Source organism: Bartonella sp. CL436QHHD, assembly GCF_042195105.1.
In the GTDB taxonomy this organism is placed as follows: Bacteria; Pseudomonadota; Alphaproteobacteria; order Rhizobiales; family Rhizobiaceae; genus Bartonella.
In genome coordinates this window covers 1-57,671 of the sequence record NZ_JBHINR010000065.1, presented here as the reverse complement: position 1 = coordinate 57,671, position 57,671 = coordinate 1, and the positions used below count along the sequence as shown (strand labels likewise).

General features: G+C 36.0%; 45 protein-coding genes, 2 tRNA genes, 1 other RNA gene and 1 pseudogene (1 of these 49 running past the window's edge). 19 read left to right on the top strand and 30 right to left on the bottom strand.

Features of this window, described 5'->3' with window-relative positions; translation table 11 throughout:
• The 9 genes from murD to ACFIKN_RS07815 form a co-directional block, all read right to left on the bottom strand.
• Positions 1–1,222, bottom strand: partial view of a UDP-N-acetylmuramoyl-L-alanine--D-glutamate ligase gene (murD, locus tag ACFIKN_RS07855; RefSeq protein ID WP_375658190.1) — the 5' portion only. It extends 173 nt beyond the left edge of the window; 1,222 of the gene's 1,395 nt are visible here — the first part of the coding sequence; it begins with the start codon at positions 1,220–1,222; its stop codon lies off the left edge, out of view.
• Between the two features lie 4 nt (positions 1,223–1,226).
• Positions 1,227–2,297 carry a phospho-N-acetylmuramoyl-pentapeptide-transferase gene (gene mraY, locus ACFIKN_RS07850; RefSeq protein ID WP_273790783.1) on the bottom strand — a complete coding sequence of 357 codons (1,071 nt, stop codon included), beginning with the start codon at positions 2,295–2,297 and terminating at the stop codon, positions 1,227–1,229.
• Between the two features lie 21 nt (positions 2,298–2,318).
• On the bottom strand, positions 2,319–3,740 hold the full coding sequence (gene murF / locus ACFIKN_RS07845; protein ID WP_375631180.1) for a UDP-N-acetylmuramoyl-tripeptide--D-alanyl-D-alanine ligase: 1,422 nt from the start codon (positions 3,738–3,740) through the stop codon (positions 2,319–2,321).
• A complete protein-coding gene (locus ACFIKN_RS07840) occupies positions 3,737–5,188 on the bottom strand; it encodes a UDP-N-acetylmuramoyl-L-alanyl-D-glutamate--2,6-diaminopimelate ligase (RefSeq protein WP_375631181.1) in 1,452 nt (483 codons plus the stop codon). The genes murF and ACFIKN_RS07840 overlap by 4 nt, the downstream gene beginning before the upstream one ends.
• A 23-nt stretch (positions 5,189–5,211) precedes the next feature.
• On the bottom strand, positions 5,212–6,954 hold the full coding sequence (locus tag ACFIKN_RS07835) for a peptidoglycan D,D-transpeptidase FtsI family protein (RefSeq protein ID WP_375658189.1): 1,743 nt from the start codon (positions 6,952–6,954) through the stop codon (positions 5,212–5,214).
• A complete protein-coding gene (locus ACFIKN_RS07830; RefSeq protein ID WP_273790787.1) occupies positions 6,954–7,358 on the bottom strand; it encodes a hypothetical protein in 405 nt (134 codons plus the stop codon). The genes ACFIKN_RS07835 and ACFIKN_RS07830 overlap by 1 nt, the downstream gene beginning before the upstream one ends.
• Entirely contained in the window at positions 7,355–8,353 is a 999-nt protein-coding gene (gene rsmH / locus ACFIKN_RS07825) for a 16S rRNA (cytosine(1402)-N(4))-methyltransferase RsmH (protein WP_273790788.1), read from the bottom strand. The genes ACFIKN_RS07830 and rsmH overlap by 4 nt, the downstream gene beginning before the upstream one ends.
• A gap of 264 nt (positions 8,354–8,617) precedes the next feature.
• An RNA gene (gene rnpB / locus ACFIKN_RS07820) (RNase P RNA component class A) lies at positions 8,618–9,008 on the bottom strand.
• Between the two features lie 83 nt (positions 9,009–9,091).
• Positions 9,092–9,601 carry a lytic transglycosylase domain-containing protein gene (locus tag ACFIKN_RS07815; protein WP_273790789.1) on the bottom strand — a complete coding sequence of 170 codons (510 nt, stop codon included), beginning with the start codon at positions 9,599–9,601 and terminating at the stop codon, positions 9,092–9,094.
• A 1,097-nt stretch (positions 9,602–10,698) separates the two neighbouring features.
• Here ACFIKN_RS07815 and ACFIKN_RS07810 point away from each other — a divergent pair.
• Positions 10,699–10,854: a hypothetical protein gene (locus tag ACFIKN_RS07810; protein ID WP_273790790.1), complete on the top strand. Its 156-nt coding sequence runs from the start codon at positions 10,699–10,701 to the stop codon at positions 10,852–10,854.
• Between the two features lie 106 nt (positions 10,855–10,960).
• Here ACFIKN_RS07810 and ACFIKN_RS07805 read toward each other — a convergent pair whose 3' ends face one another.
• From ACFIKN_RS07805 to ettA, 3 genes are all read right to left on the bottom strand, one after another.
• A complete protein-coding gene (locus tag ACFIKN_RS07805; protein WP_375637660.1) occupies positions 10,961–11,335 on the bottom strand; it encodes a hypothetical protein in 375 nt (124 codons plus the stop codon).
• Between the two features lie 2,607 nt (positions 11,336–13,942).
• Positions 13,943–14,881, bottom strand: a complete 939-nt coding sequence (locus ACFIKN_RS07800; protein WP_375658188.1) for an ArsR/SmtB family transcription factor — start codon at positions 14,879–14,881, stop codon at positions 13,943–13,945.
• Between the two features lie 674 nt (positions 14,882–15,555).
• The gene (gene ettA, locus ACFIKN_RS07795; protein ID WP_273790793.1) at positions 15,556–17,205 is read right to left on the bottom strand and encodes an energy-dependent translational throttle protein EttA; all 1,650 of its coding nucleotides are present in this window, start codon (positions 17,203–17,205) and stop codon (positions 15,556–15,558) included.
• A gap of 161 nt (positions 17,206–17,366) precedes the next feature.
• Between ettA and ACFIKN_RS07790 the strand changes: the two genes are divergently transcribed.
• Both ACFIKN_RS07790 and pncA read left to right on the top strand, forming a co-directional pair.
• Positions 17,367–17,903: a hypothetical protein gene (locus ACFIKN_RS07790; RefSeq protein ID WP_273790794.1), complete on the top strand. Its 537-nt coding sequence runs from the start codon at positions 17,367–17,369 to the stop codon at positions 17,901–17,903.
• A 46-nt stretch (positions 17,904–17,949) separates the two neighbouring features.
• Positions 17,950–18,558: a bifunctional nicotinamidase/pyrazinamidase gene (pncA, locus tag ACFIKN_RS07785; protein WP_375658187.1), complete on the top strand. Its 609-nt coding sequence runs from the start codon at positions 17,950–17,952 to the stop codon at positions 18,556–18,558.
• 441 nt (positions 18,559–18,999) lie between these two features.
• On the opposite strand, the gene ACFIKN_RS07780 is transcribed toward pncA, so the two are convergent.
• A complete protein-coding gene (locus ACFIKN_RS07780) occupies positions 19,000–20,052 on the bottom strand; it encodes a DUF475 domain-containing protein (RefSeq protein ID WP_375658186.1) in 1,053 nt (350 codons plus the stop codon).
• A 360-nt stretch (positions 20,053–20,412) separates the two neighbouring features.
• Between ACFIKN_RS07780 and ACFIKN_RS07775 the strand changes: the two genes are divergently transcribed.
• A complete protein-coding gene (locus ACFIKN_RS07775) occupies positions 20,413–20,952 on the top strand; it encodes a helix-turn-helix transcriptional regulator (protein WP_273790797.1) in 540 nt (179 codons plus the stop codon).
• A 389-nt stretch (positions 20,953–21,341) separates the two neighbouring features.
• Positions 21,342–21,521: a DUF1508 domain-containing protein gene (locus tag ACFIKN_RS07770; protein WP_273790798.1), complete on the top strand. Its 180-nt coding sequence runs from the start codon at positions 21,342–21,344 to the stop codon at positions 21,519–21,521.
• Between the two features lie 754 nt (positions 21,522–22,275).
• Here ACFIKN_RS07770 and ACFIKN_RS07765 read toward each other — a convergent pair.
• Both ACFIKN_RS07765 and ACFIKN_RS07760 read right to left on the bottom strand, forming a co-directional pair.
• The gene (locus ACFIKN_RS07765; RefSeq protein ID WP_273790799.1) at positions 22,276–22,587 is read right to left on the bottom strand and encodes a hypothetical protein; all 312 of its coding nucleotides are present in this window, start codon (positions 22,585–22,587) and stop codon (positions 22,276–22,278) included.
• A gap of 266 nt (positions 22,588–22,853) precedes the next feature.
• Complete coding sequence (locus ACFIKN_RS07760) at positions 22,854–23,138, bottom strand: hypothetical protein (protein WP_375631187.1); 285 nt, start codon at positions 23,136–23,138, stop codon at positions 22,854–22,856.
• Between the two features lie 756 nt (positions 23,139–23,894).
• Here ACFIKN_RS07760 and ACFIKN_RS07755 point away from each other — a divergent pair.
• Entirely contained in the window at positions 23,895–24,209 is a 315-nt protein-coding gene (locus ACFIKN_RS07755; RefSeq protein ID WP_007347852.1) for a helix-turn-helix domain-containing protein, read from the top strand.
• On the opposite strand, the gene ACFIKN_RS07750 is transcribed toward ACFIKN_RS07755, so the two are convergent.
• Together ACFIKN_RS07750 and ACFIKN_RS07745 are read right to left on the bottom strand one after the other, a co-directional pair.
• Positions 24,133–24,324 (bottom strand): hypothetical protein, encoded by a 192-nt coding sequence (locus ACFIKN_RS07750; RefSeq protein ID WP_375633027.1) that lies wholly within the window; start codon positions 24,322–24,324, stop codon positions 24,133–24,135. The two genes, ACFIKN_RS07755 and ACFIKN_RS07750, sit on opposite strands and share 77 nt — an antisense overlap.
• Positions 24,325–26,043: 1,719 nt before the next feature.
• Positions 26,044–26,120 (bottom strand) — tRNA-Ile (locus ACFIKN_RS07745).
• A gap of 170 nt (positions 26,121–26,290) precedes the next feature.
• On the opposite strand from ACFIKN_RS07745, the gene ACFIKN_RS07740 reads away from it, so the two are divergent.
• Positions 26,291–27,034, top strand: a complete 744-nt coding sequence (locus ACFIKN_RS07740) for an SIMPL domain-containing protein (RefSeq protein WP_375658185.1) — start codon at positions 26,291–26,293, stop codon at positions 27,032–27,034.
• Positions 27,035–27,061: 27 nt separating this feature from the next.
• Here the strand turns inward: ACFIKN_RS07740 and ACFIKN_RS07735 are convergent, their stop codons facing one another.
• From ACFIKN_RS07735 to dnaG, 3 genes are all read right to left on the bottom strand, one after another.
• On the bottom strand, positions 27,062–27,523 hold the full coding sequence (locus ACFIKN_RS07735) for a YcgN family cysteine cluster protein (RefSeq protein ID WP_273790803.1): 462 nt from the start codon (positions 27,521–27,523) through the stop codon (positions 27,062–27,064).
• 613 nt (positions 27,524–28,136) lie between these two features.
• Positions 28,137–30,152 carry an RNA polymerase sigma factor RpoD gene (rpoD, locus tag ACFIKN_RS07730; RefSeq protein WP_273790804.1) on the bottom strand — a complete coding sequence of 672 codons (2,016 nt, stop codon included), beginning with the start codon at positions 30,150–30,152 and terminating at the stop codon, positions 28,137–28,139.
• A 390-nt stretch (positions 30,153–30,542) separates the two neighbouring features.
• On the bottom strand, positions 30,543–32,480 hold the full coding sequence (gene dnaG / locus ACFIKN_RS07725; RefSeq protein WP_375631189.1) for a DNA primase: 1,938 nt from the start codon (positions 32,478–32,480) through the stop codon (positions 30,543–30,545).
• A gap of 135 nt (positions 32,481–32,615) precedes the next feature.
• On the opposite strand from dnaG, the gene ACFIKN_RS07720 reads away from it, so the two are divergent.
• The 4 genes from ACFIKN_RS07720 (at position 32,616) to ubiC (ending at position 38,308) form a co-directional block, all read left to right on the top strand.
• Entirely contained in the window at positions 32,616–33,833 is a 1,218-nt protein-coding gene (locus ACFIKN_RS07720) for a mechanosensitive ion channel family protein (RefSeq protein ID WP_375631190.1), read from the top strand.
• Positions 33,834–33,903: 70 nt separating this feature from the next.
• A complete protein-coding gene (locus tag ACFIKN_RS07715) occupies positions 33,904–35,595 on the top strand; it encodes a Na/Pi cotransporter family protein (protein ID WP_375658184.1) in 1,692 nt (563 codons plus the stop codon).
• Positions 35,596–36,452: 857 nt separating this feature from the next.
• Positions 36,453–36,704: a GlsB/YeaQ/YmgE family stress response membrane protein gene (locus ACFIKN_RS07710; RefSeq protein WP_273790808.1), complete on the top strand. Its 252-nt coding sequence runs from the start codon at positions 36,453–36,455 to the stop codon at positions 36,702–36,704.
• Between the two features lie 1,097 nt (positions 36,705–37,801).
• A complete protein-coding gene (gene ubiC, locus ACFIKN_RS07705) occupies positions 37,802–38,308 on the top strand; it encodes a chorismate lyase (RefSeq protein ID WP_375621383.1) in 507 nt (168 codons plus the stop codon).
• 678 nt (positions 38,309–38,986) lie between these two features.
• Here ubiC and ACFIKN_RS07700 read toward each other — a convergent pair.
• Positions 38,987–39,439: a GatB/YqeY domain-containing protein gene (locus ACFIKN_RS07700; RefSeq protein WP_273790810.1), complete on the bottom strand. Its 453-nt coding sequence runs from the start codon at positions 39,437–39,439 to the stop codon at positions 38,987–38,989.
• 258 nt (positions 39,440–39,697) lie between these two features.
• Between ACFIKN_RS07700 and carA the strand changes: the two genes are divergently transcribed.
• On the top strand, positions 39,698–40,894 hold the full coding sequence (gene carA, locus ACFIKN_RS07695; RefSeq protein WP_375658183.1) for a glutamine-hydrolyzing carbamoyl-phosphate synthase small subunit: 1,197 nt from the start codon (positions 39,698–39,700) through the stop codon (positions 40,892–40,894).
• Positions 40,895–41,002: 108 nt separating this feature from the next.
• Here carA and ACFIKN_RS07690 read toward each other — a convergent pair whose 3' ends face one another.
• Complete coding sequence (locus ACFIKN_RS07690) at positions 41,003–41,191, bottom strand: hypothetical protein (protein ID WP_375658182.1); 189 nt, start codon at positions 41,189–41,191, stop codon at positions 41,003–41,005.
• A 557-nt stretch (positions 41,192–41,748) separates the two neighbouring features.
• Positions 41,749–42,969: an MFS transporter gene (locus ACFIKN_RS07685; protein WP_273790812.1), complete on the bottom strand. Its 1,221-nt coding sequence runs from the start codon at positions 42,967–42,969 to the stop codon at positions 41,749–41,751.
• Between the two features lie 768 nt (positions 42,970–43,737).
• Here ACFIKN_RS07685 and ACFIKN_RS07680 point away from each other — a divergent pair.
• Positions 43,738–44,577: a DUF1460 domain-containing protein gene (locus tag ACFIKN_RS07680; protein ID WP_375658181.1), complete on the top strand. Its 840-nt coding sequence runs from the start codon at positions 43,738–43,740 to the stop codon at positions 44,575–44,577.
• 1,296 nt (positions 44,578–45,873) lie between these two features.
• Here ACFIKN_RS07680 and ACFIKN_RS07675 read toward each other — a convergent pair.
• Positions 45,874–46,782 carry a cation diffusion facilitator family transporter gene (locus ACFIKN_RS07675; RefSeq protein WP_375631194.1) on the bottom strand — a complete coding sequence of 303 codons (909 nt, stop codon included), beginning with the start codon at positions 46,780–46,782 and terminating at the stop codon, positions 45,874–45,876.
• Between the two features lie 767 nt (positions 46,783–47,549).
• Between ACFIKN_RS07675 and ACFIKN_RS07670 the strand changes: the two genes are divergently transcribed.
• The gene (locus tag ACFIKN_RS07670; protein ID WP_375658180.1) at positions 47,550–48,359 is read left to right on the top strand and encodes a TrmH family RNA methyltransferase; all 810 of its coding nucleotides are present in this window, start codon (positions 47,550–47,552) and stop codon (positions 48,357–48,359) included.
• 280 nt (positions 48,360–48,639) lie between these two features.
• On the opposite strand, the gene mnmA is transcribed toward ACFIKN_RS07670, so the two are convergent.
• Positions 48,640–49,863, bottom strand: coding sequence for a tRNA 2-thiouridine(34) synthase MnmA (gene mnmA, locus ACFIKN_RS07665; protein WP_273790816.1), 1,224 nt, complete (start codon positions 49,861–49,863; stop codon positions 48,640–48,642).
• Positions 49,864–50,242: 379 nt separating this feature from the next.
• On the opposite strand from mnmA, the gene ACFIKN_RS07660 reads away from it, so the two are divergent.
• Positions 50,243–50,518, top strand: a complete 276-nt coding sequence (locus tag ACFIKN_RS07660; protein ID WP_273790817.1) for a DUF1153 domain-containing protein — start codon at positions 50,243–50,245, stop codon at positions 50,516–50,518.
• A gap of 146 nt (positions 50,519–50,664) precedes the next feature.
• Here the strand turns inward: ACFIKN_RS07660 and ACFIKN_RS07655 are convergent, their stop codons facing one another.
• Positions 50,665–51,051, bottom strand: coding sequence for a flagellar export protein FliJ (locus tag ACFIKN_RS07655; RefSeq protein WP_273790818.1), 387 nt, complete (start codon positions 51,049–51,051; stop codon positions 50,665–50,667).
• Between the two features lie 566 nt (positions 51,052–51,617).
• Between ACFIKN_RS07655 and ctrA the strand changes: the two genes are divergently transcribed.
• A complete protein-coding gene (gene ctrA, locus ACFIKN_RS07650; protein WP_273790819.1) occupies positions 51,618–52,319 on the top strand; it encodes a response regulator transcription factor CtrA in 702 nt (233 codons plus the stop codon).
• A gap of 223 nt (positions 52,320–52,542) precedes the next feature.
• Here ctrA and chpT read toward each other — a convergent pair whose 3' ends face one another.
• Positions 52,543–53,181: a histidine phosphotransferase ChpT gene (chpT, locus tag ACFIKN_RS07645; protein ID WP_273790820.1), complete on the bottom strand. Its 639-nt coding sequence runs from the start codon at positions 53,179–53,181 to the stop codon at positions 52,543–52,545.
• Between the two features lie 213 nt (positions 53,182–53,394).
• Between chpT and ACFIKN_RS07640 the strand changes: the two genes are divergently transcribed.
• Both ACFIKN_RS07640 and ACFIKN_RS07635 read left to right on the top strand, forming a co-directional pair.
• Positions 53,395–53,991, top strand: coding sequence for a DUF1134 domain-containing protein (locus ACFIKN_RS07640; RefSeq protein ID WP_375658179.1), 597 nt, complete (start codon positions 53,395–53,397; stop codon positions 53,989–53,991).
• Positions 53,992–54,018: 27 nt separating this feature from the next.
• A pseudogene (locus ACFIKN_RS07635) lies at positions 54,019–54,661 on the top strand (hypothetical protein).
• 325 nt (positions 54,662–54,986) lie between these two features.
• On the opposite strand, the gene ACFIKN_RS07630 reads toward ACFIKN_RS07635, so the two are convergent.
• On the bottom strand, positions 54,987–56,105 hold the full coding sequence (locus ACFIKN_RS07630) for a DegT/DnrJ/EryC1/StrS family aminotransferase (RefSeq protein WP_375658178.1): 1,119 nt from the start codon (positions 56,103–56,105) through the stop codon (positions 54,987–54,989).
• 49 nt (positions 56,106–56,154) lie between these two features.
• Positions 56,155–57,111: a Gfo/Idh/MocA family protein gene (locus tag ACFIKN_RS07625; protein WP_375643469.1), complete on the bottom strand. Its 957-nt coding sequence runs from the start codon at positions 57,109–57,111 to the stop codon at positions 56,155–56,157.
• A 163-nt stretch (positions 57,112–57,274) separates the two neighbouring features.
• Here ACFIKN_RS07625 and ACFIKN_RS07620 point away from each other — a divergent pair.
• Positions 57,275–57,351 (top strand) — tRNA-Met (locus ACFIKN_RS07620).
• A 187-nt stretch (positions 57,352–57,538) separates the two neighbouring features.
• Here the strand turns inward: ACFIKN_RS07620 and ACFIKN_RS07615 are convergent.
• Positions 57,539–57,671, bottom strand: a 133-nt coding sequence (locus ACFIKN_RS07615; protein ID WP_375658211.1) for a DnaB-like helicase C-terminal domain-containing protein, incomplete at its 5' end; no start/stop codon positions are given.

Genomic DNA, 57,671 nt, shown 5'->3' with positions numbered 1-57,671 from the left:
AAAAGGGAAAAGAAGATCCAATAGTGCGAGCAAATTCTTCCGCCGCGCTCCCAATCAAATAGGCTTTACGAATTTTAGGAAAAAATTCTCTAAGAGACTCTATTCCTCCCTTTTTTGCCTGTCCCCCAACAATCCAAAAAATATCATTAAAGGTGGAAAGCGCAGGAGCTGTTGCATCTGCATTAGTCGCCTTGCTGTCATTGATAAACAAAACCGCCCCCATTTTACGCACCTGTTGCATACGATGATCCAACCCTTTATAACTTGCTAAATGCTTGTCCATAGAAGGATCGGTTATTTTTAAAGCCTGCAACGTTGCTAATGCCATAAGGGCATTTTGCGCATTATGACTCCCACGTAACCCCGCCATAGGAGCAAGATCTGCAAGCATATGACGCTGTCCTTGACGAACAGAAAAGAGCTTGGTCCCATCTGCATAAAAACCATTTTCAACAAAATGATCCTTGGAAATTGCCTCAATTTGCTTCCCCTCATGAAGTAACTGTTGATATAAAACCCGGCAAGCTGCATCATCAACTGAAATAAAAGCCTGAGAAGCCTGAGCAATCAGATGCCTTTTGGTTTGCACATAACAGGCAAAACTTCCATGTCGATCAATATGATCAGGTGTGAGATTTAATAAAAGTCCAATAGTCGGCTGAAGAGAGGGAGTAAGATCAATTTGAAATGATGAACATTCAATCACATAGATACGTTTTTTAACAAAGGGCTTAAGCGTCAATATTGCCTTTCCAATATTTCCCCCCATCTGCACATCATAGCCCATTTTTTCCAACAAATGCGCAAGTAAAGATGTTGTGGTTGACTTCCCATTCGTCCCCGTAATCGCAATGAAAGGAACGTCTTTGTCACAAAAACCATAATGCTGTAAAAATTGATGGCGCGCCCGAACAAATAATTCAATATCACCGATAATTTCTATATTTTTTTTTCGTGCTTTTTCAACAACCCAATGGGGTTGAGGATAACTTAAAGGAACTCCAGGAGCTACAATCAATGCAACAAATTCTGACCAATCTTCATAACGGAGATCTCGTGTTGGAATATTGTGCCGAAAAGCCATTTGCACGCTTGAAGGACTATCATCCCACGCCACCACTTCTGCACCACCACACATCAATGCTTGTGCCGTTGCTAGTCCAGACTGTCCCAATCCAAACAGAGCAACTTTTTGACCTTTATAACACGCAACAGAAATCACATTCTCACCGCAATTTAAGTGTTGAAAGACCTATGAGAGCGAGAACAATCGAAATAATCCAAAAGCGTATCACGACTTGGCTTTCAGTCCAGCCTTTTTTCTCAAAATGGTGATGTATCGGTGCCATAAGAAACACGCGTTTTCTTGTTAATTTGAAATAACCAACCTGAATAACGACCGAAAAAGCTTCCACAACAAAAAGCCCACCAATAAGAACCAAAACAATTTCGTGTTTCGTAGCAACCGCAACAGTCCCTAAGAGTCCTCCAAGAGCCAATGAACCAGTATCTCCCATAAAAATAGCTGCAGGTGGTGCATTAAACCATAAAAAACCAAGCCCTGCCCCAACAACAGCTCCCAATAAAACAGCCAATTCACCTGTACCCGATACATAATGGATTTGGAGATAATCAGCAAAATTCATATTACCAGAAAGATAAGCAATCAGAGCAAAAGATAAAGCTGCAACCATCACAGGAACAATAGCAAGCCCATCGAGTCCATCCGTTAAATTAACCGCATTACCCGTCGCGACAATGACAAACGCAGAAAAAGGAATAAAAAACCAGCCCAAATTGATAAGATAATCTTTTAAAAAAGGCAAAGCGAATCCAGATGAGCCAATTTTCAGAATAACAAAAGCCGCAATTGCGGCAACACAAAACTCTAAGCTTAACCGTGCTTTCCCAGAAAATCCTTTGTCTGTTTGTTTTGTGACCTTAAGATAATCGTCATAAAATCCAATTGCCCCAAAAGAAAGCATAACCAATAGCGATACCCAAAAGTAAATATTCGATAAATTACACCACAAAAATGCCGATACCACAATGCCGGTTAAAATCATCAATCCACCCATTGTAGGTGTTCCAGCCTTTTTAAAATGTGTTTGAGGACCATCAGCACGAATCGGTTGTCCCTTACCCTGCCGCAATTTAAGAGAAGCAATGATGCTAGGTCCAAACAAAAAGACGATAAGTCCCGAAGTAAGCATAGCCGCTATCGTGCGAAAAGTAATATAACGAAATACATTCACACCTGGAAGCCAATCACTAAACGAAGAAAAAAACAGCATCATTGTACAAAAAACCTCTTAAAACTATGAAGAAACCGCTTTATAGCGATCAAGCAATGCAGTCACAATATTTGATGAACAAAGGCTATTGGATGATTTAACCATAAGCAGATCCCCAGAAGAAATTTCTGCTAAAAGAAGCGGTAAAATTTTCTCAATATTTTCAGCATAATGAACCTTAACACCAGTAGACAAATCACTGACTAAAGATTTCATCGCCTCACCAAATAGAAAAACCGGATTAGCACCGGAAAGACGTATTGGTTTTATTAAATCACGATGAAGCTTTTCACTATACTCCCCTAATTCTAGCATATCCCCTAAAATAGCAATTCGCCGCCCCTCTTTCCCTACAGGTCCTGTAGCAAGAAGCTCAAGTGCAGCACGCATAGAAGCAGGATTTGCATTATAGCTTTCATCAATGAGATAAAATTCACCCCCATTTGATAAAGACAATTGATAACGAACACCTCGCCCCTTTTGAGAAGAAAAATGGCGAAAAGAAAGAAAAACAGGCTCTAACTCAACCCCCATAGCATCACAAGCAGCAATAACCCCTAAACTATTTTGCACAATATGGCGTCCTGGAGCACCAATTTGAACCTCCCTATCCCGCCCCCCAATACGCACAATCATAGAAGTACTATCAGTTAGAAGACGTATACCTCGCGCTTGATAATCAGCATCTTTAGTCTCACCAAAGCTTAAGATCTTCTTTACACCGCATTTCTTTGCTTTTTGAACGAGATAAGAAAAAAAATCACTATCCGCATTTAAAATGGCAATTCCTTTTTCATCTAATCCTTCAAAAATTTCAGCTTTTGCCTTTGCTATTTCTTCAAGATCTTTGAAAAAACCCATATGTCCTGCACAAATATGCGTAATGAGAGCAACATGCGGACAAACCAGTTTGACCAGAGGGCGAATTTCATCTCTATGATTCATACCAATTTCAAAGATACCATAATCACTCTCCATAGGCATCCGCGCTAAAGTGAGTGGAACCCCCCAGCAATTGTTTAAAGAAGCGAGATTCGCATGAACATTCCCAGCAGTTGCAAGAGCTTGTTTCAAAGCTTCTTTTGTCGTTGTTTTTCCCACTGATCCTGTTACCGCGATAATCTTAGCTCTTGAACGTTTGCGTGCAGCTTGTGCAAGTTGTTCTAAGGCTTGCAAAACATCAGGAACGACAATGAGTGGAGCCGATATCTTTTTCATATCCCTCAAACGGTGTTCCGCAACGATAAGAACGCCTGCACCTCGTTCATAAGCTTGCGCAGCAAAATCATGACCATCAAGATGATGCCCCTTAATGCAGAAAAAAACATCCCCTTCCGCAAGAGTACGGCTATCAATGGAAACCCCAGAAAAAGTTTCTGGCATGCTTCCCATTACAACACCATTAATTGCAGCAACAAGTGCTTGCTTATCCCATAAAGCTGTCATTTCTTTCGGTCCTCTAAAGCTTCTATCGCTTTCAGACGATCTGAAAAAGGATAAGTTGTCTGCCCTATAATTTGGCCATCCTCATGACCTTTTCCAGCAATGATTAATGTGTCACCAACTTTCAAAAGCTCCACCGCGTAAGAAATAGCCTCACCACGATCTGCTATCTCTATTGCTGTTGGCACCGCCTGTAAAATATCCTTGCGTATTTTTTCTGGCATTTCTGTGCGAGGATTATCATCCGTTACAATAACAATGTCCGCTTTATCCGCCGCAATTTTTCCCATCAAAGGTCTTTTTCCTTGATCACGATCTCCTCCACAACCAAAAACAACGATCAAGCGCCCTTGCGTAAAGGGACGAACAGAAAGCAAAACCTGCTCCAAAGCTTCTGGTTTATGGGCATAATCAATATAAACAAGCGCATTATTTTCTGTCTTTCCCACAAACTCTAATCGCCCAGGTGCCCCCTGCAAAGTTTCAAGCGCAGAAAAAACCTTACGAGGTGAAGCACCCGTTGCAATTGCTAACCCCGCTGCCATAAGCGCATTGGCTACCTGAAAATCTCCAGCTAAAGGCAAAACAAATGTATAAATATTGTTTTCCACACGACACTCAATACACTGTTTTGAGCGTTGATGTTCAACACGATTAATCGTGATAAATTGCCCCTTACGACCAATTGTCAAAACACGGCGACGCGCTTGTGTGACAACATCAATAACCTTTTGTGAATAGACATCATCAGCAAAAATCAAAGCAGGAGCAGATACAGGCAAAAGTGTATCAAATAACCTCATTTTAGCCCGCAAATAATCCTCTACCCCCGTGTGATAATCCATGTGATCTCGCCCTAAATTGGTGAAGGCACCAGCCGTTAAACGGACTCCATCAAGTCGCCCTTGATCAAGCCCATGCGAAGAAGCTTCAAGAGCTGCATGTGTCACACCTTCATGAGAAATTTCATAAAGAAGACGGTGCAAGACGACCGGATCAGGTGTTGTGAGAGAACCATAAACATTCCGTTTAGGAGAAACAACACCAACCGTTCCTATACTCGCAGCACAAAATCCAACATAAGTCCAAATTTGCCGAAGAAAAGAGACAACAGATGTTTTACCACTTGTACCAGTCACAGCAACGACCGTTTCAGGCTGAGAACCGTAAAAACGTGCAGCTGCCAACGCTAAACTATGACGAACATTAGAAACACGTAAAATGGGAACAGATAAATCCTCAAGAACAGCATGACAATCTGTAACGATTGCTCGTGCACCACGCTTTATCGCATCATCTATATAGTGTCTTCCATCACTTTTTTTTCCTTGAACAGCAACAAAAACATAGCCTGGCAAAACTTGTCGAGAATCCGCACTTATTCCTGTTATTTCTATTGAAGAAAGACTTTCATCTTCAACGCATTCTGTAAAAACTGTTCCCAACAACATGATAACGCACCTTTATATTCATTTTACCGTTGTTTAACGAAACTTGAATTGCTCTTTTTACTTAAAAGAGGCTCATATTCTTTTTTAAAATCGGGTTTTACACCAAGAAAACTAGCTGTGCGACGAACAATATTAGCAAGCATTGGTCCAGCATTCATCCCCGCTGTTGCTGAACGCTGTCCCTCAGCAGGCTTTGGTTCATCAATAATTGTTAAAACAACATAAGCAGGATCCTCAATAGGAAAAGCAGCAAGAAAACTATTAAAATTTTTTGTTTTAGAATATTTTCCATTTTCAACTTTTTCAGCTGTTCCTGTCTTACCACCTACACGATAACCTTCAACTTTTGCATTACGTCCAGAACCAATATCACTATTTAATTTATAAAGGTAACGCATATTTTGACTTGTTTTAGCCTGCAAAACCCGTTTTGCATGGTGCAAAGTTTGTTCTTTTGGCCGTTTTAAAAATGTCGGAGCAATTAACCAACCACCATTCATTAAAGCAGCAGCCCCGACAGCTGTTTGCAAGGGTGTTGTTGCCATACCATGCCCAAAAGAAATCGTCATAGAATGGATATCCTTCCAATGATTTGGCACAATAGGGTGGGCAACTTCAGGCAACTCTGTTGTGAGACGATCCAGTAATCCAAGTTTTTGCAAAAAACCACGATGTTTATCAATCCCTATCGCCAACGCCTCTTTAGCAGAACCAATATTAGAAGAATAAATAAAAACCTCCCATAACGTTAAGGGTCGATTTTTTCCATGAAAATCATGAATAGTATAGCCACTACTTGCTTTTATTGGCTTTGAAGCATCAATAATACTGTTTAAATGAAAAATATCGGAATCAAGAGCCATAGCGGTCGTAAAACTTTTAATGATCGATCCCATTTCAAAAGCTCCTGCCGTCATCCGATTGAGACGATCACTTTTTAAAGCTTCAACAGGATTTCCAGGATCAAAGTCTGGTAGTGATGCCAAAGCCAAAACTTCCCCCGTATGTATATTTAAAATAACAGCTCCTGCAGCAATTGCCTTATAACGCTTCATAGCCTGAATAAGTTCATCATGAACAATTGACTGAACACGCACATCAATCGAAAGCTGAACTTGTTTTAATGATTCTTCCATGGCAAGACCAGCGGCACGCAAAGCACTCAGCCCCGCATCATCAATGTATTTTTCCATACCTGCAATGCCCTGATTATCAACATTCACCATACCGAGAATATGAGAAGTTACAGGTCCATCAGGATAAAAACGACGAATTTCAGTCCGAAAACCAATTCCTGGTATACCAAGAGCCATAATTTGCGTCTTCTGCATTGGTGTTAACCCACGCTGTATCCAAGAAAAACCAGATTTTCTTTTTAAGCGCTTATAGGTTTCCTGCCAATTAAGATCAGGCAAAACTGTTGAGAGCAATTCAATTGTTTCATCCACATCAATAATACGCCGTGGCTCAGCAAAAAGTGAATAAGTTTTAATATCTGTTGCCAATAAACGACCATTACGATCAACGATATCAGGCCGTGCCATCAATTGAAGTATTCCTGGCCCCTTTGCTTCTTCAATCTGTCCACCTTCCAACCCATAAGAAATAAGGCAAGCCCCCATGATTCCATATAAAATTAAAAAGCAGAACAACGAAAAAAGCAAACGTGGACGACTAGAATAGGGACGACGAACAGAAACATTATGATTATTCAACGAATTCTTTAAACGCTTTTTCTTCTGTGAGAATAAAAAAGTCGATTTCATTACTGCGCGCCTTTTTGGACAACACTATTGATCTGAGAAGCTCGATTATTTGTCAAAATATCCTGATTATCTTCCAAGATATTTTGTTTAATCACTTCTTCAATTTGATCATGTACCTGTACCGGAATGTCTTTAAACTCCACGATTTGACGCGGCTGTATAACCTCTAACCCAAGTTCTTTCTGATAACGTTTCGCAAGTTTTTGCATGCGTGAAGGCCTTATCATCACAGCCCACTCAGCATGAAGCAAACTTACCGTATTTTTTGCTGCAGCAATTTCATGCTCAAGATGAAGAACTTCGTTCATTCGTTTTTGAACATCATATTTTACCTTATAAGTAAGTCCTGCCATACAAATCATAATCAACACTAAAATCATATCAAATGTACGAAAAACTGTCATTTTTTGCTGCCTTCAAAACTGGCAATCTCTGCTAAACCAAATAATTTCATATCTGCTGCAAGAGCCTCTGCTTCAGTCCGTACACCAATACGCAACCTCGCAGAACGTGAACGAGGATTTTTCTGTAACTCCTCTTTAGTTGCCGTGATCCCACCTTTAAACAAAGGAAAAAATGTTGCTGGAGCAGCCTTCATTTCAGGCAGATAGCGTGATCTCATACATTCTCCAGAACGAGCCGAAAAAAATCTTTTGACCATACGATCTTCAAGAGAATGAAAACTGACAACCCCCAAACGGCCTCCAGCTTTTAAAACGCGTTCAGCAGCAAATAAACCACATGCCAATTCACCAATTTCATCATTAACATAGATACGAAGAGCCTGAAATACACGTGTTGCTGGATGAATACGATCTCCCGGTTTACGTCCTATCAACGCTTCGATAGCATACGCCAAATCACCTGTACGCAAAAAAGGCTGTACAACACGACGCTTTTCAATCATCCGTGCAATTCGCCCCGCATAACGCTCTTCTCCTAATATCTTAAAAATACGTGCCAAATCCCTTGCTTTTAAATGATTGACAACATCGCTGGCTGTAAAACCAGTCTGAGCCATTCGCATGTCCAATGGACCATCTTTTTGAAAAGAAAAACCTCTTTCTGCTTCATCCAGCTGCATTGAAGAGACACCAATATCCAAAATAACTGCATCCACCTTCTCTTCAACGACACGATCGAGCTGTGAAAATGCCATATGGACCAAACGAAGACGTGGAAAAAATTCTTCAACAAGCGATTGTCCTGCACTGATAGCATGAGGATCACGATCAAGAGCGATCACCTGTGCCCCTGCCTTTAACAAAGCGCGCGTGTAACCACCAGCACCAAAGGTACCATCAATTACTTTTGCTCCAACCAATGGCATAAGCCCAGTCAAAACTGGCTGCAACAACACTGGAATATGGCGTTCAGCTCTTTGATCCTGATTTATCAAAATAATCCGTCTTGAAGTTATGCTGTCTCAAATCAACAGCTCTCTCATGGCAACTGATCTTAGAATAACCTAGCCTTCAACTTTCATATTAATCACAATGAACGAAAAAACTAAAGTTATCCCAAAACAGATCCTAACGCATTATACTTAAAGAAATGTTATAATTTTTTAAAACACTCTTTGCTCAAGTGTCCATTTCAAACACATAGACTCCATAAAAGATCATATATAATTGATCTTATAAAATATCGCGTATCATCATGAAATATCAGTCGGCCTATAAGCCGGGTTCTGTAGAGTAAAGCTTACACTTTACATGGCAACCATTCATCTGGGACGGATGTTACCATCCGCCTCGTGCAACCTACCCGAATGACTCGCCCGGAAATCGGCTGCAAATTAAATTTTGCACGTCATTTCTATTTGGTCTTGCTCCCGGTGGGGTTTACCTTGCCACATTCATTACTGAATGCGCGGTGGGCTCTTACTCCACCCTTTCACCCTTACCTATAAAAATAGGCGGTTTACTTTCTGTGGCACTTTCCCTAGGGTCACCCCCGCCGGGTGTTACCCGGCACCGTCTTTCCATGGAGCCCGGACTTTCCTCACCTGCCATATTTCAGCATCAGACAAGCGCGGCTGCCCAGCCGACTGACATATTGATTTATAAAATATTTTTTGCTCAATGAAAATAGCATCTTAAAATATTTTATGACAAACCTCTCTCAACAGATGTTTTTATTTTAATGAAGCCAGATAAGTTTTCACTTTTGCGCAATATTTCGCCGAAATGGAATTCATTTTTTTTGCAGCATGACCTGCGTTATATTTAAGGATTGTACCACACGTACTTCCACCACTGAGTTTATACGCTCGTGCCAAATAACGCATACCATATTCAAGATTGGTCGCAGGATCGTACAAATCCTGTACAGAACCACTAAAGCCCAACCCTCGTGCCGTAGAGGGTTTAATTTGCATCAAACCTATTTCGCCAGCAGCCCCCTTTATACCTGCCTTATAATTACTTTCAACTTTTACAACAGCATGTGCTAAATTAACGGGAACATTATATTTATTCGCAAGTTTCTGAATAAGAAACTCATAAGGGCGATCAGGAATCTTAGGAGCAACAATCACTGAGGCTTCTCCTGATTCCGCAACATTTAAGACACTATGAGTCCAACTTATGTCAAATACAAAAAATACAGCACACGCTGTATTTAACAAGATTTTCAAAAATTGCATTTTCTTTCTCTTCACTCAAACATTCTCAAATTCTAGCCGCAAGTAATTTGCAAACGTATTATACAAAAAAAGAAAGCAAAAGAACGGCTTGAAAAAGGAAAGAGTAAGACAATTTCAAGATAAAATCATGTAACAAAAGAATATCTCTTTATTCACAAATCATAGATTTCTCTATATCATAAAATAAAAAAATAAAGAAACTATGGTTAATCTTATAGCGTATTAAATAAAATGATATAATCTATAAATTGCTGCTATCGCTATTGTATCACTTAATTTTTATATTAAAAAAATAGCATCTTAACTAGATGTAATATTTTTTACATAAGATTATTAATTTTTTTATTGGGATCAATCCCACAAAGTAAGAGAGACAAGAGCATCTTTTTACCGGAGATGCTCAATATCAAGAAAGTTTCATAAAAATATAAACCGCTATCAACGCTTCTCTCTGGTTAAAACACCCACAGCACTCTTTATATCCGATAAAACCTCAACAAATCACAAAACAAATCCCCCCATTATCGCACATAAAAAATTCATAAATATACTAAAACCATCATACTCTTTACCAATTCAAAATATTGCAACAGACTTTTAGCTCTCAAGATGTCTCAAAGAAGCTTTTTAATTCCTTTTTAAAAGAGCTGTTATCCACACAGTCCTCCCACTGGTAGTGTACTAGAAACTAATTTTGATTTTTTCACCATGGATAAATTTAAAATGAGAAAATTTTACAATTCTTAAGATTCTTATTCAATATAATAATGATAATTTATCATTATAAAACAATATACTAAAAAAGTTATATCCGTCTTTGTCTCTACAATAAAGCCTAACAATTACTTGTGTCTGTTTTTCTGAAAAATGTTAGAAAACTCAATACCCCCAAAGCCTTTTTAAATAAAAATAGACCTCTCATCTTCATTCAAATATTTTTTCTTTGTCACAGACTATCACCTTATCAGCCTTGCACCTCATTTTCAGAAATCATACAAGTGGATAAATATCCTAAAACCCGTAGAACAAAGAAAGCTTAAATCCTTTAAAAAATTTTTATTTTCTCATATCAAATAAAAAAATAACTGGCATATAAAATGCGATTAACGTATTTTATTATAGTCAATACTGCTTTTGTCATTGTAGCGATTGATAATGCAATTAACTTGACCAATACCCTTGATAGATTTTCTATCTCTCCTGTAATGATTGCAACATTACCGTTATACTCCGACTGCACACCTTTTGAGTAAGATAAATTTGTTAATTATCTTACAAATTGATTATCTCCTCGCACTTTTCAAAACTTCACGAAAAGCTCTTTCTCCTTTAAAACCCAAAAGCGCAATTAAAAAATAGCTAAAAATAAGCATTAGCAATGGAAGGACGAGAAATCGCTTTTGAGAGAGCCATAGCAACAGTTTCACCAGATTTTTGAGCCTGCTCACGACTCTGACCACTTTTAGCAGCAAGCGCAATTACATCACGACGCAGCTGCGCAATAAACAACTCTTGCTGTTGAGGGTCCATCTTAGAAAGATGCTTGATAATATCTGGAAAAGACACGGACAATCTCTCTAACAACTCCTCCTCTGTTACATCAAGGTTCTGAGAAGAAGAAGAACGACCGGAAAAAAACTGATAAACAACACTACTTTGAGAAGCAAAAAAGACAGCGCCAAAAATAAAAAATACGAATAAAATAAAAATAATACGATGCGAAAAAGATCCCATTATCTCTTACCTAAAGATCACAGAATACAAACATAGATTCCTTTTATGATTCCCCTTATAGCATTCAACAATGCCTCAATAAAGAAAAATCAAATTATTAAAAATGAATACGCTAACACTCTCCGCCCAATAAGACCCGCCCCTCTATGTATTTAGGTACTATAGGCGAAACAATAACAGATCTTACACTTCCCCCCCCTAATAACACTTTACATTTCCTAAAATAATTACAAAAAGCCTGACTGAGGAAATCCTCAGTCAGGCCAGACAATCTAGGGGATCCACGCGGGGGGGGGGGAGGAGGTTCCCCGATTGTCCTCTTACATCAACCACTAAGATAGCCGATGCAATATTCTTGCTATGGAATAAAATTTTTTAAACAACAAGAAATTCTTATCATCTTCTACGCAAAAAAACATAAAAGAATTATAAATTATTTAAAAATGTTTAAATTTAGGCAAAAAAAGTTCAAAATGACCCAATTTGAAGCAATTTTATTTCTAGAAGCACCAATTAGAATCTACGATCATTATAACTTTTAAATAGTTTCTTTCATAACTCTGATGATCATAATTTAAAAAAAACAGTAATTTCTACGTATCCACCCTATAAAAATCAAACTACGTAAAAGTAGAATCATTTTTCCAACAGCAATCACCACAAAAAGAAAAACGTAGATTTTTAAAATCTTACACAAATAACCGTAAAAAATGAAAAACATCTTCTTGCAAGAAATCTATGAATTATTCATATAAAACAATAAATTAGATAAATAAAATCTTATCTATTTTTATAAAAAATTGCTGTAAATGATCATTAAAATATTGTTACATCCCTCATGTAAAAATCAATGAAGAATTTAAACTGCTTAATCTTATGAAAAAATGAGAACTCTGAAGGTATTTGTTTCGAATCACGCCCCATCGTCATTCCAAATAACGATAAATCATTTTACAATAACCAACAGTCTCTAACGCATTTTAACATAACAAACCGAAATCAATGCAGACATTTTCTCTTAATCTCTATCATTTAAATGATCCCGTAAAATAATACACACAGTAGTTTCTGTGATAAAAAATTGTATAGTCTGTTCTTCTAACGTAAACAATTCATTGATTTACAATCATAACTCATCATTTACAATTTACATGAGAGATCTCAAGAACGTAAGGTTCCCTTATTTTCAATCTTCGTCTATTGAATCAATGAATAGCCATACTATCGCACATCACAAACAAGAAGAAGCGTATGGATAAAAAACATAAAACGATAATGCCGGCTTACAACTTTTATTTAAACTAAAGACGATGGTGCCCTATCAATTTTACGCTATACCCACGGACTGCGTCATAAGATGAGCGGCAAACATAAAAAGAAAGAAAATACGTTTGGCAAGAACAATGGACTTATTTAATAACCTTCATAACTTCTCAATGATAAAGAGATACGAAACTTTAGTGTAATATCACGCTTTTCTTTCCTACTTTCAGCCACGGACTATCCATAGATCATCGCCGATCTTATTTTTATGAATATAATGCAAAACACATAGATGAACACCATATATGAATGCTTATAGGAAGAAATAAACGTAAAACCAGATGCGTTATTATAACCGTTTTTGTACAAAATGTTTTTAAAATTCAGAATATCACTCCAATCATTACCAATTTATGAGTAATTTTATGGCGTCATCTACCAAGCTTTTACTTTTTCTATTACTTGTAAATCAACACCTGCTCTAAACATAACAATATGTTTGAAATAAAGATTAGAGAAAATGAGAGCCATGTGAAAAATCCTAGCTTTTATATGCCCAATTAGAGTAAAAATATTTACGTCTGTTTGAGAAATCTTAAAAAGCCATCATTCATTTTGGAAGAAACATAAAATCCCAAAGATAAAAAACTATTGCTATCTTTACCATCCCCTTCATTTGCCTTTACGACTTTCAAACACGCTCATAACGCTGTATTTTAAATAATGAAAATCATGCATTGTCTCACCTTTTTACTTTTTCGTCTTTTTAGAGCATCTTTTTGCACTCCTCACTAAAAGTTCCAAGGCATTTCTTATCTAAGAACCTGTTTTAAAGAAATATTTTAAGATCTATTAGGCACACCACCTTTGACATTTATGAAGGTATGAGCCTTCACTATATTATATTGTGCGGCATTATATCATATTGCAGCCGCAAAGATGTATTTTCTTTTACAAACGGTATCATTAAGATAAATACCTTCTTTTGTAACAGACAAACAGACTCTTTTAGATTCTGAAACAGGAAATTTGAAATGAAAAAATATTCCTGTATTCAAACCTCTCATTGAGTCTAAAAAAATCAATGATCTTTTAAAATCAATATATTGGCTAATAACATAAATATAATATCAAGAACACCTTAAATAATGATCCTCATAGGCTTAACTCTATAGAAGGTGCTTTCATTATACAGCCTACACGCCGCTATAAAACACCAATACTCCCATATAAAAACATAATACAAATGTAAAAAACAATAGCTTATCAATGATTGAATAAAGTTTTATCTCTACGCTATTCCTTGAGAAAAATCAGAGAATAAAGCACGTTAACAAACGCGATTTATGCAAAATCTACTTGTTTATCTTTGATATCGTCAACCAATAAACGCGGATCACGAGCAAGCCAAAGCGTAACCATACCCTCCTCACTGTTTTCATTTTGTATAGGAGTAAGACAAACCGTTTGTTCTAGAACAAGTCCCGCATTTTTAAGCCATTGTTCTATTTGTAAAGCCGAAAATCCAAGACGCATATGCGCTTGATCGGAATATGAAGGCTCAATTTCATGATAACCAAAATCCACAATCAATAAACGGCCATGAGGACGCAAAACTCTTGATATTTCATGAAGAAATATTTCATGATTTTCAAGAAAAGGTAAAACCCAATGAAGAATAACTAAATCAAAAGTTGTATCTCCAACAGACAAGTGCAAAACATTGCTATCAAGCACGACTTCAACCGCATGCGTATAAAGATTAGAAAACAATTTTAAGATAGAGCCTCCACCTCTTCCAATATTCAGCATCGTCTGAAATGGTTTATCGCCAATGATTTCAAGTAAAGCGTTTTCTACACCCTGATCTGCCATATAGGATGACCGTAATACATCCCATTGCAACGTATTTTGTAAGAAATGCTTCTTCCTCGTTTTTTGACGCTGCTTTTTGACATCCTTCAAACGTTCTAAATCATGCGCTAACAACACATCATGCTTTGGCAAAGCCGAAAGAACACCCATCACAATGTCTTTACCCCAAAAATCATGACAAAGCTTAAAATAAAGGCTATCTCCCTTCTGATAACGCTCAATCAATCGAGCTTCGTACAAGAAACGTAAATATCGTGATATACACGCTTGCGACTGATCAAGAATAAAAATAAAATCAGGAATTGTTAAATCTTCATGACGCAAGAGCGTAAGAACACGTAAATGGCTTACTTCTGCGACCGCTTTCAGCAGCACAATCATTGCATCTAAACTTGCACTTTTTTGCATAATTATCCCCTAAACATTCCTATAAACATTTGTTTATAGGAAAAAAAGTCAAGCATACAACGCATATTCTCATCTATTTTATTCTCTCTATTTTATCATACTATGAAAAAAATAGGCTAATGTAAAAAACGAACAGATCTTATCTCCCTGCAGCTTGTTATAATGAGAATGCATTGATTTATAATAATAATTCATTCATTTTTAACTTGAATAAAAAACCGGAATACCGTAAATTTTTCTCATTTCAAATCTATTCATGATAAATCAATCCAAATCATTCTCTTACAGCTCATAAACGGAGGGGACATATGGATAAAAATATCTTTTATACCCACCTCAAAACAAGAACTGCATACCATTGAGAAAAAATAAATAACATGATAATGCCAACTTGCATTTTTATTAAGTAAAGATAATAATGCTCAATGACCAGAGCATTCGTAGAAATAGTACTATACTCTTCATCCCCTCCTTTTCATTGCAATTTTACAAGCAATAACCGGTTATATATCATGAGTAGAATAACCCTATTTAGGTCATAATTTCATAAAGTGTCTCTTACTCTTTGTTTAATGAATAAAAACTTACACAGAGTACACACACTTTATTTATGAAATAACAAACGCAATAAAGTACACTATTATTCCAACAAAGTTGAGATAAGAAAAAAATTTCTAGCGTGTAAGAGGTTTATAATTTGCATGCTTAGGATTAAGAGATTCCGCCCCAAGACGACGAACTTTATCAGCCTCATATTCAGCAAAATTACCTTCAAACCATTCTACATGACCATCACCTTCAAAGGCTAAAATATGTGTTGCCAATCGATCAAGAAACATACGATCATGCGATATGATAACTGCACAACCAGCAAAATTTTCCAATGCATCTTCCAATGCACCTAATGTTTCAGTATCAAGATCATTTGTCGGTTCATCAAGAAGAAGCACATTCCCCCCCTCTTTTAGAAGTTTCGCCAAATGTACGCGATTGCGCTGCCCTCCTGATAAATTTGCCACCTTCTGCTGCTGATCTGCCCCCTTGAAATTAAAAGCCCCGCAATAAGCGCGGCTATTCATCTCATATTTACCTAATTTAATAATGTCATTTCCACCAGAAATTTCCTCCCAAACAGTTTTATCCCCCACCAAGGAATCGCGACTCTGATCCACATAACTCATGTGAACTGTTTCACCGATACGTATTTGACCTGAATCGGGCTGTTCCTGTCCCGTCAACATTTTAAACAAGGTCGACTTTCCCATACCATTGGCCCCAATAACGCCGACAATGCCACCAGCAGGAAGTTTAAAAGAAAGAGAATCAATCAATACACGTTCACCATAAGCTTTAGAGAGATTATCAACCTCAATAACAACCTGTCCTAATCTTTCTCCAATAGGAATAATAATTTGTGCCTCTCCAGGACGGCGCTCACGTGCTGCTTGAACCAACTCATCATAAGCCTTAATCCGAGCTTTTGACTTTGCTTGTCGCCCCTTTGGACTAGAAGCGATCCATTCTTGCTCACGTGATAAAGCACGTTGACGCGCTGCCTCTTCACGGCCTTCTTGAGCCAAACGCTTGGCTTTAGCCCCCAAATAAGCAGAATAGTTCCCCTCATAAGGAATACCTCTACCGCGATCTAACTCTAAAATCCAACCCGTTACATTGTCGAGAAAATAACGATCATGGGTTATCAAAAGCACAGCCCCTGGATATTCACGTAGATGCCTCTCAAGCCAAGCCGTCGTTTCAGCATCTAAATGGTTTGTCGGTTCATCCAAAAGTAATAAATCAGGTTTTGACAAAAGTAATTTACAAAGTGCAACACGCCGCTTCTCACCACCCGAAAGTTTTGTTACATCCCCATCGGCTGGCGGACAACCAAGAGCAGCCATAGCCATTTCCACTTGACTTTCTAAATCCCAAAGATTCTGACTGTCAATAATGTCCTGAAGCTGTGCACTTTCATCAGCCGTTTCCTCGCTATAATTCATCATCAATTCGTTATAACGCTCAAGAATTTCCTGTTTATCTGCAACACCTTCCATTACATTGCCACGCACATCTTTGCTCGCATCAAGCAAAGGTTCTTGTGGTAGATAACCACAGCGTGCTCCTTCAGAAATCCATGCTTCTCCCGTATATTCCTTATCTAGCCCAGCCATAATACGTAAAATAGTTGACTTCCCCGCACCATTTGGCCCTAAAATACCGATCTTTGCATCTGGATAAAAAGACAAATGAATATTTTCTAGAACTTTTTTATTGCCGTAAGACTTGTTAAGCCCAGCCATATGATAGATAAATTGACGTGCCATAAATTTCTCTTTATATTGTGCGATATTAAAGATTAGGATTTTGAAAAAACTGCTTTTGCTTTTTGAAACTGTACAGTAAATAGCACTTACATCGTATCAAAAGCTTTTCGCTTTATATTGGTACATTTTTTCCAATCTCACAAGCCCCAGTATGGTCCTGAATGCAAAAAAACATCTCCCTAAAAAGCAAAAAGCAAATCTTTTTAGCTGTACCTGAAACCTGTTATCAAACATTACCTCTCTTTTCCATACCAGATATAACATTGTATTTTTATCGTATTAAACCAACTTATCAATGTAATATGGTACCACAAAGAAAAGCAATTCTCTATGCGCCTTCTTTTCTCGCTTTATGGGCTTTATATTACGCAGTAAAAAATCCTTCTCTTTTTTCATCGATTTTTTGCTACGGAAAGCAATGGACCTCACCCCTTGCCTTGATATGGCTTAAATTACGTTTACAAAACGACCGCCGCCTTATGGGATCTGACGTCCCAAGCCCAATGATCATGAAAGCTTTGCATCAACACGTAGCAACAAATGAATACAGTGCACTTCCCATTGGTACGTGGTTACAATTCGTAAAAAACTATAAAACCAATTGTAAAAACTTATCCATCCCCCTCTTTTGGCTTGATAATTATAAAAATAATATCAATATCCAGCACATCATTTCAAAACTTCAAGACGATATATAGCTTTTTAAAAATACGATAAAAGCTCATCTCGTATAGGAATATATTTATGGAAAAAAAAGCCTTAATCGTCATTGATGTTCAAAATGACTTCTTACTAGGTGGAGCACTTGCCGTACCACAAGGTGATGCTATTTTACCCGCCGTCAATAATCTCATAAATCATTTTGACCACGTTATCTTAACCCAAGACTGGCATCCCAAAAACCATTGCAGCTTTGCTTCCTGCTATCCTGAAAAAAAGCCCTATGATACAGTCATTCTTGACTATGGTCCTCAAATACTTTGGCCTGATCATTGCATACGAGGAACACAAGGAGCAGAATTCCATCCATCTCTTAGAGTAGAAAAGGCACAACTTATCCTTAGAAAAGGCTATAATCAAAAAATGGATAGCTATTCTGCTTTTCTTGAAAATGATCAAAAAACACCAACAGGTTTACAAGTTTATCTCAAAGAACATGGTTTTAATAAGCTCATTATGTGTGGCTTAGCAACTGATTTTTGTGTCGGATTTTCTGCTCTTCACGCTATACAATGCGGTTTTAAAGTCAGTGTTTCATTAAATGCCTGTGCTGGTATTGATGTAAACGGATCACTAAACACTATGCTTAAAACGATGAACGAAGCTGGTATAGAACTTTTAATGGTCTCTTAAAATATCCTTCTCTAATCTACCATTATAATACACTGATTTATAAAGGATAAATTATTTTACACATATTTAAGTAAGAGTCCAGAATATCGTAAATTTTCTCATTTCAAACCTGTTTCAAAAACATTCTCTTACACGTTACAAAGAGAATCAATGTATGAATAAATCATTCAAAAAAACAGTAAGAATGCTTCTTATGCCCCATTAAATGCAAGAGCTTGTCATAATATTGAAAGCTGGTAAAAAGTATAACATCAGCTTTCTGTCTTATATTTAGGTCAAAAAGTATCCTAGAGATTGTACATTATTCCCTTCATGGGTAGTATCATGCAATGAACTCAACTTTAAAAAAACGCAAATAAGCAATAAAATAGTATTTTATTTTGCATGAAAGACCTCTTTTTACTCAAAGATATGCGATCGACAAAAGCGTGAAAATCTCCATTACTTAGACACAACATGTTTATACAATTGACGATTCTTAAAACGAATCGAAGAATATAATGCCATTCCAATAATACAGATTCCCACAAGTCCTGTTAAAACTTCAGGAACCGATATAATCGTTTGCAGATACATAATCACTGCAAGAACTAGAATTGCATAAAAAGCACCATGCTCTAAATAACGATAATGCAATAATGTTCCCGATTCAACCAACATAATTGTCATAGAACGAACGTAAAATGCACCGATACCAAGACCTATCGCAATAATAAAAAGGTTATGTGAAAAGGCAAAAGCACCAACCACGCCATCGAAAGAAAAACTAGCATCAAGAACTTCTAAATAAAGAAACGCCCCTACTCCCCCGTGAGCTACTGTTGTTAAAGTCTTTTGAGGAGTATCCAAGAGATGACCAACAACTTCAACACCGATAAAGGTCAAAAGTCCATAAAGGGCTGCCAATAAAAAAGTTATTTTATTTTCTGCGTCAATCTGACCTGAAACAAATAAGATCAAAATCAAAACAATTGCAATATCAATTCCAACAAGCGCCCCAAACTTTTGAGCAGGTCTCTCTATAACATTAAGCCAATGCACCTCTTTTTCAGAATCAAAAAAATATTTTAAGCCAACCATCATAAGGAAAGTTCCTCCAAAAGCAGCAATCCCCATATGCGCATCGGTTAGAACTTCAGCATATCGATGTGGTTCCCATATCGCTAATTTGACTGCCGCAATTGGATTAATCCCAACAGCAACGACAACCACCAATAATGGAAAAACAATTCGCATCCCAAATACAGCTATCAAAATGCCCCATATAAGAAAACGACGACGCCACAATGGACTCATTCTACTAAGAACACGCGCATTGATAATAGAATTATCAAAAGATAAAGAAATTTCCAAAATTCCCAAAACAACGCAAATAAAAAAATATTTAAGAAAACCAGTAATACTTTCCGTTTCAAACCAACCAATAACCCCTCCTAAAAAGACACCAATAATCGTGAAAAAAAAAGCAAACCCAAAATAGCGTAATAGGGCCATGATCATTCCTCAAAGTTTATTTTCTACTTCATCTAAAGCACACCCAGTACAAATCCAAAGTTTGCATCTCTTTAAAGTTGCATCTATTAATGCAGAGGTGTATAGAATATATATGGTAAAGTTACATGAAAATTCTCTCAAAAAAAGCAAGAGACAAATGTAGCAAACAAGGAATTTTGTTTTGAAGTGAATATCAATTGTCAATACAATAAGTGAAAGATTGCTTTCTATCCACGAAAATAAAAAAATAAAAAGAAATTAAAGCTATAATATTGACATTATATCATAGAATATTAATACATAGTGTGCTTTTATTATTTAATGATTTATACCATGATGATTTACCGAGGGAGATAATTCGTGGCACGTCCTGAAACTGAATCAAAAACCATATTTGGAAAACGTTTACGTTATGTACGTCTTGCTTTAGGCGATCCATCACGTGAAACCTTAGCTAAAAGTTTTAGCATGACAAAAAATTCCATTGCTTTTTATGAGCGTGGAGAGAGAGAACCCAATCTTAGTGTCTTACAAACATACCGCACGTTATATGGTGTCAATATTAATTGGCTTTTAACTGGACAAGGAAAAATGTTTGACACCGAATATACAAAAGGTGATTTTGACTGGAATTATTTTATTAAAAAAATCGAGGGACTGGAAGAAACACTTGCCGATAGTGATCGTAACGAAAAACTAAATCAAGAAAAAATCGACAGTTCTTATGAAAAATTGCAGCAATATTTGTCAAGACAAGGTTTATCAAATAGTTTTAACCCTAAAACTACAACCTCTCTTATCGATATGAAAGCTAAAATGGCCAATTCTTACACCCTTAGCTTATTCATTGATTTACTCATTCGAAGCGTATCCCAAAAAGAGGTTATAGCTAATCAATAAACGTCTATTTCAAAAGAAAAAACAAGAAATGATTAAACTCTACCAGTATGGAGAAAAGTGTTTTTACTTTATCCGTGCTGGTGGAATTTTGTATAATTTATAAATTTTGTTTCTGTAACGACAATAAAAATATTTGCGTTGTAAGTGAAAGTATAGTGTCTTTAACTTAAAAAAATAATTTTATAGTATAAAATTCTCATTCATATCTTATTGACAAGAAATTTTTTCTTGTTAAAAGAATAATAGCTCTCATAGAAATTATTTTTTAAGTCAGAAAATTTAAGGGGAATATATTGACGACTTCCTATAGAGACATACATTAATGTTTACAAACGGATTAGTTAAATATTTATCCTGAAAATTATCAGCTATTTTATGAGGTGAGAAACATGTATTTTGAGGTGTTTCAAGGAGTTCACAATCAATGGTACTGGCGTTTAATCTCAGGAGATGCACAAAAAATTGCTTTTTCTAGTAAAGGCTATCCAACAAAACAAGATATCCTAATCAATATTGAGCAAATAAAAGAAGTTACACATAAGGCTCTTATTAGAGAACTACAATCCTAACGTTCTTTACCATTAAAACAAGCGTTTATTTTGTATAATGGTATGTTGAGTTATTTTTGTGACAAATGAACAGTGATTGTTTTTCCCTCAATGAGAGGGCGTTTTTTGTATTATTTCTGACGCTTACAAATAACAGTCATATTCTTACAGATTATGTGTTTATTTTCAATCACACACAAATCTCTATAGCCTTTATCAAAAAGAAAATCTCTTAAGTCTTGTATTTTTCATAAAAAATAAACGCACATGAAGAGAAGATAAACATCAATGAGAGATATAATTACTCTACAAGATATTAATATCTTTTACGTTCATATTCCTCTTCTGTATCTGATAATCATAACTGACTTACCCATTTCATCTTCATAAAAAGCAAATATCTCTTTCTTCCTATTATCATGCAATTTTTTATACCTATTAGCTGAAACTATCGTAGCATTTATACCTTACATCTAAAAGGAACGTGCAAAATTGTTTCCAGCAATAATATAAAATTTCTGGATTGTATAGACGCGCTTTTTAATAACCAGCCTACCTATAAACTGGTTTATCATCATAAACTCTTATTTTATGACCAACGACGCTCTGTCTTATAAACTTAAATGTTTTCATAAAATCAGAGTAAACTTGAATATTCTCTTCTAATACAATATCTCCATCAGCACCATAATTGGCTTCATTAAAGTTTATCTCTCTCGTCATTCCAATCTTCCTAACACATTTTCAAACCCTTTAATGCAAAATATGAATACAATCACTCTTTATCATCTTCAGATTTAAGCATTTTTTTATATTTCTTTTCATTTTTTTCATATTGCTTAATTTGTTTTTTCAGTTTTTCAATTGCTTGGTCACGTCTTTTAATCACCATACTTTGCTCTCTAATAGCTCTATCTCGTTCTTCAGTCATCTTCATAGAATCTCTTAAAAACTCATGCTTTATTCTTCTAGATTCCTCTTTTAAAATTTTCACTTGACTGCGATAATATAAAGAAAACCGAAATATAACCCCGCTGCACAACAAAACAACAACCATTGCTCCCAATAAAATTTCGTTTACACTCATTTGGATCTCCCTTAATTGTCGCTCAAGTGATCATCTTGACCAATTTATTTCATCCTCAATCAAAAAAAGAATGCAATAAATTGCATGTTCCAAGTGTGAACAATCACTCTCGGCATTCTTATTTTCTCCATTAAAGCATTGATCAATGGCGCAAACAAATCTCTGAAAGCGGCTAAATCTACACTCACACCAATTATTTGCGACACATTTATTGACACAAAATACAAAAATAAGGAACGTCAAATAAAACTAACGACGCAATGCAATCATAAAAGCCTTGCCCAAATCGTTCCTATCTTCCTTTTTACGCCATGTGGAATGCGGCTATATGAAAGTTTTTCATTATTACAAAAATCTTCACTGTCACAAAGCACAGCATTTCTGTAAAATTTTGCCTTCCCACAAATCTTTACATCACCATAAACTAAAGCATCATTATAAACTCGAGCCTTTCTACAATCACGAGTATCACCATAAAATTCAATACATTGAACATTCAAAACTTGATCAAAAAAGACCGCATTAGCGTAAACATATGCATCTCCACTCATATTCAAATAACGATAAAGTTCTTATTTTTCATAAACATGCAAACTCTTACGAACGACTACACAACCATATGTTAATGCATTGTTATAAATAACAATATCATTGTAAACACAGACTTCATTATAAACCGCAGCATCATAAAAACACACTCATCCCCATAAGGGCATTGATCGAATGTATAATTCTACCAAACAACCACCTTTGTGGATCAGATTACCTTCCTGTTTAATAAAATATCCAAGATCACTTTTTTGATATTTCCCAATTTTTTAATGCATATATACGATATACCATCTGATAGTGATCTAATTTATTACAATAAAGGAGAAATCAGTATTCTTTGCCTATGAATTTACATTTTTTCTACAGCCATTATCCTATCTCTTAAGGCTCTAAAGCTTCGTTATATTCACATACTACCTCAACGCAGAATTTTTTTTACAAATTCTGATGTTGGGGTATATCTTGATTTATAATGCTGCTACGTATACTATCACAGTGAAATCTCATAAACATACGAGTGTGTATCGCCCTTTCTGGTATACACATTTACTTTTTCACAACCGTGGAACTAAGCAACCATTTTTATTGATTCGAATCTGAAAGTGTATGGGGACATTTTGTTATTAGTTAAAAACAACTCTATATGCTTCCTTAGCGAAGAGCTACACATGGATATTTTCACGCTCCTTGTATCATATATTCTGGATTCGCAACGCAATATTAACGCTATAGCGTAAATATGTAAAGGTCTAAAAATGACAAAGACTGAAAAAGATTGGTTCCAACGCTTAGTTGAATTGATAAAAAGTGACGGACGAACAATGATTGAAATAAGCAGAGCTGCAGGCTGTGGACAAAATTACGTCCAACAAATGATAAATGGGGGAAAGAGGCCTTCTGTAGATAAACTCATGGCTATTTTGAACACACTGGGAAATGCTAGTGCCATATATGTAATAACTGGTTTCAACATCTCCGATGAAGATTTAAAACTCATAACTTTGATTTCGTCTGGAGATAAAAAGAAGATTGAAGCCTTAAATGTTCTGTTGAATGAGCAGAATCTGTAGAATCTGTAGAATTTTCTACTTTATCCAATATCGCTTGCTTTTGAGACGTCGATAAAGACTCCCATTTCACAATAATATCAGATAAAGTTGTTTCAAATTTTTTATCATTCTTCATAGTCATACTCCATGTAGTCAAACTATATAACGCTAAAGCGTTCAAATATATCTCATACCTTAGAAAAAAATATTTGCAATAGGCAGTATGGAAGCAATTGTGTACAAACTTATTTTACAAAATCAGATGAAGTTCTATTAGTCATGTACCATGGTGAAACAGAAAGCATCACACGACCCAGACCTTACTTATGAAAATTGGTATAATCTATCAAAAACGCGAATAATGTTACGCAGATCTTGCGATTCGGACCAATGAAAACTAATGTGAAAATATCCCTGAAGACACTCCTGAACTCTATATAAGAGAACACGAAAAAGCTTTTTTGAAAAAAATACATCACAATTTATTCTACATAGCACCATCTATGTTTTTTTAACAATATTGCAAAGCAAGAATATAACAATGTTATAGGAATAAATTCTTATAAACAGAGTCACACTACCTAAAACTCTGTAACACGTTTACAGGTAACCTCCCCTCTAAACGCACTTTGTAAATACTAATATAAGTCTCTATCATAAGCAAAAATGATACTCTTAAAAAATAAAACGAATCACCACGCACAATCTTTGTAGGTAAATTGTATGCAGATTTACAACAAGAGAGAAATTCCCTTATGCAAGAGAAATTCCCTTATGCAAATGAAGAATTATATTGTCAAAGTATGATTTTGAAGAAGAAGTGTACTTTTACAAAAAAAAATCACCCTCCCTGCCAATACTTTTTCATAAGAGAGAAAACTCATAACAAAGATAAAACACGATCAATACGAGAAAAAGGTTAGCAATACAAAAAAGTGGTAGGTTTACCGCAATATTGCCAATCCCTTATGAGAGTAAAATTAAAAAAGACATCTGCTCTTCAATAATAATTCGGATCACATGAAAACTCTATAATTTGAACATTAAGAAAAAAATACACAAAGACAGAAAATGGCATTTTAACGATTTTTTTAATATCATAGAAAACATTTCTTACAGAATAATAAAATGCTTATTACAATAAAATCTGGATGATGCAAAGCGATAGAAACAATCACTCAATTGATTTTTCAAAGAACAATTGATGAAATTCTTTTCAAAGAACACGCCTCCGTCACTATGAACAATATTTCTCAAAAATCAAATAGAACTCCTTTCTTGGGAAAAAGAAAATATCAACAAATGTTATCATCGTTGACCCCATGATACATATGAACGCCTATAGATCACATTCTCTTATATACAACCTTTCATCACGATGATGCTATTCGAACGTCTAAAAGACATTAACATCACTTAGAAAAAAGCAAATTTACACTAAATGTTTTTTGAGCCATTTGTTCTGAACAGGTCCAATCTTTAAAATTTGTTTTATTGAGATCTGTTTATTTGCAGAACAAGTATAAATAAATTTATCTAATGAAGCTTTTAGTCTTCTATTTTATGAAGCACATCACACAGGAAAAGTACAAAACAGTATATGAATTAAGCAAGTAAATAGCGACACATATCAGTTAATCAAAATGCTACAATGTTGCAAATGAGAGAACTTCTTTGATGAGACTAAAAAAATATACCCTCACTTTATATTAAAGTGACTGAGAGAAAAAAAATGAAACAAACAACGACTAAAGGATTTTAGAACAAACAGGAAAATAAATAAAAAAAAACGAAAAAGGTAGAATCTCAAAACTTTTATATAAGCGATCCATTTTTCTATTGGATATTTCCCTATTGGTGGGCCCGGAGGGACTCGAACCCCCAACCAAGCGGTTATGAGCCGCTGGCTCTAACCAATTGAGCTACAGGCCCCACATAGGTTGTTTCTCTCTAAACTAAAATGCCCTATGATACAAGAGCTGACAAAGATTATAACCCATCTTTTTCTCTTTTCTATTGGTTTTTTTTTCAGTGCTCTAATTTCTTTACAAAAACTCTTAAAAATGAGAGAATAATTAACTGACAAATATAAAGGTATAGATATGATAGAAAAGAAAATTCAACCACTGAAGGGTTCTCTGGTTAAAACAGTTATATTAGCATTTACACTCTTAACCACATCGTTGACTGTACGTGCTTATGCTGAAGAAAATAAAATGAAAAATGCAACAATTACAGTGACAGCAATCGGAGAAAGTCAAGCCGCACCGGATATGGCAATTATTAATCTAGCCGTTGTTACCTATGATAAAACTGCCCAAAAGGCATTAGCTTCCAATAATCAATCCATCAATGATATTATAAAAGCTTTTAAAAACAATGGTATCAAAGCAAATGATTTGCAAACATCAGGCTTATCCATTTATCAGTCAACCTCTGATAAACAGCACGAAAAAAAGAATAATGAAAAACTCTATCATGTTTCAAATTCTTTAACCGTACGCATTCGTGATCTTACCAATGCTGGTAAAATCTTTGATCAAGCGATGTCACTAGGTGTTAATTCAGTTAACGGCATTACTTTTACCAACGCAGATACAAAGCCATTTTATCAAGAAGCACGTAAAAAAGCCATTACTGAAGCCATTGAAAAAGCGCAAACGATAGCGCAAGCGGCCGATTTAAAATTAGGAAAAATTATTGAAATCAATGAAAAGGATGATTACTATCACCCAACACCACGTCTCATGAGTAGAGCAGCAGATGTCAGCTACGCAAATACAAATTTTGCAGGTGGTGAGTTAAATTATAACGTGAGCGTCACTGTAGTCTTTGCGATCGATTAAGTCACAAACAGTTGTATAAAAATTACATTACTGGCCTTCACGTAGAAGACCAGTAATGTGATAAAGATATTCTTCCTCAGATAATAATTCGTCTTCGTAAACCTCTATTTGTCCGCGTGCAGAAATACGCGCTGTATGTACCGTCTGACAATCTCCTGATACTAATGGATGCCACCAATGAAGATCTTTTCCCTCATAAATTAATCTATAAGCACAACTTTCTGGAAGCCAACGCGCTGTTTTAACTGTCGTAATGTCTAGCGACATACAATCTGGTACAATTGATTTACGATGAGCATAATCTCGACACCTGCAAGTTTCCCCATCTAAAAGACGACAAGCAATACTGGTTGCATAAAGGTCACCCGTATCGTCGTCCTCAACTTTATGGAGACAACAACGGCCACAGCCATCACAAAGGCTCTCCCACTCAGAAATGGAAATCTCTTCTAATTTTTTTACTTTCCAAAAGGGGAGTTCTCCACTCATAAACTCAAACACACCTTTTTTAATTAAGACGATCTATAAAAATAAAACGTTTAATTTCTATAATTTCATCTATTTCTGTCTCTTAAAAAGATTCAACTCAATGTATACTTTAAACCATGTTCTTAAAATCTATCTGAATAAAAAGAGAATATTCAAAAAATAGCGCATATAAATGAACATAACCTATTGAAAAATCTCTTTATAAACTGACAAAGAATAAAATGCGTCACCTAAAATGATAGAAAAATCCCGCAAAAGAATACACATTTTTCATCAAAAAGTCCGTATGTTGCAATATAAGTTTATTCCTAATAGATCCCATTTCTTAAAAAACGAGCTGCGCTATACGCAAAGTAATGTTTTTATCGTTCATTTCTTGAAAGCCCCCCTACTCTCTACTCCATAAACACCCTTTGCCCTATATCTATTCTTTTGAGACAGAGAAGTATAAAGCCCCAAAGCTAAGAAAAACATTAAACATCGCAAACTTTCTAGATTATTCAAATTCTTCCCATGTTTTTCTCAAGAAAGTATCCAAGTACAACATGACGCACCTCCCCCCCTTCATTAAGAAGAAAGAGGAAGTTATTAAAATGCACAAGAATTCCTTTATTTAAGAATCGAGAAAACTGCGCAATTTTCGTGAACGGCTAGGATGTTTCAATTTACGAAGTGCCTTTGCTTCAATCTGACGAATACGCTCTCTTGTAACTGAAAATTGTTGTCCTACTTCTTCCAACGTGTGATCTGTATTCATCCCTATTCCAAAACGCATCCGCAAAACACGTTCTTCCCGCGGTGTTAATGAAGCAAGAACGCGTGTTGTCGTATCTCGCAGATTAGCTTGGATAGCTGCATCAATTGGTAATAACGCATTCCTATCCTCAATAAAATCACCCAAATGGGAATCATCTTCATCACCAACAGGCGTTTCGAGAGAAATAGGTTCTTTTGCAATTTTAAGAACTTTTCGTACTTTTTCTAACGGCATAGAAAGCTTGCTAGATAATTCTTCTGGTGTTGGTTCTCGTCCAATTTCATGGAGAATCTGACGCGAGGTACGAACGATTTTATTAATTGTTTCAATCATATGAACAGGGATACGAATTGTACGTGCCTGATCAGCAATTGAACGTGTAATAGCCTGACGAATCCACCATGTTGCATAAGTTGAAAACTTGTAGCCGCGCCGATATTCAAACTTATCCACAGCCTTCATCAAACCGATATTGCCTTCTTGAATAAGATCAAGAAACTGCAAACCACGATTAGTGTATTTTTTTGCAATTGAAATAACAAGACGCAAATTAGATTCTACCATCTCTTTTTTCGCAATAGTTGATTCGCGTTCACCTTTCTGCACCTGCATAACAATCCGACGAAATTCACCAATCGAAATAGCCGTTTCTTGCGCAAGATTTTGTATCTCACTTCGCAGTTTTTGGATTTCTTTTGCTTCACGCACCGAAAACTCTTTCCAACCAGGTGTAGGCAAAGCAGCAATATAATTCATCCAATCTGCGTCCAATTCACGCCCTTGGTATTCTTTTAAAAAGTCCTCATGGCCAATGCCATAGCTATTGGCAATCCGTTTCAGCTTACCTTCATTATGAATCAATCTCTTATTGATGTCATAAAGCTGTTCAACCAAAGCTTCAATACGATTTTGGTTTAAAGAAAGAGATTTTACTGCTTGAATCAACTCACCCTTTAATTGAATATATTTCTTCTTCTGAGAAGAAGTAAGGGCCCCCTCTTTACGCTCTGCCAAACTGCTTTCAACATGCTGATCTTGTAATTTTCGTAATTTCACATAGGTTTGAGCAATAAAATCCAATGTTTCCATAACTTGAGGACAAAGCTCATTTTCCATTGCAGCAAGCGATAAGTTAACATCGTCATCGTCTTCTTCATCATCGTCTTCAATATTTCTCTCTCCTGCGCTCTCCCCCATATTACGTATACCAGAAGACATTTTTTCTTCTACCGTCTTATCAACTTCACTTCGCTCAATAATAGGAGCCTGCTTTGCTTCTGGACCAGCATAAGTCGTTTCAAGATCAATAATTTCACGAAGAAGAATACGCTGCTCTTTTAACTCGTCACGCCAGATAATAAGAGCCTGAAAAGTCAAAGGACTCTCACAAAGTCCCGCAATCATTGTCTCACGCCCTGCTTCAATACGCTTAGCAATGGCAATTTCGCCTTCCCGCGAAAGAAGCTCAACAGCTCCCATCTCACGCAAATACATACGCACCGGATCATCCGTACGATCTGTTACTTCGCGTTTATTCGTTGTCGTTGCAATTGCGTGGCTAGAGGCTTCTACTAAATCACCACCCTCTACCGTAACTTCTTCTTCATAATTTTCAGACTCAACTTCATCCTCATCATCCACAACATTAACCCCCATCTCAGAGAACATCGCCAAGATATCTTCAATTTGTTCGGATGTAACCTCGTCAGAAGGAAGAACTGCATTGAGTTCATCCATTGTTACGTAACCATTTTTTTTGGCAAGCTTAATCATTTTCTTGATGGCATCATCAGAAAAATCAAGAAGAGGACTATCCAAACTCGCTTGGCTTGTTACTTCTGCATTATCTTTCTGTTTAACCTTTGTTGCCATACCATAACTCCACTCGATCACTTCACAGTTTCCATGTAACCATAGTTTCCATGTGACCAGTTTGTTTGTTCTCACTAAAATCTACCAATAGTTACTCATATATACTTCCTTTTAAGAGATTACTATTGGAAAGAATACATTTTGTATATGCCCTGACATCCAGACAAACTCGACATCCAGACAAAAACGCGGGAAAACTCCAGAAGTTTCCCCGACACCTCTCAGCCCTTCTGAGATAATCTCTGTACCCTATCGTAAGAACCAATTTCCCGCTTTTCCTAAAATTTACCCGCTTTTTCTAAAATTTAATTGTCATCTTTATAAAAATGTCACTCCACATAAAGTTCCTCATCTAAAATTTAAGTGACTGATTCGCATTAAAAAAGCGAATCATTTTATCGTATCTTGTGTATTCCCGTCTATTTTTTCATCCAACCAACTTCCAAACCCTTCAATTAACGCTTCTGTTGCCTGCATCTGCTCCAGCTCATTTTTTACCTCACGAAGCAGATCAAAAACCTCACTCTTAGGATTTTCTACAAGTTGCTCTTCAATATCCTGTAATCTCTTATGTAGGTGGTGTTCTTGAAGATGCAAGTAGACAGCTTGTTTTAATATAGCACGTGCATCTTCTATAGGGGCTCCACCAAGGATAATACGCATACCAATATTTTGCACAAGATGTTTCATACGCTCTAACAGAGCTTTTTGTTCTCTTTTCTCTAAGAATGCAACCATCGTCTCTTTATCATGAAGCTGTTGGTCCCCAAGAATTTCCAACATAGCTTGATGAAGAGTTATCAATTGAGTATTTTTTAATTCTAACTCAGAAAGAATTTCAAAATTTTCATACCACAACTCAGGATAGTAAGCTAAAGTGAGTAAAATCACTGCTTCACGCAAAGGAATAGATTGCGAAGAATTTCGTACTATTTCAGAATTTGCTAACAGAGAAAAGGTTTGATCTTTAAAGGTCCTATTTGGTGAAGATTGATCATATCGCCCTCCCCCCTTTTTTTTCGAAAAAGAGGGACGAAAAAAATCAAAAAGGCGTTTTTTTACATCTTGCAAATAATAACGGCGGACATCTTCATCCTTAATCGTAAAAATTTGTTGTTTCAGTTGTTTTTCTAGCGCTGCTCGTGTCTCTGGAATTTCAAAATGCTTTCCATAGGTAGCTCGCCACCATAAAAGCTCACTCAAAGGAATTGCCTTTTGCAAAAAAGAAGAAAAAAGCTGTGCTCCACCAGCACAAACAATTTCATCAGGATCTTTCCCTTGTGGCAACAAAACAAAGCGTACACAAACCCCAGCCTTTAAAAGAGGCAACACACGATCAGCAACACGAAAAGCAGCTTTTAAACCAGCATCATCACCATCAAAACACAAAATGGGCTCCTTCCCCATCTGCCATAAAAGCTCAATTTGCGCTTCCGTTAATGCTGTCCCTAAGGGCGCTACGACTCCTTCAAAACCAGCTTTAGTCAATGCAATGACATCCATATACCCCTCAACAACAAGAAGTGAATGAATTTTTTCATCGCCAACAAAGCGACTATTTTTGCGAGCTGCTGCCGCGTTATAAAGTATATTTCCTTTATGAAACAGCACTGTTTCAGGGCTATTGAGATATTTTGCTCGTGTCTCTTTCTCTAATGCACGCCCTCCGAAAGCCACCACACGTCCGCGCAAATCTTCGATAGGAAACATAATGCGATTTCTAAATCGGTCATAAGAATCCGCGCTCTCCTCATGCACTGAGAGAAGCCCACATTCTTCCATTTGCTTTATTGAAATGCCCCGTGCACTCAAAGCTTCTTTCAAAGCTGTACGCCTTACCGGTGCAAAACCAATGCGGAAACGCTCTACAAGCTCTGGTGTAACACCACGTGCATCCAGATAACGACGTGCTTGCGTACCTTCTTTATCGCGTAAATTATATTGGAAAAAATCTGTAGCAATTTTCATCACATCATAAAGGTCAGCTTTTTCCAGTTGACGTTTATGACTCTGTGAATCCAAAATAGGGAGTTTTATTCCCGCAAAATCAGCCAAACGCTCTACACTTTCTGAAAAGTGCAATCCATCAAGCTCACACAAAAAGGTAAAAATATCTCCACTTACACCACAACCAAAACAATAATAGCGCCCTTTATGATCATCACAATGAAAACTTGGCGTTTTTTCACCATGAAATGGACAGCAACACCAAAAGTCTCCCCGTGAAGGCTTACTTTTTCGAGGATCAAAATCCACCCGTTGCCCAATCACTGTTGAAATTGGGAGTCTCGTACGCAGTTCATTAAGGAAATCGGGCGGAAAACGCATTATCTCTCACAGAGTTTGAAAATTCTTTTTTGCATATTTAACGACTTTAGAGCATAATTCCAATACTTCCTCTTAAGCAGTTGTAAAATTTTAAACCCTCAACTGCATATATTTTTAGAAATGGAGAATAAAAAAGTGATCGAATTTATTGTTCAATATCCGTGGTTAGAGGCTATTTCTTGGCTTATTATTCTTACTATAGCTGCCCTTTTAGTGAACTTTCTAGGACGAAAATTACTTATTCACGGAGCAAAAAAACTCTCTTCTTTTCTCCCCAAAAATACAACGATCGATATTAATAATGCTATTCAATACATGGCAAATATCACTTCAGCTTTTATTCTTTCAATTGGTGTTAATTTTATTCCAACATTGCCCGATGCATTTAGCACTGTCATCGGTAATGTTGCCAACGCCTTCATTATCTTTTTTGTTGTCCTGACAATTTCTTCCTGTCTCAATGTCATTAACATCCTTTACGAACAACGACCAACAGCACGACTAAAACCAATAAAAGGTTATATTCAAATTGCTAAAATTGCACTTTTTGCTGTTGCAACAATTTTAATGGTTGCTACATTGATTGACCGCTCCCCTCTTATTCTCTTCTCCGGTCTTGGTGCAATGGCCGCGGTTCTCATGTTAATTTTTCAAGATACGCTCCTTTCTCTCGTTGCCGGTATTCAAATTTCATCCACTGATATGGTTCGCGTTGGAGATTGGATTGAAATCCCCAATCTCGGTGCCGATGGTGATGTTATTGAAATTGCCTTGCATACTGTTAAAGTTCAAAATTTCGACAACACCATCACCTCAGTTCCTATCCGTAAACTTGTGACCGACCCTTTTAAAAATTGGCGTGGCATGCAAGAATCAGGTGGCAGACGCATCAAACGCTCCCTTTTTATTGATCAATCAAGTATCCATTTTCTCACAGAAGAAGAACAAAAATATCTTTCTCGATTTAATTTATTAGAAAATTATTTCACGCAAAAAGTAGCAGAAATTGATCAATGGAATGCTCAATTAGATAAAAATCATGATGTCTTAGCCAATACGCGCCGTTTAACCAACATTGGAACTTTTCGTGCTTATGTTTTTGCTTATCTACAACAGCATCTAAATATCAACCCTAATATGACCTATATGGCAAGGCAATTACCTCCTACAGAAAATGGTTTACCCTTAGAAATCTATTGCTTTACGAACACCACCGTTTGGATAGACTATGAACAAATTCAAGGCGATATTTTTGATCACCTTTATTCTATTCTGCCCTGTTTTGGTCTAAAGGTTTTTCAAAATCCAAGCGGTTATGATTTTAATCAAGTATTAAAAGCAAAAGTGAAATAAAAACAATAAACTTCAATTTATTAATTTTGAAGTAACCACATTCACAACAACAAAGAAAGAATAAAGTATCATGAATGGTTCATTGGTACTCCTTCATCTTGCCGGCGCTATTTCTTTACTTCTCTGGGCCACACGCATGGTGCGCACAGGAATTGAACGCGCCTATGGTGACAGACTTAAATATAAAATGTGCCACGTCATTTCAAAACCATTGTTTGCTGTAAGTTTTGGACTTTTTACAGCAATGATTTTACAAAGCTCTACAGCAATAACGCTCCTCGTTGGTTCTTTCGTTGAATCTGGTTTTGTCTCTGGAGTAGCAGGACTTATGGCTGTACGTGGAGGAGAATTAGGGTCAGCAATCGTTGTAAAAATTCTCACCTATGACCTCACTCTTGTTGTGCCCTTGTGTCTTTTAATGGGCACTTGTATCTTCATGACAACAGAAAAACGTGAATGGCGTCAAATAGGACGTATTGTCATCGGTATTGGTCTTTTGATTTTATCTTTAGAGATGATAAGTACAGCGACAGAACCTTTACGTGAAAGCGAAATTTTGCCTAGCATCATTCGTTATCTTTCAACCGATCCTGTTTCCTCTTTTTTGTTGGCTGCTGGCTTAACCTACCTCTTACATTCATCCATCGCAGGAATCATTTTGCTGGTCAATTTTGCCAATTACGATCTTATTCATACGCAACTCTGTGTTGTCATGGTTCTTGGTGTCAACTTTGGCTCTTCTCTTATAGCACCACTTTTAACGCGCAACGCCTCTCCTAATACCCGCCTCGTTCCCTTAGGAAACTTACTCATGCGTGGGGCCGGTTCAATCCTTATACTTATCTTATTTCTCTCCTTTCACCCTCCCATCACATGGCTTGGCAATAACGCCCCTACTCAAGTGATCAACGCCCATATCATTTTTAATGTTTTCATTCTCCTTGCTGGAATACCACTTTCAAAATGGGTTTTAAAATTAACCACTCAGATCGTGAATATAAGTGCAAAAAAAATGCAAGCTAACAAAACGCTCAATTTATCCGATCAAACGGCTCTTGATGACAGTGTTCTTGAACGCCCAACTCTCGCTCTCTCAAATGTCATGCGTGAAGTCATTCATATTTGTGATCTTGTAGACATCATGCTAGAAAAAATCATGGGACTTTATGAAAATCCTGATCCCAATATTATTCGTGAACTCAACCAACTCAACACCATATTGGACAAAAAACATATCGCCATCAAACTTTATCTTGCACGATTAGCGGGACAAAAATTATCTGACGAAGAAGCTTTTCAAACGCAAGAACTTCTAGGCGCCTGTATAAAATTAGACCAAGCAGGCGATATCATTATTCATAATATGCTGATGCTGGTTAAAAAGAAACAACAAAAAGGTTTACAGTTCAGCAGCGAGGGCTGGAGTGATCTCCTTCGTTTCCACGCCATTGTACTAGCCAACGCGCATATAGCATTTAACGTTCTCGTCTCACGTGATACACATACTGCACACCTATTGGTACAAAAAAAAGATCAACTACGAAACTTAGAAAAAGAGATGAGTTTAAAACATTTTAAACGTCTGCGTGAAGGGGATCTCAAAAATGTAGAATCATCCAGTCTTCATCTCGACACTGTGCGCGACCTCAAACAAATCAACTCTCTTTTGACCTCAATGATCTACCCCATTTTAGAAGAACAGGGACTTCTTCAAAGTTCTCGTCTACGCACCCCTGCTGAAGAACAAACAGAAAAAACTTAAACTTTTCAAATAACTTGAATAGAACACACATCACATCGATTATTCAATTTTGAATATGGTCAAGATATTGATTTAATCAAAACATCTTATTATTTGACAATTTAAATGAGCTTTCTTCATCGTAAATTTCTTTCATTTAAAATCTATTCATGATGAATTGCTCAAAGTCATTTGCTTGCACATTACAAACAAAGCAGCATGTAGAATAGAACTCTTGAAGAAAGACATAAAAATGCCTAACCATCTCAAAGCCAAGACTGTTAAACACATAAAGAGTAGGTCAAGAGTATGATAGTTCCAACCTAAACTCGCCTTGTAAAAAGGGGATCGCTTCACAGTAGCAGCAAAACAGAAATGCTCTATAAGGAATGCAAAACCCCACAAAAATGCAATATTTATATCAAGATCTGTAGAGGTTAAACCTATACAGCCACGCTATAACGTGTCAACAAAGCAGTTTTAATTTCAAACATCATTGATATCAATTGGCAAGCTCCAAACTTTTAAATATCCATTTTACTTATTGCTTTAATCACAGTTGTTTTTTTCAATTTAAGAGAGAGCTTTAAAAAGCTTATAAATACACTTTATGAGTTATTAAAACATTTTCACTAATATTTTCTTATTTTATTCATATTTCTAAATTAATTAATTTGTTTATAAATTAAAATGTATTATATATTTATACTTATTAAGTATTATTATGATACAAATGTGAATATTATTTTAATATAAAGGAAAGTAATAAGTAAAATATCTAAAAGCAATATCCTTTCCACTGGGTAAAAAAGGAATAAACCTTGATTTTTACAAAGTTTACTCTAGTTACAATTTAAATTCAGGCAAAGGAGGGTATCATGGAAAATGCAAACATCGGCTGGATTGCAGCTATTGTTATCGGCGGGATTGCAGGTTGGGCTGCACAGTATATTATGAAAAGCCAAACAGGAATATTGTTAAATATTATCTTAGGGATTATTGGCGCTGCGCTAGCAAGCTTTCTTTTTAGTCTTTTAGGTGTAAGTTTTGCTGGTTGGCTTGGCTATCTTATTTCAGGTTTTATAGGAGCCTGTATTCTTATATGGATAGGACAAAAAATTCGATCATAGAGTATTTATTTTTTACACCTTTTGGAATTCAATACAAAACTAGGAAACAACTAGCAGAGTTTGAAATATTTTCTTGTAACTTGGTGTTACCAATTTTGATATGATGATGAGATGCTTAAGCTGCGATTTTAGGCATACACTATCACCGTATTATAAAACGAAATGCAGCAAAGAACTTTATAACGCACCATTTCATACCTATATAAACTTACGCATATCAGGAGAGATATGTTGCGTTATTTTAACGAAATACGAACTGATTTTTGTACCACGTGCGCAAATCCAGCATATCTCACTGTAATAACAATTCATAAGGTTACAAAAATCACTAACGATGATTAAAAATTCTACCGTATAATGCTAATACCTATACACTCTATCAACAATACCCTTTTTACCAAGAAAACTCGAAGAGCTTTTTTGCATCTTAAGAAATAAAGAGAGACGGTAAGAACAAAATGATAAAGAATTTTTTCTAATCTATGAAAGAAAATAGTATATAAAATAAATATGAAATAATATTAATGTAACTTTATTATAGAATTACTACAAATTATGTTATGTGAAGTAATTTTTAAACAATTTTAATAATATAATATATTTTAAATTTTTCAAAAATATATGCATTAATATAAATTTCTTGATTATAAAGAATACGATCCCCTTTACATCTCAATTCAAAAGATTTGAATACCTCTTCACTTTCTAAAGTATAAAATAAAGTTTTGTTCCTCTTAAAACTTCCTCTTTATATCATCTTGCATAGATGAATTTTTAGCTCTTCTTTATATGCGTTACAAACGAATTTTAAAGTACGAAACATTTTTCCCATTGCTCTCATGCGATAAAGAAATTTCCGTAACGCATTGTGAAAGCGCCTTGGATAAAACATAATACCTTATTTTGCTTTTTTAATGAAAATAATCCTATAATATATACTTCCCGCATATCTTCTTTTAAAGACCTTTGCAATCGACTTTCCCTTTGATATCTTCCTGTTAAAATCTTGCTGCTTTTATACTCCTTGTATTACAATAGAGCTATCTATTTAACCCAACATAACATATGGAATAAGACTTTAGCTGTGGAGTAAAACGATGTCTGATCTTGAAGATTCCATCTTACCGCCTCTAACGTGGTTCTCTGATCAAAATCCTCCAATACCAGAAAACGTTCGCGATTGGCTCATGGAATCGGGCTCGATGACGCTTCGATTAAAGAAATATTGTACCTGCCTCCAAGTTCAACCACAACGCGAATGTTTTATTACGCAAGATAAATTAACAGAAGAAGCAGAGCATCTCCCCGAAAGTGCGCGTTATTGGCTACGCGAAATCATATTAATGGGAGATAATAAACCTTGGCTCCTTGGACGCACTGTAATTCCACAAGAAACCCTCCTACACAATCAAGCCTTGATGCATTTGGGAACTGTACCTCTAGGACATTATTTATTTAACAATGACAAATTAACCCGCGATTACATTCATATTGGTCAACAAGGTGCACTATGGGCACGCCGTTCCCGTTTGCGGTTAACGGGTAAGCCATTGTTGCTAACTGAACTATTTTTAACAGATTCACCACTGTATCCCCACAAATAGAGGTTACTCATTTTATTCTGCATAATTTATAGATTTTATATAGCTTATAAGGGATTTAATCAGAGAAAAGAATTTCAAAATTATCTCAAGAACACATTAAAAACAAAGATTTCTTTTCAAAATATCCTTTTATTTCATAAACTCAGCTTAAAAAATCTCTTCCCTAGAAAAAACGTTCTAAAATTCTGATTTTCTTATCATTAAAACCAGCACTTGAATTAAAAAGATACAAGCCATATTGATAAAACCATCTATATTTAAATTTCTTACCGAATAATCACTACTCTAAATATGGTAACTCTTTATCAAACAAATGCTTTGAAACAGCAAAAAAAGACAATAATACACTCCCCAAAATTGGAAATCTGTATCAATTAACTTAATCATCCTGTTTTAAAATTTTTAACAGTGCAAATAATAGATCTTTTTTAAAAAGTAAAAACTCTATAACCTTTTTGTTTTTTAATGATCTAACAGCTTTGAAGAACAGAAAAATATAATACATAAAAGAATGTTTATTGCTCTATAAGAGCCAAAAAAACTTCGTTGATTTCAAAAAAATATTTTTTTGATAATAGTATGTATATAAAAAATAAATGATATTTATCAACATCCTACTGATTTATAAAGGTGACGCACAATAAAAAATATTTTCCCATCCCCTTGAATTAACAAGATCTATTGCAATTTTTTACGAAGACTATTGCACACTTTAGAAAAATTCATTTGCCCCGCATACCGTTCCTTAAGCCACGCCATCACCTTACCTATATCGCGTAATTTTTCAGCCTTTGTTTGTGCCAAAGCTTCACAAAGAACCTGTTCTACTTCCATCTCCTTAAGTTGATAGGGAAGAAATTCACGAATAACTTCTATTTCTGCTTGTCCTCTCTCTGCCAATTCCAAGCAACCAGACTCTTTATAGGCTCGCATCAATTCTTCACGCTGTTGAAGCATTTTAGTGAAAACAGACTGTATCTGCTGATCATCCACTTCTAGCTTCCCCTCATCATAATAAAGAATATCACGATCTCTAACTGCAGCATTCATTAAACGAAGTGTAGCAAGACGCGCACTATCTTGCACTTTCAAAGCAGCCCTAAGAGCCCCATCAATCTGGTTACGCAACATAAATTTATCCAATTTTGTTCAAGAAGAATATGCCTTTTAACCAATCTTTATCCATCTTGCAATGGAAGATAAAAAAATAATTAAGGACTCGATCTGCGAAAAGCTAAAACAAGACTTTACCTCTTCATGGAATGTACTTATACTGCCTATTTCAAGCGAAACGTTACCAGAATAATATACACAGCATCTGTTAAAGGTATGATTTTTGTGTAAAGTTGGTCATTATACCTTTCAGAGAATAAATTGTGGATACATACTATGATACAAGAAACTTCACCCAGCCACCCTTGGAGTATCAAAAAACCGACAGCCCTCTTAGTCTTAGCAGATGGAACCGTTATTGAAGGCAAAGGAGCAGGTGCTACAGGTATCGCTGAAGCTGAAGTGTGTTTTAACACCGCCATCACAGGCTATGAAGAAATCCTCACCGACCCATCATACACACAACAAATCGTTAATTTTACTTTTCCTCATATAGGAAATGTAGGGGCAAATAGCGAAGATATTGAAGATCTCTCTCCTCTCAATTGTCATGGTGCTGTTGGCGCTATTTTCAAAGCAGATATTACACATCCCTCAAATTATCGATCCAATGAAAATCTTCATCAATGGCTTAAAACGCGTAAAATTATTGCACTTTGTGGTATTGATACACGTGCACTCACAATTCTTATTCGTGAAAAAGGTGCACAAAATGCTGTCATTGCACATGATGCTAATGGAAACTTTGATATTCCTTCTTTAAAGAAACGTGCGCAAAAATGGCACGGTCTCGTCAATCTTGACCTTACGAAAGACGTGACATCTCAATCATCAATGCAATGGAATGAAAAACCATGGAGTTGGAATAAAGGATACGGTACAAACAATGTGCACAATCTTCATATCATTGCAATTGACTACGGTATTAAGCGCAATATTCTTCGCCTTATGGCAACACAAAAAGCCCGCATTACTGTTGTGCCGGCCCACACAACTGCAAAAGAAATTCTGGCAATGAACCCTGATGGCGTTTTTCTTTCTAATGGACCAGGAGACCCCGCAGCTACAGCTCAATATGCCATTCCAACGATTAAAACATTAATTGATCATAATTTGCCAATTTTTGGAATATGTCTTGGTCATCAACTTCTCGCTCTTACGGTTGGTGCAAAAACCGTGAAAATGCACCAAGGACATCATGGTGCCAACCACCCAGTTAAAGACCTTAACACTGGAAAAGTTGAGATTGTATCGATGAATCACGGTTTTACCGTAGATTCTTCCTCTTTACCACAACATGTTCAAGAAACACATATTTCTCTCTTTGATGGTTCAAACTGTGGTATTCGAATCATTGGAAAACCTGTTTTTTCTGTTCAATATCACCCCGAAGCTTCTCCTGGACCACAAGACAGCCACTACCTCTTTCAGCATTTTTGTGATCTCATTATGAATTATAAAAAAATATCTTAAAATAAAAAGCCTCACCTTTTAACTTCTCTCCTTTAAATTATATCATCTTCCTACGCACAATTATATTATTTTTATACCTACAACTTATTGAAGTTGTATTATTATTTATCATTCTGAAACTAAAAAGAGCGCACTGAATAGCTTAAATTTTTCTCCTTCCTCTTCTCTTAAGGTCGTATCCATCAAAATCATTGGCTTCTCCCCCCAAGCAAGGTAAGTGTATCGATAAAAACTATTTTTAAAAAGAGTAAAGTGTCTAACCTTCGAAAATACAATTTTAAGCATTCTATTTTGCATGAGAAGCATAACTCCTCCTAAAGAATAAAGAAATTAAAGTGTGAGACAATGCAACAAATCTCTACTTTTTAAAAGATATTGCCGTAGATGGTTTTGAAAACTGTAAAGCCGAATAAAAAAGTAATAGCAAAACAGAAAACATCTTTTCAATTTTACAACTTTATATTCTTCCAAAATGAGGTTTTCTTTCGATTCCAGAAGTTATGCCAACAAATATAAGCAATATTTACTTCCAATTTGCCATATAAAATTTGGAATTGTTCATACAATACTGATACATCTAACGCAGATACGTTTTAATCTTTTGTTTTCAATATGCTGCTGCATTAGCACTGGATATTAATTTGCAAGCAATAGAAAAAATACGGACTCCCCTATACAAACAATATCACAAAATAAAAAAATTATTTGCACTAAATGAAAAGGAGATATCGATATTTTATATAACACTTTGTTAAACAAATATCACAAAAAACTTTCTGCCTATAAAATGATACATTTTGTTTATCTTGTGCATTCTTCTAGCAAAATAGTACGTACCGGCCTCTCTCAACAAATTAACGTACCCGCAAGGCAAAAATAACTGTGGCAACGACAAGAAGAAAAAAGCCTCCAACAAAAGGAGCACCTGAAAAATAAAACAGTGCATTTTTATCTGTAAAACATTCAAAAAGAAACACATAAAAAACAGAACCAAATGTTAAACTTAATGAAATAACAGATGTCATCGCTCCTTGCAGTTCTCCTTGTACATTTGTCGGTACCTGCGCTGAAGCAATCGCACGTATAGGTGCATGAACAAGATATTCAAGCATTGTACACATACAAACCATATAAACCATCCACCCCTGCGTCGCGAATGTATAGCCCAGCATAGCAACGGAGGCAAACAAAAGCCCCACTATAACAATATGCCAATCACTCCATCGTTTAGAAAAATAAGGCAAAAAGAGAGCGACTACAATAAATTGGCCTATCCCAAAAACACTATAGGAGAGTCCAATAGAAAAAGAACTCCAATCATAGCGTTCTTTTGCAATGAACGCCCAAATGCTTAACCATACAGATTCCGCAAACCAATAAAGAAAAAAGACCAATAACACCCAAAGAACCATCGGATATTGTTTCAGGTGCCAAAAAGCACCTAAGGGATTTGCCCGCTTAATATCAAAAAAGCGCCTATTCCATAAAGAAAGGGTTTCTGGAAGCATAACCCAAGAAAAAATAAAATTAATGAGTGAAAAACCAACAGCAAAATAAAACGGAATACGCGGACCAAACTGACCTAAAAAACCACCAATAAACGATCCTAAAATAAACCCCAATGCGGATGCAATGCCTAACAGACCAAAATTGCGTGTACGGGTTTTATCATCAGATATATCCGCAAGATAAGCTGTACAAGTTGCAAAACTAGCGCCACTTATCCCTGACAAAAGACGCCCGATAAATAACATAGAATAGCTCCATGCTATAGCACATATGAGATTATCAAGAGCAAAGCAGATAATAGAGAGAAGCAAAATAGGACGACGACCATAACGATCAGAGAGATTGCCAATAACAGGAGCAAACAAAAACTGCATCACTGAATAAGCTGCAAGTAATTTTCCTCTTTCTACAAAAGATGTACTGACCTCTTTTCCAGTTAATTGAGAAAAATATTCAGGCAAAACAGGACAAATGATCGCAATACAAAGAATATCTAACAATAAAGTGATGAACACTAAAATGAGCCCACGCTGAACAAATTTCGGATTGAGCATTTGGTCTTGCATAACATACACACTATTTTACGCATACAATGACTCCCCCGCTATCTTTTAACTCCCTTTTCCTTTTAAAAGTATTCTATACCGTATACTTTTCACATACAAAATAATAACAAAGTAAAAATTTAAGTAAGAGTCAAGATAAAACTGTAAAATTACGTTTTAATTGGTGTATCTTTAGTTGCTATCTCATTGTCAAAGAATAAAAATTTTTTTTGCATTATACGAACAAAATATTTGTGCGACAAACTCATGAACAAAATTTCATGAAACACAGAGTATTTCCAATAGTTTTAGAGACATTACGATGAATTTTATCAGACATCATTTTCCCCTCTCATCCCACCGTTTTCAGGAATCTCAATTCCATTGGATACGTTAGATATCCTATAGTAATTGAAACCTTTTAAAAGATAAGCTCTTAAAAAATTTTCTTACCCTCAGAATATGCTATAAAGTTAAAGCAGCAACACCAGAATAGCTTAACAACGTAAAAAGCTCATCATATTTTTAAAAATATTTATTTGACAATAATTTTGATTAAAAAATAAGTATATTATAGAGAAAAATCCTTTAATTCTATAATCTTAGAAAAGATTCATATCGTTTGCAATTTGTGTAACCTTAAAAACCATGATTTTATCTTTATATTCATTGATACTCTTAATGATTGTATGCTAGCATTAAATCTAACGATGATCATGATAAGCATTTAAAAAATAGCACTTTTAGAAATAGTTCGTCATGAATTTTTAATTCAAAATGGTGTATAAAATGCGAAAAATATCCCTATTAATTCTCATATTAATGTTGGTAACAGGATGTGATGTTCAGGATTCTGATTCACAAGAGAGTACTGTAGAAAATAAAATAAAAACACAACAAACAACCAACGTAAACCTAGATCCCTATACTCTAAATAAATTAAATGCTCTTCTCAAAAAACGTTCAGAAACAAATTATCAGGAAAAAGGGGCACTAATTGACTTTCTTTCTGAAGCTTTTTTAGGGACACCTTACCAAGCAAATATGTTACATGGCTCAGAAAATACACCAGAAAAACTGATTATTGATTTTAGAGGCTTAGATTGCTTCACTTATCTGGATTATGTTGAAGCATTGCGCAAATCAACATCCCAAACAGAATTCATAAATAACGTCATAAAAACGCGTTATATTAACGGTAATGTTCATTTTTTAAATCGGAAACATTTTTTTACGGATTGGGCTTATAGAGAATATAAACTCGCCACTGATATTACCGCTGAAATAAGTCCCCATGCGGTAAAAATAGAAAAATATCTCAATAAAAAAGCTGATGGTGGAAGCTATCTACCTGGGTTGCCAGTTGTGAAACGCACAATAACGTATATTCCAAGTAACTTTATTAATGAGGAGGTTATAGGTCGTTTACAGTCTGGTGATTTCATTGGTATTTATACGAAACTTGCTGGATTGGATGTAACACATGTGGGCTTCTTTATCATGACAGATAGAGGGCCAATGTTAAGAAATGCTTCTTCACGAAAAGAAAACGAAAAAGTCGTTGATTCTCCTTTTATGAATTATGTTGAAAAAACACCAGGAATCATTGTTTTAAGAGCTCTTGAATAACATCATAGCGATATGAAATATCTTCTCTATTCTTAAAATATATACTGTCGTTATTCAGGTAAACATCTAACTTCGTTCAAGCTATACGGATACAATATATTTGTTTACAGTTTTAAGAGAAAAAAGTCGTTTTGATCTAACTTTGTTTATAAGTATGACAAAATCATTTTTGGAGAAATCACGGATTTGTAATCACTTTTACTGGTTGAACGATAAAGACAGAAAAGACTCTATTATAGTATCACGCTTTCCTTTCATATTCTCAACCAAGAGTTATCTTTAGATTACCGCTAATCTGATCTTTACGAATATAACGCAAAAGACACAAACGAACGTTTGTAAAAATAAGTAAAAGTAAAGCCAGATATGTTTGGTGGTTGTTTCATAAAGTATTCTATAAAAATTCGATCTACCTCTCTAATTTATTGCATATAAATTTTTGACTTTATAGCTTTTTTTTCCTTATAAAGTCTTTGCTTTTTGTTATTATCTATAATTAAAATAGCCCTGATATAGCAGCATATTATGATTAGGATGCACCAGTACTGTACGAGTCCTTGTAAAATTTTGATGCCAGATTGGAATGAAAATATGAAGGCATCAATTAAAAACCAGTTTCTATCTTTAGCATCATTCTTTCGTTCAGCTTTACGATTTTCTACAGTAACGACAATAGTATCCTTTAAAGAGTAGAGTTATGAGCATGATTTTTGTTTTTTCATCTTTTAATGAGTCCCCCATCCTTCATGCAATAAAGAACACTCTAAACAGAACACATTGTATCGATAAAACAACACATTTATTAGCAACAATAATGACGATTAATCTATGATCACAAACTTTAAAACCCTATTCATAACTTTTATACAAAATTTATAATTAAATCCCATTAAACTTATTACGAAGGCTTCACTCCTCCTCGCCCTAAGAAACGAAACATCTACTCCCGACAGTCTGTAAACGATCCGTTTTCTTAAATGGATTTAAGCTGCTAACCATTTCATGAGATTCACTTACAAAAGAATACACCGGCAAGTCCTATTTTGAATATTTACTCCATACTCTAAAAACACTTAATAGATCAAATTTTATATGCCTTATCTCACCACACCTTAAATGACAGTGTTTTAACGAAATAGAATAAATCTTGCCTTAAATACTCTGTTTAACCTTGTATACTTGATTGATGCAAAAATTAAATCAACAAAAGAGCATCATTGTATTTTCGAGAGGTATGAATCACCCCATCATAAAAAACAGTCCTCATAACATAACAGGTAATTTGAAAAAAACTTTTTATATAAAAGGGATTACCGTTGTACCGGGAGGCAATTTTGCCTCATCTTCAGGCTCGACATGAATAGAAATACGCACATTATCAAATTCTTTTTGAAGAACAGCTTCGATTTTATCACAAATTTTATGTGCTTCTCCTACCTGCATTACAGCAGGCACAACCAAATGAAACTCTATAAAAGTAACCCTTCCAGCAACACGCGTCCGCAAATCATGGACCTCAAGCGCACCCGATGCATTTGCAGAAATCAGCTCCCGAATCCGCATGCTTTCATTCAATTCAACGCCAACATCCATTAACCCCTGAACAGCATTTCTAATCACCTTCCAGCCCTGTAAGAGAATATTAACGGCAACGATTATCGCTAAAATTGGATCTAAAGCTCCCCATCCTCCAACAAAACCGGCAATCAAACCAATTAAAATTGCAAGCGAAGTAAAAACATCTGTTATAAAATGCACTCCATCAGCTTTAAGAGCCGGTGAGCGATGGAGTTTTCCCTGCCAAATAAGAACCATTCCCCACATACAATTTATGACAGTTGCAATAAGATGAATAACAAGCCATATTCCAGGTTTCTGCAACAATTTAACGGTAGAAAGAGCTATCCATGCTTCTCTTAAAATAACAATTGCGGCAATAATAATGAGTACCCCTTCAAGAATTGCGGAAAAATATTCCGCTTTATGATGCCCAAAGGGATGATCATGATCTGCTGGCTTCATACTCACTTTAACAGCCCACCATGCTGCCAATGACGCAAGGATATTAACAATTGATTCCAATGCATCAGAATAAAGTGCAACCGAACCTGTGATGTGATATGTCCAATATTTCAAAGCAAAAACAATACACGCAATAAAAATAGAGTATAAAGTCAAGCTTTGTATATTGATTTTTACATCCATGAACCTCATCCTTTTCTTCACGAAATAGGGAATTAATATTTTCAACCATATCATTATACTTTTGGCATAACGACGATCTTTCCTCAATATTACAGAAGCTTCATCATACAATAAACGCCTCAGCTCACCATTATTATCGTAAAAACTGCTCAGTTACACGAACAGCATCAATAAATAAAGAAGAGAAAAAATAATAGAAAAAAGAGCTTTCCCAAGAGCAATCAAACACATAACCTTCATTATTAATCGTTTTCTGAATAACTTAAAGCCATCTCACTTCTCATAAACGAAAAACTTGTTTTTGCTCAAATCTATCATGATCATGCATTATTTTTCAGTCTTATGATGTGCATTATACCCCATCTATAAGCCATCGTTGCACCTTAGAAAAAATATCTTAGCACTCTACGGTAACTTTACAGGTCAACTGGATTTTAAAATATGATTTACTAAAAAATTTAGATATAAAAAGAAGAACAATGATTACCCTCAAAAAAAAAGAATCTGGGCATTGGGGACCCAGATTCTTTTCCCTTAGAAATTAAGGGCATACAGAACTTGGGAAATAGCGGGGACCCAAGACACTGCACCCGATACGAGAAAAAATATATGATTCCGTATCAGTATTTTTACATTATACCTATGGTTGCATATTGTCAATACAAATTCTACCATAAGTTTTAAAATAATGTTTTTTTATCTCTTTTTTTTAAATAAAACAAATTCTAACATCTGGAAATCATAAGAAAAAAGCACTAAAAATCTCGATGCATTTGAATATCACAACAATCAATGAAACAGATGATCCACGCCTAAAAGCCTATCATAATATCCGTGAAAAAGATCTTGTTGGACGGCAACATCAATTTATTGCTGAAGGCAAAGTAACATTGTCCGCATTACTACATTCGAAAGAGTTTTCTGCCATCTCACTGCTCATCGTAGCAAACCGTCTCTCTGGACTTCTACCGCTTTTAGAAAAAACACAGCCTCTATGTCCCATTTATTGCGTTCCACAAAAAGTTATGGATAATATCACCGGCTTCCATGTTCATCGTGGTGTTCTGGGTATTGGTAAACGCAAAATACTGCCATCCTTACAAAGTTTTTTACAACATCTTCCAGAAAAAGCTTTGATTCTTGTTTTATGTGGTATCTCGAATCACGATAATATGGGATCAATTTTTCGTAATGCAGCAGCCTTTGCCAGTAATGGCATTATTGTCGACAAAACCTCATGCGATCCACTTTATCGCAAATCAATAAGAGTGTCTGCCGGCGCTGCTTTAAAAGTACCCTATACGCAAGACGCTGATATAAATGACATTATAGCTGCTCTAAACGATGAAAACTTTCATCTTTATGCACTCTCCCCTTCTGCCTCACACACTCTCAAGCAAGCCAACAAAACCGAAAGAATGGCACTTATTTTTGGAACAGAAGGCGATGGCTTACCACCCCATATACTACAACAATCAAACACCTTACGTATTCCCATGACTGACGGTTTTGACAGCCTTAATGTTGCCACAGCCTCAGGTATTGCACTTGCTCATTTTACCAACTTTGACCACTAAAGATGATAACACTTCAAGTTATAAAACATACCCAATGTTGTATGTTATCTATCAGTCTCCAATAATATTGCCGTCCCCTAGCCTTTGAAAGCATTGATAAAAAACATTTTTACATTTTCTTTATCATCACTTTCCACACCCTAACCCCGCTTATGACGTGTAAAAGATATAATTTTGATGGATTCAATCATAAAACAAACTTTCAATGAGAAAATCTTCCGGAAGTCTCTCATTCAAGTTTAAGATTAAAAAATATCATTATAAATCAATTTACTATGCTTTATAAAGCTGTTGTTTTTAGTTCTGAGGAAACAGGATCTTTTGTTTCGAGATTGCATAAAACGCGCTTCAACATCATTTCAGTATCAGCTGCACGTTCTGAATGTGTTACAAATCCTCCCCCAAGAATACGCGCCTCATGACCATTTCCATCATAAAGAACGCAAGCTTGCCCTGGTGCCACACCATTTTCACATTCCAATAAATCAACGGAAAAAATACCTTCTTTATAATGTAAGCGCGCAAGGTGAGGAGGACGCGTTGAACGCACCTTTACAGCCACCTCAATACCTTGAGAAGGGAAATTATCTAACGACTCATCACCAAGCCAATTCACATCACGTAAAAAAAGCTTATGCGTTTCTAACATTTCACGCGGTCCAACAATAACACGTGCATTTTCCACATCGAGATAAACCACATAAAGCGCTTCACCCGTTGATACCCCAATACCACGACGTTGACCAACCGTATAATTAACAATTCCCGAATGTTTACCTAAAATCTTTCCATCAATATGGACAATAACGCCAGGATTAGCTGCTTCTGGACGCAGTTTTGCGATAACATCTGAATATTTTCCTTGTGGAACAAAACAAATATCCTGACTATCATGCTTATTGGCAACCACAAAGCCCATTTCTGCTGCCATTTCACGAACGCGGGCTTTTGGAAGGTCACCAAGTGGAAAACGCAAATAATCAATCTGTTCTTGTGTCGTTGCAAAGAGAAAATAACTCTGATCACGATCATTATCGAGAGGACGAAAGAGTGCTCGATGCACTCCGTTGGAACGCGAACGAATATAATGTCCCGTAGCCAAAGCATCTGCCCCCAATTCGCGTGCCGTTGCTAATAAATCAGCAAACTTAACCGTTTGATTACATGCAATACATGGTACTGGGGTCTCTCCATGAGCATAACTTTCTGCAAAAGGATCAATAACAGCTTCACGAAAGCGCTTTTCATAATCAAGAACATAATGAGGAATTCCTAGTGTTTCTGCAACGCGGCGTGCATCCTCAATATCTTGTCCTGCACAACACGCCCCCACCCGATGCGTTGCTTCCCCATGATCATAAAGCTGCAACGTAATGCCAATAACATTATATCCTTCCTTTTTCAAAAGACCTGCAACAACCGATGAATCAACCCCCCCCGACATTGCAACAACAATGCGAGAATCTTCAGGTTGTCCTGGTAAATCAAGACTGTTTAAAAACATGTATTCATTCTCTATTTACTGCTCTGTTTAATGGCTACCCATATGTTGACATTCTGATGCACGCTCTTCAGCACTTTTACACGATTGATTGCCTTTATATTATTTTTTTATCCTTTCCACAACCATAGGCATTACTTTCTTAAGAGCTGCTGCAAACAAAAAAAGAATGATGGAAATAAGGCATAATGGTAATCGTTTAGGAGAAATCCTTTTTTGCTCTTTTGAAAAATCCGGTAAAATATTGCAAGAATCTCTTCTTCACACTTCAACTTGAGCTTCTTTTTACATAATTAATTTTTTCTTTCAGCGCTTTTAGCTCTTTTTTAAATTTCATGCTCTATAAACGAATCAAGTCCTTGACTAAAGGTAGAGGATACGAATGAGCAACTTGATAAAAACACAAATGAAATATGTTATTGGGCCAGATGGAAGTCCGCTTACAATTGCCGACCTACCGCCGCAAACAACACGGCGCTGGGTGATTCGTCGCAAAGCTGAAGTTGTTGCGGCTGTCAGAGGTGGATTGTTAAGTCTTGACGAAGCGTGCCACCGTTATACTTTGACTGTAGAAGAATTTCTTTCATGGCAAAGTTTAATCGATGAACACGGTTTAGCGGGATTACGAACGACCAAGATTCAACACTACAGGCATTAAGTTGCCATTGATTACGATTTGATAACATAAAGCAATCTATAAAACAGCCAAACTTGATAAAAGTTTGGCTGTTTTATACTATATCCAAAAGATAAACCTGAAAGAATGGATTCTTCAATAATTGCTTTTATTAGCCAACCATTGAATTAGCCAACCATTGAATTAGATTGAATCAAAATATCCTTATCATCCGCAACAATCTTCTTTTCTCGTGCTTCCAAAAGCTGTGCACGTTGCAGCTCTGTATTAGCTTCATGGAGAGCAATTTCAGCGTTTGTTTTTTGAAGTTCTAAATCACGAATTGAATTGATCAGATTATCACGTCTTTGCCGCGCTGCACGCGCAAAAGCAGAATAAGCAAAATGGTGAACATCATTGTTTCCAGATTTACGTTCTTCATGAGTAATCTGTGCTTCCAACTCTAACACCATTCGTTCAAATTCTGCGATCATCATCTCAAGCTGTGCAATTTCACGGCGCTTTCCACGCACTTGAAACATCCTCAATCGCACCATATTTTCTCGTGGCTTCATACTCACTACTCCTTGATTGCGCCAACTCAAAACTCGCATTCACACCCAATAAATATCTTTTAGTTATATGTCTATCCGACAAAAACAGTCTATTAACTTGAAATTATAATAATTTTTGCCTTGCATTAAAGCATCTGAAAATACAATCTGCTTTAAAGAGCAATAACTATTTCTTTAACTTTTCCCCCCATTATAAATGAAGAGGTTTAAAGCTCAGTAAATAAACACTGAAATTGTAAAAAAGTAATTTATAACGCTCTTTTACAAATTTTTTTTTAAGTTAAAGTTTATAGAAAAAGCCCTTCTTTGTTTATTATGTTAAAAAATATGGGATTTTTCTAAAATAATTTTGTAGCCTCTTTCAAAAATAAAAATATTTTGTTAACCACTATCATGGATAGTGGGGAATTTAGTAGTGATTGTTACGCGTACTACTGAAATGTTCATAAACACTTTGTCATAAGTGTTTGATTTAATGAATTGTTTTTATAACAGTGGTTTTGCTAACTGATATAAAATAGAAATGCTCCTTATGATTCGTGAAGGAGCAAAGTGAGGGATCTAAAATGCGCGTATTATTAATTGAAGATGATAGAGCAGTTACTCAAAGCATTGAGTTGATGTTAAAGTCGGCTAACTTTAATGTTTATATCACTGATCTGGGTGAAGAAGGTATCGATTTAGGAAAACTCTATGATTATGATATCATTTTGCTTGATCTGAATTTGCCTGACATGTCAGGGTATGATGTCTTGCGGACTCTAAGATTGGCAAAAATAAAAACTCCTGTCTTAATCCTTTCTGGTATGAATGCCATTGAAGACAAGGTTCGTGGTTTTGGCTTTGGAGCAGACGACTATATGACGAAGCCTTTTCATAAAGATGAGCTCATTGCACGTATCCATGCAGTTGTTCGTCGTTCTAAAGGACATGCACAATCGGTTATTGTTACCGGAGATCTCACCGTTAACCTTGACACAAAAACTGTCGAAGTTGCAGGGCGCCCTGTTCATTTAACCGGTAAAGAGTACCAAATGTTAGAGCTTCTCTCTTTACGCAAAGGTACCACCCTTACCAAGGAAATGTTTCTCAATCATCTCTATGGTGGAATGGATGAACCAGAACTAAAGATTATCGATGTTTTTATCTGTAAATTGCGGAAAAAATTGGAAGCAGTCTCTTCTAGTGTAAATTACATTGATACAGTTTGGGGACGTGGTTATGTATTACGTGATCCAGTTGAAGAGAACGTACGAAAAACCGCTTAAGCAGTGAACATGCACATTGTAAAATCTCGGAGTGTAGCGGGCCGAGATTTTTTCCCGAGATCTTTTCTCTGTTAAAAGTAGAAAACTCGCACACCAAAAATCTCATATAGAAAGCGCTTAAAGCTTAAGAAGTAACCACACCAAATTTACACATATAACCTTATCGCTCATAAATTCAATCGAAGCCACTTTTCCCAACACAGCTTAAGCGCTTCTCTCTTATTCAAAGCTTTTTTATACTTTCTAAAACAATACAACCATCACTTTCATCAATATTTATTTTCATCTCTGTCATCTGAGCAAGTAACATTGTGTAATAAAATTGGATGACATGTGCATCAACAAGCTCTTCTTGAACTTCTCCACGGAATAACGCAAGAAAATGAGGGGGTATACGGAGAGTTCTACCGAAAACCTCAAATCGAAAAGAACGTTTATTTTCTTCTTGCAAAATCATAACAACAATTTCACCACCACGAGAAACTGTTGCATTTGCAATCAATAATAAATTAAGCAAAAGTTTAACTTCATCTTTTTCTAACAATAAAGAAGAAGCTTGCCATTTTAATGTTGCTTTTTCTTCTTTCATATATTGTTGAGCAACCTGCTCTGCAGCCCGTGTATCTATTTGTCCTCCACTTGCTCCAGCAAAACCAAAAGCCAATCGCGCAAATTGTAGACGTGCAGCAGCACTTGCAACGGATAAACGCACCAATTGTAAAGCATCTTCTTCAGCTCCTCCTTCATCATAAAGCTCCATTGCATTTTGAATAGCCCCCACAGGTGAAATCAAATCATGGCAAATACGACTACAAAGCAAAGCAGCAAGATCCATAGGCTTCAAAGAAATATCTAACGTCATAATGATTGAAAACTCCTAGATTCAAAAAAACAAACTTTATTTTAAAGAAAAACTCTTAACATCTGATGCATAATAGGAAATATTAACAATCATGCTAAAAAATCAGAAATAAATTCAAGAATTTAAATAACCTTATATCTTATTTTTTATTTGAATAGCATGAAAATTCTAATATTATCTTTTTGTTTATCACTAATAAAAGGAGAAAACTCCATGGCTCTCTCTCTGCTCAAATACTGGTACAAAAATATTATATCTTTAATCTTCCTTTTATTCATCACCATAAACACCACACATGCTCAACTAAAACCAATAGAGCAAAACGAGCCTCATTATTCACTCCAAGAAATTATTGATTCTGGTCATATTTTTTTTGGAAAAACAGCCAGTGGTTTGGCTGTTGCAATTCAAAATATTTTTTCAAAATACGGTTATCCCAATGCCTATATTTTAGGAGAAGAAGCTTCTGGTGCCTTTTTTGCTGGATTAACCTATGGCGAAGGAAGGGTTTTTACCAAAAACTATGGTCAACATAAAGTTTTTTGGCAAGGTCCCTCAGTAGGATGGGATTTTGGCGGCCAAGGCTCCCGTTTAATGATCTTAGTTTACAATCTTAATGGCATAAATAATTTATGGAGACGCTATGGTGGTATTTCAGGTTCGGCCTATTTAATTGCAGGTGTTGGTTTTCATGTCCTAAAATACCATAATACCTTGTTAATCCCAATACGTACAGGAGTCGGCGCACGCCTTGGTATCAATGTAGGATATTTAAAATTAACACCTAAACCGACATGGAATCCGTTTTAAACGTATTCTTATTTGAAAAGGGGTATTATGCTTATTCAATCATTTCTTTTTTTTATACTCGGAGTTGCTTTCACTTCTTGGTTACTGGTGCTTTTATCTCCTTTTATTTGGCGGAAAGCCGTTCATTTTGCATATAAAGATGTTTGTGCGAAAATGCCATTATCACTCGCGGAAATAGAAGCAAATCACGATTTTCTTCGTGCACAACATGCTGTAGAATTAGCAAACAACCAACAAAAGTATGAATTTTTGCAAAAAAAATATGCCCAACAAAAAATACAACTGAGCCAAGTAACAGAACAATTTTATCGGCTATGCCTCCCCACAAAAGATACTCTCACCAAAGAAGCGATAGCAATCAAACAAAATATCGCCACACTACACACTTTCAAAGGAAAGAAAAATGATGCGTGAAAAAATCGCACTCTATCAGCAACGCTTACAAAAAATCCAAACTCATGAGCTTGACCCGACTGCTAACCACCAATTGCTGGAAGAACTCCGTGAAGAAACAAAAGAACTTGCAGCAACATTGGCAGCTCAAATAGCGCTACAAGAGGGGAATACATCACCCATCAACACATTGATTCAAAAATCAAAAAACAAAAATGACCTAGCCTCACGTATTCGCAAAAAAATAACTTTTCTCTCCAAAAGCCTTGTTAAATAAGTTATCTTTTAAAACACCTTAAATGAAGAGTAAAATCAACAAAGGTTCATTGTAACTTTCATAACCCAAATCCTTTTTATTAAACGTGACTTTTCTGTTAAGCTAAAGAACAAAGTTTTTTAGCCCATACCGTTCTGTTAAAAAATATCTTCTTGTCTAGCAGATTCACTTTCTAATCATATCACCGCTCTAAAGAACAACAGTTCATAGGTTCTAGAAAGCAAATAATACCAAAGACATTGGTCACACACTCTAACAAAAAATACCTTCTAAGATGGATCACCAATAGAGATTTGAGCATAATTTTAAGGATAAAAATACGCTCTCAAGAGTGATAAAAATCTCTTATTTTTTTGATAATCATATCCTGATCCGTTTGTGTCAAGTAAGGATGCATTGGTAAACTTAAAACACACTCTCCCAAAGACTCTGAAACAGAAAGAGAATCTTTTACATAAGGGAAGTGTTTATAAGCTGGCTGTTGATGTAAAGGAGTTTTATAATAAATCATTGTAGGGATAGAATTTTTTTGTAAAAAATCTTTTAATTTATCCCGTTCTTTTACCTTAATCGTATATTGTGCATAAGCAGAACGAATATTTTCTCCTATTTCTGGAACTGTAACAATATCTCTTAAGCCATTGGAATAGCGTTGAGCAATTTCTACACGCTTTTCCATTTCATCTTCAAAGATCACAAACTTTTCTAGTAAAATTGCAGCCTGAATGCTATCTAGGCGCGAATTCATACCAATACGTACATTGTCATATTGCGTTTCACCTTTACCATGAAACAAAATAGAGCGTAAAAGTTTTGCAAAATGATCATTATTGGTCATCATAGCGCCTCCATCGCCATAACATCCTAATGGTTTTGCAGGATAAAAACTTGTAGCAGCCACATCACCAAAAGCACCACACATAGTATTACCGCTTCTCCCCCCCATAGATTGAGCAGCATCTTCAATTACAAAAAGATTTTCCTTTGCAGCCACTTGAGCAATTTGCACATAGTCAGCAGAAAGCCCAAATAAATCAACAGCAATAATAGCCTTTGGCTTTAGACGTCCTTCTTTTTTTATCATTTCGATAGCGTGAGAAAGTTTTTCAACATCAATATTGAATGTATCAGGTAAAACATCGACAAAAACAGGTTCAGCCCCCACCAAAGCAACCACTTCAGCCGTTGCTGAAAATGTAAAACTAGGACAAAAAACAGCATCCCCTAGACCAATATTTTTAGCCATAAGAGGCATCTTCAAAGCATCTGTTCCATTAGCACATGCAATCACATGTTTAACGCCAAGATATTCTGCCAATTTCTCTTCAAATTCTGTTACTTTTGGCCCCAAAATATACTTACCACTAGCGACTACATGCGCAATTGCAGAATTAATTTTATCTTCAATACGCGCACGCTGCGCCCCAAGGTCGATGAATTGCATATTAACTCCATTGATCATCACAAGAATGCAAAAGCGCTACCTATCTCTTTTATCTATCATAATTGACATCAGCAGCTGTTAAAATCCGTAAAACAGCAATAGCATCATCACCATTTGTACGAGGTGATTGACGCGTTTCAATACAATGAAGGAAATGCCGTAATTCGCAAGTAAGCGGCAAATCTTCACAAACATCAATATAACTCAGCTCATCCATGCTAAAAGCCCACTCTTGATTTTCTTTCCAAACGGCAAAATGGTGCATTGCCAATTTACGACTCCACGGTTCCATATCATCAAAAACGAGTATAGCCTTTGTTCCAACAACAGTTAAACGCCTCTCACGATAAGAACTTAAGCGTGAAGTAAAAAGATGACTACGCACACCATTTGGAAAAATCATATGAATATGAGAAAAATCAGAAATCTGATCAACGACAGCAGCCCCCTCACCGCGAATTTCGGAAGGTTCGCATCCTGTCAACGCCAAAATCATTGAGAGATCATGAGGGGCAAGATCCCATAAAGCATCACTGTGTGTGTGAAATTTTCCAAAGCCTAATCTATGAGAATAAATATATCGCACATCTCCCACATCTCCGTTTTTCACCAATTCACACATTTTTTCAAAAGCCGGATGAAAACGTAAAATATGGCCCACCATAAAAACTCGCTCATAGGCCTCAGCCTCCTGAACTTGGCGTTTAGCATCAGAAACATTCAAGGCTATTGGTTTTTCCACCAAAACATCTTTACCATTTTTAACAGCACGGAGCACATTTTGCGTATGCAATTGTGGCGGCAACGCTAATACCAACGCATCAATATCTCGATGAGTAAAAAGATCATCTGGTGTAACAACCTCTACACCATACAGTGTTGCAAAACTAGCAGCACGATCATTATCAATATCAGAAACTGCTGCTAAAGCTCCGAGAGAGTGGAGTGTCCGTATATGATTTTCACCCCAATGACCGCATCCTAAAACCGCTACACGTGGCACCATTTTCATGCCTTACCTTACTTTATCATATAAAATTACACTTTTACATATCGAGGATAATATAGAATGACAAGAGAAAAGCTTAAAAACGATGCTTGACATCTTACTATTCTACCCCTTATATCCGCAAAAGATATAATTATTGACAATTATGATTGCTTATTTTGGCGGAGTAGCTCAGTAGGTTAGAGCAGAGGAATCATAATCCTTGTGTCGGGGGTTCAAATCCCTCCTCCGCTACCATTACTTTTTTATTGTGTGTTTAGTTTGTCAGCAGTGTAGCTGTAGCTTGCCAGCGGGTTTTGTATATTTTGACACTAGGTTTTGTACCAATTTATTTTTTCTCAAAGAGTTTTAAAGGTGTTCTCAAAGGGTCTTCAAATGCCTTTCAAAGGGTCTTTAAAGCTCTCTTTAACGCATTTTTCTGCTCCTATTTTTCCAAATCACTAAAGCATGTAAAGTCGGGTTGAAAGGCAAGGGGGACGATTCCTGTCGGACCATGGCGTTGTTTTGCTATAATAACCTCGGCTTTACCCTTGGCTTGCTCCATTGCATCTTGCCAT

Bases quoted from the DNA above. Each gene is read 5' to 3' on its own strand.
- ACFIKN_RS07830 (WP_273790787.1), bottom strand. From the start codon at position 7,358: ATGACAGTTTTTCGTACATTTGATATGATTTTAGTGTTGATTATGATT.
- dnaG (WP_375631189.1), bottom strand. From the start codon at position 32,480: ATGCGTTTTCCGCCCGATTTCCTTAATGAACTGCGTACGAGACTCCCA.
- ACFIKN_RS07625 (WP_375643469.1), bottom strand. From the start codon at position 57,111: ATGGTGCCACGTGTAGCGGTTTTAGGATGCGGTCATTGGGGTGAAAAT.
- pncA (WP_375658187.1), top strand. From the start codon at position 17,950: ATGGAAAAAAAAGCCTTAATCGTCATTGATGTTCAAAATGACTTCTTA.
- ACFIKN_RS07800 (WP_375658188.1), bottom strand. From the start codon at position 14,881: ATGCAAAAAAGTGCAAGTTTAGATGCAATGATTGTGCTGCTGAAAGCG.
- mraY (WP_273790783.1), bottom strand. From the start codon at position 2,297: ATGATGCTGTTTTTTTCTTCGTTTAGTGATTGGCTTCCAGGTGTGAAT.
- ACFIKN_RS07790 (WP_273790794.1), top strand. From the start codon at position 17,367: ATGCAAAAAAACATCTCCCTAAAAAGCAAAAAGCAAATCTTTTTAGCT.
- ACFIKN_RS07805 (WP_375637660.1), bottom strand. From the start codon at position 11,335: ATGGGATCTTTTTCGCATCGTATTATTTTTATTTTATTCGTATTTTTT.
- ctrA (WP_273790819.1), top strand. From the start codon at position 51,618: ATGCGCGTATTATTAATTGAAGATGATAGAGCAGTTACTCAAAGCATT.
- ACFIKN_RS07690 (WP_375658182.1), bottom strand. From the start codon at position 41,191: ATGCAAAATAGAATGCTTAAAATTGTATTTTCGAAGGTTAGACACTTT.
- ACFIKN_RS07655 (WP_273790818.1), bottom strand. From the start codon at position 51,051: ATGAAGCCACGAGAAAATATGGTGCGATTGAGGATGTTTCAAGTGCGT.
- ACFIKN_RS07750 (WP_375633027.1), bottom strand. From the start codon at position 24,324: ATGAAGAATGATAAAAAATTTGAAACAACTTTATCTGATATTATTGTG.
- chpT (WP_273790820.1), bottom strand. From the start codon at position 53,181: ATGACGTTAGATATTTCTTTGAAGCCTATGGATCTTGCTGCTTTGCTT.
- ACFIKN_RS07700 (WP_273790810.1), bottom strand. From the start codon at position 39,439: ATGTTGCGTAACCAGATTGATGGGGCTCTTAGGGCTGCTTTGAAAGTG.
- ACFIKN_RS07755 (WP_007347852.1), top strand. From the start codon at position 23,895: ATGACAAAGACTGAAAAAGATTGGTTCCAACGCTTAGTTGAATTGATA.
- ACFIKN_RS07660 (WP_273790817.1), top strand. From the start codon at position 50,243: ATGAGCAACTTGATAAAAACACAAATGAAATATGTTATTGGGCCAGAT.
- ettA (WP_273790793.1), bottom strand. From the start codon at position 17,205: ATGGCACGTCAATTTATCTATCATATGGCTGGGCTTAACAAGTCTTAC.
- ubiC (WP_375621383.1), top strand. From the start codon at position 37,802: ATGTCTGATCTTGAAGATTCCATCTTACCGCCTCTAACGTGGTTCTCT.
- ACFIKN_RS07815 (WP_273790789.1), bottom strand. From the start codon at position 9,601: ATGCAATTTTTGAAAATCTTGTTAAATACAGCGTGTGCTGTATTTTTT.
- ACFIKN_RS07670 (WP_375658180.1), top strand. From the start codon at position 47,550: ATGCATTTGAATATCACAACAATCAATGAAACAGATGATCCACGCCTA.
- ACFIKN_RS07735 (WP_273790803.1), bottom strand. From the start codon at position 27,523: ATGAGTGGAGAACTCCCCTTTTGGAAAGTAAAAAAATTAGAAGAGATT.
- ACFIKN_RS07780 (WP_375658186.1), bottom strand. From the start codon at position 20,052: ATGGCCCTATTACGCTATTTTGGGTTTGCTTTTTTTTTCACGATTATT.
- ACFIKN_RS07740 (WP_375658185.1), top strand. From the start codon at position 26,291: ATGATAGAAAAGAAAATTCAACCACTGAAGGGTTCTCTGGTTAAAACA.
- ACFIKN_RS07630 (WP_375658178.1), bottom strand. From the start codon at position 56,105: ATGCAATTCATCGACCTTGGGGCGCAGCGTGCGCGTATTGAAGATAAA.
- ACFIKN_RS07840 (WP_375631181.1), bottom strand. From the start codon at position 5,188: ATGTTGTTGGGAACAGTTTTTACAGAATGCGTTGAAGATGAAAGTCTT.
- mnmA (WP_273790816.1), bottom strand. From the start codon at position 49,863: ATGTTTTTAAACAGTCTTGATTTACCAGGACAACCTGAAGATTCTCGC.
- carA (WP_375658183.1), top strand. From the start codon at position 39,698: ATGATACAAGAAACTTCACCCAGCCACCCTTGGAGTATCAAAAAACCG.
- ACFIKN_RS07810 (WP_273790790.1), top strand. From the start codon at position 10,699: ATGCGATTAACGTATTTTATTATAGTCAATACTGCTTTTGTCATTGTA.
- ACFIKN_RS07685 (WP_273790812.1), bottom strand. From the start codon at position 42,969: ATGCAAGACCAAATGCTCAATCCGAAATTTGTTCAGCGTGGGCTCATT.
- ACFIKN_RS07765 (WP_273790799.1), bottom strand. From the start codon at position 22,587: ATGAGTGTAAACGAAATTTTATTGGGAGCAATGGTTGTTGTTTTGTTG.
- ACFIKN_RS07710 (WP_273790808.1), top strand. From the start codon at position 36,453: ATGGAAAATGCAAACATCGGCTGGATTGCAGCTATTGTTATCGGCGGG.
- ACFIKN_RS07835 (WP_375658189.1), bottom strand. From the start codon at position 6,954: ATGAAATCGACTTTTTTATTCTCACAGAAGAAAAAGCGTTTAAAGAAT.
- ACFIKN_RS07770 (WP_273790798.1), top strand. From the start codon at position 21,342: ATGTATTTTGAGGTGTTTCAAGGAGTTCACAATCAATGGTACTGGCGT.
- ACFIKN_RS07680 (WP_375658181.1), top strand. From the start codon at position 43,738: ATGCGAAAAATATCCCTATTAATTCTCATATTAATGTTGGTAACAGGA.
- ACFIKN_RS07760 (WP_375631187.1), bottom strand. From the start codon at position 23,138: ATGAGTGGAGATGCATATGTTTACGCTAATGCGGTCTTTTTTGATCAA.
- ACFIKN_RS07675 (WP_375631194.1), bottom strand. From the start codon at position 46,782: ATGGATGTAAAAATCAATATACAAAGCTTGACTTTATACTCTATTTTT.
- ACFIKN_RS07715 (WP_375658184.1), top strand. From the start codon at position 33,904: ATGAATGGTTCATTGGTACTCCTTCATCTTGCCGGCGCTATTTCTTTA.
- ACFIKN_RS07640 (WP_375658179.1), top strand. From the start codon at position 53,395: ATGGCTCTCTCTCTGCTCAAATACTGGTACAAAAATATTATATCTTTA.
- rpoD (WP_273790804.1), bottom strand. From the start codon at position 30,152: ATGGCAACAAAGGTTAAACAGAAAGATAATGCAGAAGTAACAAGCCAA.
- murF (WP_375631180.1), bottom strand. From the start codon at position 3,740: ATGACAGCTTTATGGGATAAGCAAGCACTTGTTGCTGCAATTAATGGT.